General features: G+C 56.1%; 50 protein-coding genes and 1 riboswitch (2 of these 51 cut by a window edge). Of the genes, 30 read left to right on the top strand and 20 right to left on the bottom strand.

All coding sequences use genetic code 11. From position 1 onward, the window contains the following. Together hxsB and hxsC are read left to right on the top strand one after the other, a co-directional pair. Nucleotides 1-914: the 3' portion of a His-Xaa-Ser system radical SAM maturase HxsB gene (gene hxsB / locus JWF83_RS21885; protein WP_413652627.1), read on the top strand. The gene continues 544 nt to the left of window position 1, outside the view; 914 of the gene's 1,458 nt are visible here — the last part of the coding sequence; its start codon lies off the left edge, out of view; it ends in the stop codon at nt 912-914. Beyond that, on the top strand, nt 911-2,116 hold the full coding sequence (gene hxsC / locus JWF83_RS21880; RefSeq protein ID WP_413652626.1) for a His-Xaa-Ser system radical SAM maturase HxsC: 1,206 nt from the start codon (nt 911-913) through the stop codon (nt 2,114-2,116). Before hxsB ends, hxsC begins: the two co-directional genes overlap by 4 nt. 40 nt (nt 2,117-2,156) lie before the next feature. Here the strand turns inward: hxsC and JWF83_RS21875 are convergent, their stop codons facing one another. Then, nucleotides 2,157-3,116: a LysR family transcriptional regulator gene (locus tag JWF83_RS21875; protein WP_413652625.1), complete on the bottom strand. Its 960-nt coding sequence runs from the start codon at nt 3,114-3,116 to the stop codon at nt 2,157-2,159. A gap of 94 nt (nt 3,117-3,210) precedes the next feature. Between JWF83_RS21875 and JWF83_RS21870 the strand changes: the two genes are divergently transcribed. The 4 genes from JWF83_RS21870 to JWF83_RS21855 are packed head-to-tail and all read left to right on the top strand — an operon-like array spanning nt 3,211 to nt 6,877. Further along, nucleotides 3,211-4,008 carry a substrate-binding periplasmic protein gene (locus JWF83_RS21870; RefSeq protein ID WP_413652624.1) on the top strand — a complete coding sequence of 266 codons (798 nt, stop codon included), beginning with the start codon at nt 3,211-3,213 and terminating at the stop codon, nt 4,006-4,008. Next, nucleotides 4,005-4,796, top strand: a complete 792-nt coding sequence (locus tag JWF83_RS21865; RefSeq protein WP_413652623.1) for an amino acid ABC transporter ATP-binding protein — start codon at nt 4,005-4,007, stop codon at nt 4,794-4,796. Before JWF83_RS21870 ends, JWF83_RS21865 begins: the two co-directional genes overlap by 4 nt. Then, nucleotides 4,796-5,473, top strand: coding sequence for an amino acid ABC transporter permease (locus tag JWF83_RS21860; RefSeq protein ID WP_413652622.1), 678 nt, complete (start codon nt 4,796-4,798; stop codon nt 5,471-5,473). The genes JWF83_RS21865 and JWF83_RS21860 overlap by 1 nt, the downstream gene beginning before the upstream one ends. A 6-nt stretch (nt 5,474-5,479) precedes the next feature. Further along, nucleotides 5,480-6,877: an MmgE/PrpD family protein gene (locus JWF83_RS21855; protein WP_413652621.1), complete on the top strand. Its 1,398-nt coding sequence runs from the start codon at nt 5,480-5,482 to the stop codon at nt 6,875-6,877. Here JWF83_RS21855 and fetB read toward each other — a convergent pair whose 3' ends face one another. From fetB to JWF83_RS21810, 9 genes are all read right to left on the bottom strand, one after another. Next, entirely contained in the window at nt 6,878-7,636 is a 759-nt protein-coding gene (gene fetB, locus JWF83_RS21850; protein WP_413652620.1) for an iron efflux ABC transporter permease subunit FetB, read from the bottom strand. Then, a complete protein-coding gene (gene fetA, locus JWF83_RS21845; RefSeq protein WP_413652619.1) occupies nt 7,623-8,291 on the bottom strand; it encodes an iron efflux ABC transporter ATP-binding subunit FetA in 669 nt (222 codons plus the stop codon). The genes fetB and fetA overlap by 14 nt, the downstream gene beginning before the upstream one ends. An 84-nt stretch (nt 8,292-8,375) precedes the next feature. Next, the gene (locus JWF83_RS21840; RefSeq protein ID WP_413652618.1) at nt 8,376-10,766 is read right to left on the bottom strand and encodes a TIM-barrel domain-containing protein; all 2,391 of its coding nucleotides are present in this window, start codon (nt 10,764-10,766) and stop codon (nt 8,376-8,378) included. Nucleotides 10,767-10,780: 14 nt separating this feature from the next. Then, a complete protein-coding gene (locus JWF83_RS21835; protein WP_413652617.1) occupies nt 10,781-12,082 on the bottom strand; it encodes an MFS transporter in 1,302 nt (433 codons plus the stop codon). Nucleotides 12,083-12,554: 472 nt separating this feature from the next. Then, nucleotides 12,555-14,069, bottom strand: a complete 1,515-nt coding sequence (locus JWF83_RS21830; RefSeq protein ID WP_413652616.1) for an ABC transporter substrate-binding protein — start codon at nt 14,067-14,069, stop codon at nt 12,555-12,557. Further along, a complete protein-coding gene (locus tag JWF83_RS21825) occupies nt 14,050-15,102 on the bottom strand; it encodes an ABC transporter ATP-binding protein (protein WP_413652615.1) in 1,053 nt (350 codons plus the stop codon). Before JWF83_RS21825 ends, JWF83_RS21830 begins: the two co-directional genes overlap by 20 nt. Next, a complete protein-coding gene (locus JWF83_RS21820; protein ID WP_413652613.1) occupies nt 15,095-16,093 on the bottom strand; it encodes an ABC transporter ATP-binding protein in 999 nt (332 codons plus the stop codon). Before JWF83_RS21820 ends, JWF83_RS21825 begins: the two co-directional genes overlap by 8 nt. Then, on the bottom strand, nt 16,090-16,938 hold the full coding sequence (locus tag JWF83_RS21815) for an ABC transporter permease (RefSeq protein WP_413652611.1): 849 nt from the start codon (nt 16,936-16,938) through the stop codon (nt 16,090-16,092). Before JWF83_RS21815 ends, JWF83_RS21820 begins: the two co-directional genes overlap by 4 nt. Further along, a complete protein-coding gene (locus JWF83_RS21810; RefSeq protein ID WP_413652609.1) occupies nt 16,935-17,873 on the bottom strand; it encodes an ABC transporter permease in 939 nt (312 codons plus the stop codon). Before JWF83_RS21810 ends, JWF83_RS21815 begins: the two co-directional genes overlap by 4 nt. 297 nt (nt 17,874-18,170) lie before the next feature. On the opposite strand from JWF83_RS21810, the gene JWF83_RS21805 reads away from it, so the two are divergent. Both JWF83_RS21805 and JWF83_RS21800 read left to right on the top strand, forming a co-directional pair. Next, nucleotides 18,171-18,926 (top strand): LuxR family transcriptional regulator, encoded by a 756-nt coding sequence (locus JWF83_RS21805; RefSeq protein WP_413652677.1) that lies wholly within the window; start codon nt 18,171-18,173, stop codon nt 18,924-18,926. Between the two features lie 83 nt (nt 18,927-19,009). Further along, nucleotides 19,010-19,909, top strand: a complete 900-nt coding sequence (locus JWF83_RS21800) for a proline iminopeptidase-family hydrolase (RefSeq protein ID WP_413652608.1) — start codon at nt 19,010-19,012, stop codon at nt 19,907-19,909. Nucleotides 19,910-19,947: 38 nt separating this feature from the next. Here the strand turns inward: JWF83_RS21800 and JWF83_RS21795 are convergent, their stop codons facing one another. The 5 genes from JWF83_RS21795 to JWF83_RS21775 form a co-directional block, all read right to left on the bottom strand. Beyond that, nucleotides 19,948-20,832, bottom strand: coding sequence for a sugar phosphate isomerase/epimerase family protein (locus JWF83_RS21795; RefSeq protein ID WP_413652607.1), 885 nt, complete (start codon nt 20,830-20,832; stop codon nt 19,948-19,950). Between the two features lie 60 nt (nt 20,833-20,892). Further along, a complete protein-coding gene (locus JWF83_RS21790) occupies nt 20,893-21,855 on the bottom strand; it encodes an ABC transporter permease (protein WP_413652606.1) in 963 nt (320 codons plus the stop codon). After that, nucleotides 21,845-23,353, bottom strand: a complete 1,509-nt coding sequence (locus tag JWF83_RS21785; protein WP_413652605.1) for a sugar ABC transporter ATP-binding protein — start codon at nt 23,351-23,353, stop codon at nt 21,845-21,847. The genes JWF83_RS21790 and JWF83_RS21785 overlap by 11 nt, the downstream gene beginning before the upstream one ends. A 36-nt stretch (nt 23,354-23,389) precedes the next feature. Beyond that, complete coding sequence (locus tag JWF83_RS21780; protein WP_413652604.1) at nt 23,390-24,340, bottom strand: substrate-binding domain-containing protein; 951 nt, start codon at nt 24,338-24,340, stop codon at nt 23,390-23,392. A 254-nt stretch (nt 24,341-24,594) separates the two neighbouring features. Further along, nucleotides 24,595-25,146, bottom strand: a complete 552-nt coding sequence (locus tag JWF83_RS21775) for an SIS domain-containing protein (protein ID WP_413652603.1) — start codon at nt 25,144-25,146, stop codon at nt 24,595-24,597. A 262-nt stretch (nt 25,147-25,408) separates the two neighbouring features. Between JWF83_RS21775 and JWF83_RS21770 the strand changes: the two genes are divergently transcribed. The 7 genes from JWF83_RS21770 (at nt 25,409) to JWF83_RS21740 (ending at nt 31,482) form a co-directional block, all read left to right on the top strand. Then, nucleotides 25,409-25,906: an RpiB/LacA/LacB family sugar-phosphate isomerase gene (locus JWF83_RS21770; RefSeq protein ID WP_413652602.1), complete on the top strand. Its 498-nt coding sequence runs from the start codon at nt 25,409-25,411 to the stop codon at nt 25,904-25,906. After that, a complete protein-coding gene (locus JWF83_RS21765; RefSeq protein ID WP_413652601.1) occupies nt 25,893-26,894 on the top strand; it encodes a dihydroxyacetone kinase subunit DhaK in 1,002 nt (333 codons plus the stop codon). Before JWF83_RS21770 ends, JWF83_RS21765 begins: the two co-directional genes overlap by 14 nt. A gap of 2 nt (nt 26,895-26,896) precedes the next feature. Beyond that, complete coding sequence (dhaL, locus tag JWF83_RS21760; RefSeq protein WP_413652600.1) at nt 26,897-27,550, top strand: dihydroxyacetone kinase subunit DhaL; 654 nt, start codon at nt 26,897-26,899, stop codon at nt 27,548-27,550. A gap of 611 nt (nt 27,551-28,161) precedes the next feature. After that, nucleotides 28,162-28,264: riboswitch (TPP riboswitch) on the top strand. Between the two features lie 116 nt (nt 28,265-28,380). Then, nucleotides 28,381-29,061, top strand: a complete 681-nt coding sequence (locus tag JWF83_RS21755) for a TenA family protein (RefSeq protein ID WP_413652599.1) — start codon at nt 28,381-28,383, stop codon at nt 29,059-29,061. Further along, the gene (locus JWF83_RS21750; RefSeq protein WP_413652598.1) at nt 29,058-29,795 is read left to right on the top strand and encodes an ABC transporter ATP-binding protein; all 738 of its coding nucleotides are present in this window, start codon (nt 29,058-29,060) and stop codon (nt 29,793-29,795) included. Before JWF83_RS21755 ends, JWF83_RS21750 begins: the two co-directional genes overlap by 4 nt. Then, entirely contained in the window at nt 29,792-30,523 is a 732-nt protein-coding gene (locus JWF83_RS21745; RefSeq protein ID WP_413652597.1) for an ABC transporter permease, read from the top strand. Before JWF83_RS21750 ends, JWF83_RS21745 begins: the two co-directional genes overlap by 4 nt. 26 nt (nt 30,524-30,549) lie before the next feature. Beyond that, nucleotides 30,550-31,482 carry an ABC transporter substrate-binding protein gene (locus tag JWF83_RS21740; RefSeq protein ID WP_413652596.1) on the top strand — a complete coding sequence of 311 codons (933 nt, stop codon included), beginning with the start codon at nt 30,550-30,552 and terminating at the stop codon, nt 31,480-31,482. Nucleotides 31,483-31,606: 124 nt separating this feature from the next. Here the strand turns inward: JWF83_RS21740 and JWF83_RS21735 are convergent, their stop codons facing one another. After that, a complete protein-coding gene (locus JWF83_RS21735; protein ID WP_413652595.1) occupies nt 31,607-32,692 on the bottom strand; it encodes an ABC transporter ATP-binding protein in 1,086 nt (361 codons plus the stop codon). A 267-nt stretch (nt 32,693-32,959) separates the two neighbouring features. Next, nucleotides 32,960-34,459, bottom strand: coding sequence for a PLP-dependent aminotransferase family protein (locus JWF83_RS21730; RefSeq protein WP_413652594.1), 1,500 nt, complete (start codon nt 34,457-34,459; stop codon nt 32,960-32,962). A 123-nt stretch (nt 34,460-34,582) separates the two neighbouring features. On the opposite strand from JWF83_RS21730, the gene JWF83_RS21725 reads away from it, so the two are divergent. From JWF83_RS21725 to JWF83_RS21665, 13 genes are all read left to right on the top strand, one after another. Further along, nucleotides 34,583-35,842, top strand: a complete 1,260-nt coding sequence (locus JWF83_RS21725; RefSeq protein ID WP_413652593.1) for a 4-aminobutyrate--2-oxoglutarate transaminase — start codon at nt 34,583-34,585, stop codon at nt 35,840-35,842. Nucleotides 35,843-35,849: 7 nt separating this feature from the next. Continuing rightward, nucleotides 35,850-37,307, top strand: a complete 1,458-nt coding sequence (locus JWF83_RS21720; protein WP_413652591.1) for an NAD-dependent succinate-semialdehyde dehydrogenase — start codon at nt 35,850-35,852, stop codon at nt 37,305-37,307. Between the two features lie 213 nt (nt 37,308-37,520). After that, the gene (locus tag JWF83_RS21715; protein WP_413652589.1) at nt 37,521-38,552 is read left to right on the top strand and encodes a polyamine ABC transporter substrate-binding protein; all 1,032 of its coding nucleotides are present in this window, start codon (nt 37,521-37,523) and stop codon (nt 38,550-38,552) included. 60 nt (nt 38,553-38,612) lie between these two features. Beyond that, nucleotides 38,613-39,881 carry an ABC transporter permease gene (locus JWF83_RS21710; protein WP_413652588.1) on the top strand — a complete coding sequence of 423 codons (1,269 nt, stop codon included), beginning with the start codon at nt 38,613-38,615 and terminating at the stop codon, nt 39,879-39,881. A gap of 15 nt (nt 39,882-39,896) precedes the next feature. Next, nucleotides 39,897-40,709, top strand: a complete 813-nt coding sequence (locus tag JWF83_RS21705; RefSeq protein WP_413652587.1) for an ABC transporter permease — start codon at nt 39,897-39,899, stop codon at nt 40,707-40,709. Between the two features lie 97 nt (nt 40,710-40,806). Next, nucleotides 40,807-40,968, top strand: a complete 162-nt coding sequence (locus JWF83_RS21700) for a hypothetical protein (RefSeq protein WP_413652586.1) — start codon at nt 40,807-40,809, stop codon at nt 40,966-40,968. A gap of 15 nt (nt 40,969-40,983) precedes the next feature. Then, nucleotides 40,984-43,164 carry a helix-turn-helix transcriptional regulator gene (locus tag JWF83_RS21695; RefSeq protein WP_413652585.1) on the top strand — a complete coding sequence of 727 codons (2,181 nt, stop codon included), beginning with the start codon at nt 40,984-40,986 and terminating at the stop codon, nt 43,162-43,164. A 249-nt stretch (nt 43,165-43,413) separates the two neighbouring features. Then, nucleotides 43,414-44,436 (top strand): ABC transporter permease, encoded by a 1,023-nt coding sequence (locus JWF83_RS21690; protein WP_413652584.1) that lies wholly within the window; start codon nt 43,414-43,416, stop codon nt 44,434-44,436. Between the two features lie 4 nt (nt 44,437-44,440). Then, nucleotides 44,441-45,361 carry an ABC transporter permease gene (locus JWF83_RS21685; RefSeq protein WP_413652583.1) on the top strand — a complete coding sequence of 307 codons (921 nt, stop codon included), beginning with the start codon at nt 44,441-44,443 and terminating at the stop codon, nt 45,359-45,361. Between the two features lie 2 nt (nt 45,362-45,363). Then, nucleotides 45,364-47,046, top strand: a complete 1,683-nt coding sequence (locus JWF83_RS21680; RefSeq protein ID WP_413652582.1) for a dipeptide ABC transporter ATP-binding protein — start codon at nt 45,364-45,366, stop codon at nt 47,044-47,046. Nucleotides 47,047-47,055: 9 nt separating this feature from the next. Then, a complete protein-coding gene (locus JWF83_RS21675) occupies nt 47,056-48,609 on the top strand; it encodes a hydantoinase/oxoprolinase N-terminal domain-containing protein (protein ID WP_413652581.1) in 1,554 nt (517 codons plus the stop codon). A gap of 2 nt (nt 48,610-48,611) precedes the next feature. Then, on the top strand, nt 48,612-49,703 hold the full coding sequence (locus JWF83_RS21670) for a DUF917 domain-containing protein (protein ID WP_413652579.1): 1,092 nt from the start codon (nt 48,612-48,614) through the stop codon (nt 49,701-49,703). Nucleotides 49,704-49,730: 27 nt separating this feature from the next. Beyond that, nucleotides 49,731-51,299, top strand: a complete 1,569-nt coding sequence (locus tag JWF83_RS21665) for an ABC transporter substrate-binding protein (protein WP_413652577.1) — start codon at nt 49,731-49,733, stop codon at nt 51,297-51,299. Between the two features lie 41 nt (nt 51,300-51,340). On the opposite strand, the gene JWF83_RS21660 is transcribed toward JWF83_RS21665, so the two are convergent. Then, nucleotides 51,341-51,985, bottom strand: a complete 645-nt coding sequence (locus JWF83_RS21660; protein WP_413652576.1) for an aspartate/glutamate racemase family protein — start codon at nt 51,983-51,985, stop codon at nt 51,341-51,343. A gap of 253 nt (nt 51,986-52,238) precedes the next feature. On the opposite strand from JWF83_RS21660, the gene JWF83_RS21655 reads away from it, so the two are divergent. Then, a complete protein-coding gene (locus JWF83_RS21655) occupies nt 52,239-53,681 on the top strand; it encodes an AMP nucleosidase (RefSeq protein WP_413652574.1) in 1,443 nt (480 codons plus the stop codon). Nucleotides 53,682-53,756: 75 nt separating this feature from the next. Here JWF83_RS21655 and JWF83_RS21650 read toward each other — a convergent pair whose 3' ends face one another. After that, nucleotides 53,757-55,949, bottom strand: coding sequence for a TonB-dependent siderophore receptor (locus JWF83_RS21650; protein ID WP_413652572.1), 2,193 nt, complete (start codon nt 55,947-55,949; stop codon nt 53,757-53,759). A 250-nt stretch (nt 55,950-56,199) separates the two neighbouring features. On the opposite strand from JWF83_RS21650, the gene fes reads away from it, so the two are divergent. Further along, a complete protein-coding gene (gene fes / locus JWF83_RS21645) occupies nt 56,200-57,510 on the top strand; it encodes an enterochelin esterase (RefSeq protein ID WP_413652571.1) in 1,311 nt (436 codons plus the stop codon). 17 nt (nt 57,511-57,527) lie between these two features. Here the strand turns inward: fes and JWF83_RS21640 are convergent, their stop codons facing one another. Continuing rightward, a protein-coding gene (locus tag JWF83_RS21640; RefSeq protein WP_413652570.1) for an ABC transporter ATP-binding protein crosses the window boundary here: on the bottom strand, nt 57,528-57,671 show its end. It continues 660 nt past the right edge of the window; the window shows 144 of its 804 coding nt (coding positions 661-804); its start codon lies beyond the right edge, outside the window — the gene reads right to left on this strand; the stop codon is at nt 57,528-57,530.

Below are 57,671 nucleotides of genomic sequence, written 5' to 3'. Positions count from 1 at the left end.
CTAAAGAGATCCAATTTGTATTGTGCACCAACCTATGCGATGTAAATGACGACGATATTAACTTTTTGATCGAGCATAATTTTTCCATTAGCACCTCATTAGATGGCCCGCAGTCTTTGCACAATGCCAACCGGAAATTCAGCAAAGCCGGCGCCTGGGAAGCGCTTACCGCAACCTTGCGCCACATCAAACAAAAAAATGCTTTCGATAAGGTCAGCGCGTTGATGACAACCACACGCGAAAGTCTCGGTCTGCATGAAGAAATTATCGATGAATATATCCGGCATGGGTTTAGCAGTATCTTTATTCGCGAGTTGAACCCTTACGGCTTTGCGCAAAAATACTTCAATAAAATTGGCTATCCGACCGACGCTTTTTTGGCATTCTATGAAAAATGCCTGGACTATATCATCCAGTTAAACAAAGACGGACAGCCGTTTCGCGAATCCTATGCCAGCCTGATCGTGAAAAAGCTGGTCACGCCTTGGGCGACAGGCTTTGTCGATTTACAATCACCTTGTGGCGCCGGTTTTGGCGTTATTCTATATAACTACGATGGCAATATTTATCCCAGCGATGAAAGCCGCATGATGGCTGAGACCGGAGATCAGCATTTTAATATGGGGAATGTGCTGACGAGTACTCGGGCTGAATTATTTTTGGGACCGGTAATGCAAGAATTGGCGTTGGCGGGAGTTAACGAAAGCTTACCCGTTTGTTCGGACTGTGCGTATGCGCCCTATTGCGGCGCCGATCCGGTACGGCGCTATCAAGTCACGGGTACCCCTTATGGGCGACCGGGTAAAGACGATTTTTGTTATAAAAACCAAAACATCATCAAAATGATTATTAAAAAATTGACCTCGGGTGACAGTCAAACCCGGCATATATTGCTGCAGTGGGGGTTGCAATGAAGCCAGTTATCCCTCAGGACACCTGCTTTCTGTTTACCCAGGCAGAATCGACCTGCGGCCTGGATAAAGAAATATTCGGTAAAGTGGTCACGGAGCCAGGCCAAATAACCAATCGCGATATCGTCTATTTAGCCGCCGATACTGTCCTCCCTTCGTTCCAGGGCGCGTGCCCGGCAGCCCTGATTTACTCGGCCGAGGATTGCCGGGCACCTGCGCTATGGGAAAATGGCCGGTTTCCCGTGCTTCTGGTGAAACCGAATATTGTCTTCTCGTGTGGAGACATTATCAGCATTAGTATGAAAGGCAGAATTCACCGCCATTATCGTACCGCGTCCCACAATAACGCGTTTCTGGTTACTGAAGCCTGCAATAATTTATGCGTAATGTGCCCACAGCCACCCAAACCGGCACGAATTGTGGATCCCTTACAATTGGAAGCCAGCGTTGCAGCCACAATCGACCTGCTGGATGACGAGCATTTGCCCGAGACATTATGTATTACCGGCGGTGAACCAACGATGTTAAGCGAAGGCTTAATCCGCATCATTGATAAGATTGCAAAGCGCTCCCCACTGACCTTAATTCATCTTCTGACTAACGGGCGCTATTTTTATTACGAGAGCTATGTTGCCCATCTTGCAGCCGCAGCCCGCGGCAATCTACTGGTCGGCATCCCGCTTTTTGCCCATGTTTCAGATATCCATGATTATATTGTGCAAAGCCGGGGCGCATTCGATCAAACTCTGGTGGGATTGCTTAACTGTTATAAGCAGGGTATTTCCATCGAACTGCGTATCGTGCTGCATCAAACGACGATTGAATCTCTCCTTGATTTGGCAGAATTTATTGCAAAGAATTTTTTCTTTGTCAAACACGTGGCGCTGATGGGTATGGAAAATATGGGCTATGCCAAACTTAATTGGTCCACCCTTTCTATCGATCCGTGGGATTACAAGGATACGCTATCGGCAGCGGTCGAGATTCTCCAGCGCTATGGCATAGAGACCCGCATTTTCAATTTGCCACTCTGTGTGGTTAATAGCGATGTCCATGCCAACTGCGCCAAAAGCATCAGCGATTTTAAAAATACCTATCCGCTGATATGTGCACAATGTGTTAAACGCGAAGATTGTGGCGGCTTTTTTGCTTCCTCTACCGACAAGTTCTTTCTCACGCAACATATCACGCCATTCCTGGTTTAATCGCCTTATTTATCTGCGGCACAGCACTATCGCCTCTGATTTATAAACAGCGTAATGGGTGGGTGGGTCTCTCGGCAGTATCCTCTTTCCCCTCGCCTGAGCATGATGGAGGATCTGGTGATTCCAGCATCAACTCCTTCATTGCTTCCGCAAACACTGCCGCAGGCTGGGATAACGCGCTGCGCCCATCGCTGACCGCCACCACCGAGACGGGTAACGCAGGGCGGAACGGCCGCACCGCCAGCCCGGCAGTATCGATCCCCAGCAGGGAAAAATGGTCGACGATAGTCACGCCGTTACCGTGCCGGACCAGATTGATCGCCATGCTATAGCGGTTGGTTTCTACCGCCGCCACCTGCCGCTGGCGGAATTCCGGCGCCACCTCGGCGATCATCGCCACCAGCCGCACGTCAGTGGTGATAAACACCAGCTCGCGCGGCGCAATATCCTGCCAGCGCACCTCAGCCTGCTGCGCCAGCGGATGTTGCTGCGACAGCACGCAGACCATTTCGCCCTGACTGACCACCAGCCGGCTGTCACCCGCCTCATGACCGGGCTTCACCATAAAACCGAGATCGTAGCGCCCCCCCTCCACCGCCTCTTCAATCTCATTATTCAGGCACATATCCGCCACCACACCATAGTCCGGGAAGGCGTGGCGGAAGCGCGCCACCGCCTGCGGCAACATATTCAGCGCCAGCGCCGGGGTGGCGCACACCCGCAACTGCCCGACGCGGTATTGCCGAAGATGATCGACAAAGCGATCGAAACGCAGCCGATCCTGATGTACGCGCAACGCCTCTTTATACAGTTCGCTGGCTTCCGGGGTCGGCTGCATCTTGCCTTTATAGCGTTCAAACAGGTTAAAACCCATCTGCTGTTCAATCAGCGCCAGGCTTTTACTCACTGAGGGCTGCGACATCGCTAACTTCTGCGCAGCAGCAGTCACCGAACCGAGCTGAACGACGCTGATAAAAACTTCAAGTTGTTTCGGTGTCATTGCGATTTCCAGATAACAATATGCGGATTATGCATTTTGATTACATATACCCAGAGCTATAGAATCTTTAATTATATTCACTCAGGGGCATAAAATGAAATTTTTCACCACACATTTATTGTCGGCGTTAGTGCTGATACCAGGGATTTTCTTCACTCAGGCAGCGGCGAATGCCGCAGATGAGATTAATACTATTCTGCCGGACCATATTATCCGCGTCGGCGCGGTGAACGCGCCACCGTGGTATCAAAAAGATCTGTTGACCAATCAGTGGACCGGACTGGTGCCAGATGTGGTGCAGGCCATCTTCAAAAATAGCGATATAACAATTGAATACGTCGATACCCAGTGGGGCACCGCCGTTGCCGGTTTGCAGTCTAATCGTTTCGATATTCTTGGTGGCTTTAATAAAACGCCGGAAAGAGCCAAAGCCGCCGACTTTACCCGTCCGATGGGGTCGCATCAGATGGGCGTGCTGACGCTGGCGAAAGAGGCGCAAAAATTTGCCAGCTGGGACACGATAAATAATCAGCAGACGAAACTGGCCGCTATTGACGGTTCAGCAGCGGTTACCCTGCTGCAGCCGCAGCTGGATAAAGCACAGTGGATAATCGTACCAGACAGCGACAATATGCAATTGCAGATGGAAAGCGGCCGTGCCGATGCCATCGTTACCAACGATATCCAGATGTCGCAATATATTCAGAAACGCCATCAGGGCACCATGGTGATCCCGCAGCCGGTTAAAGAGCAGCCGACTAATATTGGCCTGCGTAAAGATCGCCCGCAGCTGCAGGCGTGGCTCGACGGCCGGCTGGAGCAGCTGGATAAAGACGGCACGCTGAAAAGCATCTGGAAAAAATATACTCATCCGGCGAATCCATCATCATGAGTACCCAGGCTTCTCTACCGTTACTGAAAATAGATGCCCTCAGCAAATCGTTCTCAGGCAATAAAATCATTGATGATGTCTCCTTTGAGGTTCGCCCGGCGGAAGTAATCGGCATTATTGGCCGCAGCGGCGCCGGTAAGTCCACCCTGCTGCGCTGTCTGAATATGCTGGACTCGCCGGATAGCGGGCATATCTGGCTTAACAATGAAGAGATCGGCTTTTACGGCGCGCAGAGGAAGCCGGTAAAACGCCGCACGCTGGCCCGGCAGCGGGCGGCGATCGCGATGGTGTTCCAGCACTTTAATCTGTGGCCACACCGCAGCGTACTGCAGAATATTATTGAAGGGCCGGTGCAGGTGCTCGGTATTTCACGTCGCGACGCGACGCAGAAGGCGATGGCGTTACTGACGCGCATGGGGCTGGCGGCAAAAGCCGATGATTTTCCGGTGCGCCTTTCCGGTGGCCAGCAGCAACGCGTGTCAATTGCCCGCGCGCTGGCGATGGAGCCACGGGTGATCCTGTTTGATGAACCCACCTCGGCGCTGGATCCGGAATCAGTAGGCGAAGTACTGGCGGTTATCTCTGAGCTGGCGGGCAGTGGCACCACCATGATGGTGGTAACCCATGAAATGCGTTTCGCACTGCAGGTCTGCAGCCGCCTGCTGCTGATGGATCACGGCAAACTGGTGGCGGAAGCCACGCCGCAGGAAATCTGGTCACAACCTGAAAATACAGCCATACGTCACTTTATGGCGCTGTCCGGCGTAACGGCGGAGGATCTGGTCTGATGCCGGTTTATCACTGGGATTTTTCAATACCTTGGCAGTATCACGCCATTCTGCTGGATGGCATATTTACCACCTTTAAAATCGTTCTGGCCTCGGTGACATTAAGCATCCTCGGCGGCGCCCTGCTGGCGCCATTACGCGGCTCGGCCAGGGCCGTAGTACGCCTGCCCACTCAGGGGTTAATCGAGGTAGTGCGGTCGATTCCGCCGCTGGTGTTGATCGTCTGGGCCTATTACTGCGTGCCGATTCTGTTCGGGCTGACCTTATCCTCTTACCTGACCTGCGTCCTGGCGATCGCGTTATACGGCAGTGTATTTTTCGCCGAAATATTCCGTTCCGGCCTCCAGTCCGTCGATCACGGTCTGGTGGAAGCCGGGTTGTCGGTGGGGATGTCGCCGCTAAAAGTGCTGGTGCGCATTACCGGACCGGTAGCCTTTCTGCGCATTCTGCCGGCATTTGTCAGCCAGTGCGTCATGTCGATAAAAAATTCGGTGCTGGCCAGCTATATCGCTACCGGCGAGATCCTCTATCAGGGACAGCGCCTGAGTAGCGCCACCTTTCGTCCACTGGAAACGCTGACGTTTGTCGCACTGTTTTTCGTCGTTACCATCCTGCCGTTGTCACTGCTGGCCAGCTATGCCGAGCGCCGGATCCGCAGCCGCTATTTTAAACGTTGAATAATCATGAATCTGACAGCCACACGCCAGCTGGTTAACTTTGCCAGCACCCTGAACGCACAGGATATTCCTGATGCCATCCGCCACAAAGTCAGACTGCATTTACTGGATGCCGTCGCCTGCGGCTGGGCGGCCAGCAATCACCGGGTCAGCGAGCCGGTGATTCGCTCCGCCCGGTTATTCGCCGGCAGCGGCGACTGCTATGTCTTCGGCCAGCCCGGTTTCAGCCCGCTCGGCGCCGCTTTCAGCAATGCGGCAATAATTAACGGCCTCGATCACGACGACGGGGTGGAGATTGACGGTAAAGGTCTCGGCCATCCCGGCGCCACGCTGGTCGCCGCAGCGATGGCCGCTCTCGATCTCAGCCCGCAGGCCGTGACGCAGCAGGCGCTGATCGCCGCGCTGACCGTCGGTTTTGAGGTGAATAATCGTCTGATCCACGCGATCCAGCCTTCGGCGCAGCGTTTCGATCAAGTGTATGGCGTTGCGCAGCATCAGGCGATCGGCGCGGCGCTGGTGGCCGGTCGGCTACTAAAACTCAGCCCGGAACGGCTGCACCATGCCGTCGGCCTCGCCGCGGCGCTCACCCCGCTGCCCAGCCTGCACCAGTACAACTGGCAGCAGCGCCCCTTGCTGGCGCTGAAAGATGCGGTGGCTCCGGCTGCCCAGGCAGGGGTTCAGGCGGTGATTATGGCGCAGCATGGCCTCAGCGGCAGCCTGGACGTGCTGGATGGCAACCAGGGTTACTGGCGGATGATCGGCTCCGACCGCTTTGCACCTGATATCCTGACAACAGATCTCGGTAGCCACTGGTACGCCAGCTACGGCAGCTTTAAGCGCTATCCCGCCTGTCGCTGGCTGGCCTGCGCACTGGAGAGTATCGAGGGGATTATGCAGCAGACCGGCTGGCGGGCGGCAGATCTGCAGGCGATCGAAGTGCATACTTTCCCGCGGCTGGTTAACGATATGATGGACTATCGCCCGCACACGGTGACCGATGCGCAATTCAGCCTGCCGTGGACGCTGGCGGCAGTCGCATCGGGCCTGGCGCCCGGCGCGGAATGGTATACGCAACAGAATATGTGCAGTGAGCAGATGCTGGCACTGGCGGCTAAAGTGACCGCCGTGGCCGATGCGGATTTTTCCGCGCGCATGTGCGGGCCAGCCCGCCAGCCCGGCGCACGGGTGGTGGTCCGGCATCGCAATGGCGACAGCGCGGCAGGCGAGCATTATAAGCCGCTGGGCAGCGCCGAACGGCCGATTACGCAGGCGGAAATTATTGCCAAGGCGCGGCGGAATTTAGCCGGACATATCGATCGGGTTGAACCGCTGATTAGCCGGCTGATGCAGGAGGATCGGGCCGATGGCGTGGCCTACTCTTCCGCCGCAGAGTTGGTGGAGTGATTACTTCAGCTGCGCCCGTGCATTATAAAAACGCCGGCAGGCCAGGTAACCCGCAATAATGGTCGACAGGCTGGCGGTTCCCAGCAGCATAAAGGTCACCATAATTTGATATTTAATCGCTTTTACCGGGTCGATACCGGCAAAAATCAGCCCGGACATCATCCCCGGCAGGCTCACCAGCCCGACGGTTTTTGCCGCATCGACCGTCGGGATTAACGCCGCACGAATACTGTCGCGCAGCAGCGTGCCGGAAGCCAGTTTTACCGACGCCCCCAGGCTGAGCATTTCGAGGATCTTCTGCCGGTTATCGGCAAAACGCTGATTCAGGTTGTTATAACACAGCCCGACGGCGACCATCGCATTGCCGGCAATCATGCCGGAAATTGGGATCACCTGCATCGGCATAAACTCAATCGAACCGCTAAACACCAGAATCGCCAGCGTCAGGGTGGTTCCGCCGCAGATGGCGACAAATGATATCACCAGCGCGTTATCTATATTACGGCTGCGCTTGCGCGCATTAAGCGCCGCATTAACACAGATAAACAGCACCATCAGTACCGTAAGCCAGCTATTGTTCAGATCGAAGATATACTTCAGCACATAGCCGACAATAATCAGCTGAAGAATGGCGCGCGACACGCTCCAGACAATATCCTTTTCCAGTCCCAGCTTCTCTTTTCTGCTGACCAGCAGCGCAATTAGCACCAGAATCAGCGCCAGACCAAGAGATTGATTAGTAATATTATGCTGGTTCATTACGGCTCCTTGCGGCTGGCGCTGCCAGCGTCAGTACCCGTTGCGCCTGGTTAATCTCGCTGCTGTCGTGGCTAATCCACATCACCGCCATGCCGCTCTCCCTGACCAGCCCGGCAATCAGCTGATTGATCAGTTGCTTGTTTTCATCGTCCAGCGCACTGGTGATCTCGTCCAGCAGCAGCACATCCGGCAAAAATTGCAGATTGCGTAACAGCGCCACCCGTTGCTTTTCGCCGCCGGATAGCCGATCGGCTTTTTTATCCAGCATCTCTGCCGGCAGGTTGACCTTTTCCAGCCAGCCTTGCAGTTGCGCCCGATCGGGCTTTTTATGGCGAATTTGCCATGGCAGCGCCAGATTGTCATACACCGTCTCGCCAAACAGCGCCGGGGTCTGGAAGCAATAAGAGACCTGCTGGCGATAGCGCTCTGGCTTTAGCTGCGCAATCGGCTGACCGCGAAAGCGGATGCTGCCCGCCGAGGGATCGATCAGCGAGGAGATAATCTTTAACAACGTACTTTTACCGCTGCCGGAAGGGCCCGTCAGCAGAACAAATTCACCGGTATTCAGCGTCAGCGATACGGGAGCCAGTAGCGGTTTAGCCTCCAGCACATAACTCACATCCTGCACGTCCAGCAGAGGAGGAATGGTCGACATAATGGGTCATCCTGAAATAATTTACCGCAGGATCATAACGCGAAAAGGCGACAAAATGTCGCCTTTTCAACAGGGAAAACCACATTACGCCGGCAGGTTATCGACCAGCCATAGCCCGTGATCAGCGCCTGCTGGCTGACCATCAATCAACAGCTGTCGCTGCTCACCCGCCGCCAGCGTGATCTTCAGCTGGCGCCATGCTGGCTGGTAGTTACCTTTGCGCGTAAAGTCCAGCCGGATAGTAGTCGCATCACAGTGCATTTCCCAGTTCAGCCACAGTGCATTACCCTGCTGATAACCCCATGACTCGCCGTCATCTTCAAATAGCATGCCGCGCGCGCTGCCGTTTCCTTTTAACGGGAATAGCAGTAGTTCACGCTGGTCGTCAGCACTGGCATCGACATGACGCAGACGCTGACTTAACGGCAACCCGGCACCGGCACGCACCAGCAGCGGCAGTGTCTCCAGCGCGGCAGCCAGCGTTACCCACTGCCCGCCGCTGTACCACTGGCCACTGTGGAAGTCGTACCAGCCGCTGTGATTATCCGGCAGCCACAGGCGCCGTTCGCGCTGTCCCGGCTCCACCACACTGGCGACCAGCAGGTCACGGCCCAGCATAAATTCATCGCATTCAGCGAAAGTTTGCACATCATGCTGATGGTCGAGAAAGGTCGGACGCAACATCGGCTCATCATCGGCATGGGCCTGCCACAGCAAAGTATAGAGATAAGGCAGCAGACGATAACGCAGTTCGATCGCCTGACGAATCGCCGGTAAAATCGACGGATACATCCAGGGCTCATTCACCGTATGGTCATCGTTCCAGGAATGAATGGTAAAGCGCGGGTGCATCACGCCATTTTGCACCCAGCGCACAAACAGCTCCGCATCCGGCTTATCACCGGAGAAGCCGCCGACATCGTGGCCTACGTTATACAGACCCGACAGGCTCATCCCCAGTCCCATACGGATGTTGTAGCGCAGCGACGTCCAGTTAGTGCGGTTATCGCCGCTCCAGGTCTGTACATAGCGTTGCATACCGGCACAGCCGGAACGCGAGATCAGAAACGGTCGTTTTTCCGGGGCGAAACGCTGCTGCGCCTCCATTGAAGCACGCATCATCAGCAATGGCATCACCGGGCGGATATGTTTAATCGCAATCGGCTTGCCAAAACCGTGACAACGGGCTTCGCCATCCCAGACTTCATATTCGTTGTTATCATTCCAGGTGGAATCAATGCCCTTCGCCAGTAACTGACTGGTGATATTCTCCTGCCACCAGGCCACCGCCTGCGGATGGGTAAAATCAAGGTGCGATCCTTCGTCATCCCAGAAAATGGAACGCTCCGGCGTGTCGCTCCCGGAGTCCTGAATAAACAGTCCTTGCGCCGCGACTTCTTCATAGCGCGGGTGATCCTGCAACAGACAGGGCTTAATATTGGCGGCCAGCCGCAATCCGGCATCGTGGAAGGCCTGGCTCATTACCTCGGGTTGCGGAACTTTGTCGTAGTTCCAGTTAAACACATAGCGTTTATTGTTAATTGAGGTATAGCCGGAAGAGAGCTGGAATGAATCACAGGGAATTTCGTGCTGCCGGCAAAGGCGAATAAAATTCATTAACTGATTCTGCGCATCCGGCGCGTCGGTGTAATGCATGGTAGAACCGCTGTAGCCGAGACTCCATTTTGGTCCAAACAGGGTTTTCCCGGTCAGGCGCACAAAGGCTTTGGTCACATCCAGCACCTGCGCGCCGACAAACAGGTAATAGTCGATATCGCCGCTCTCCGCCTGCCAGCGGCGGTAAGGCTGGTGGTAATTATCCAGCTCGTTGCCAAGATCCAGCCAGCTGCTGCTCAGGTTGTCATAATAGAGCCCGAAACTGACTTCACCACGGTGGGTAATGGTAAACGGCAGATGTTTATACAGCGGATCGGTCGCGGCGGCGTTATAGCCCATGGCATCAAGGTTACGCATTTCGTAGCGTTTCCCGTTGCGCTGCAGATCGCCGGCTTTCTCGCCGAGGCCATAGTAGCGATCGTCGTTCATCCGCCGCTGATAGTGGGCAACGCCATCGCCATGCGCATTCATCAGATAGGCGCTGGTCGGACGATCGCTGGTCAGCAGTTGCCACTCGCCGGCGCCAGTGCGGTATTGCCATTCCAGCCATAACGGCTGGTGGACAATCACCCGCAACTGCTCCGTGGCCACCATCAGTTCATCACCCTGCTGTGAAAGGGTAAAACCGGGCAAAGAGAAGCCGGAAAGACTGTCACGCTGACGACCTTCCCAGGGAACATCACTCTCCGGGGCAATACTCCAGGTCCGGTCCAGAGTAAATTGCCCCTGACGTTTGATGGCGACGCGAAACATGGTCTGCTCAAGCACATACAGGCATAGCACATGTTTACCATCAACCATCAATTCGACATGATTGTTATCTGAGCCCGCTAAGGACCAGTGTTTCAGGGTTTTCATCGTTACCTTCTCTTTCAGGCGCGTTTCGCGCGACGTTCAGCAATAAAAGCGATCAGGAATAGCGCGCCAATCAGGTCAAAGAACCCCATGGCGATAAACAGCGGATTAAAGCCAATTTTGTCAGCCGTTAAGCCAATCACCAGTGAAAACAGGAAACTGGAGATCCAGGCGAAAGAGCCGCGCATACCGTTAACGGTGGCCATCTGGCCTTTATCAAACTTCTCCACCACCAGCGCACTCAGCATGCAGGAGATAATCTGATGACCAAAGCCGCCGACAGAAATTAGGGCAATCGCCACATAGGGGTTTTTAGTAAAGGCCACCAGCGCCAGCGATACCATCAGAAATGCGCCGGTGATAGAACTGGCCACCACCGAGTTAACCTGGGTGCAGCCAAACAGACGCACATAAATACGTGTCAGATAGCCGCTCGCCACGCTGCCTAAATCCGCCGCCAGAAACGGCAGCCAGGCAAACATCGCAATCTGTTTTAAGTCCATGCCCAGCTGGTTTGCCAGATAGAGCGGCACCCAGAAACTCAGCACCCCCCACGCCGGTTCAGCCATAAACGCCGGGATGGCAATACCGTAGAAGCGTTTATTTTTTGCCACCGATTTCAGCGCTTTAAAGAAATTCTGTTTTACCGCCGGCGGTTCATTATCCTGCTGAATATACTCCAGCTCTTTCGCGCTCAGGTTGGGATGCTGATCCGGGTTTTGATAAAAAAGCCACCACAGCACTACCCAAGCCATTGCCAGACAACCGGTGAACAGAAACGCCCCCTGCCAGCCAAATGACGCATGGGCAAAATAGATAATTGGCGGCGCCAGCATCGCGCCGACCGAGAAGCCGACCCCAGCCCAGCCAGCGGCAATCGGCCGCTCTTTACGCGGAAACCACTCGCCGAGCATTTTCGCATTCGCCGGGGTTGCTGCCGCTTCAGCGCCGCCCATCACAAACCGCAGAATAGCCAGATGCAGCCAGTTACTGGCTCCGGCATGAAACAGACAGGTTAATGCCCAGATACCGGCGCAAATAAGAAAGCCCAGTTTCAGGCCAATAACATCAATAAACCAGCCGCACAGCGGCTGAAATAGCGTGTAGGCCAGCTGAAACGCACCGACGATCCAGGAATATTGTTCGGTGGTAATGCCCAGGCTGGTTTTGAGTTCCGGCGCCAGAATACCCAGCGAGTTGCGGGTGATGTAGTTGACCGTCACACCGGTTAAAAACAGAATCAACACCCACCAGCGCAAATTACGGAAGGTCCGTTTGCTGGCGGTTGCGCTTATCCCTGGATTTAAACTGCGGTTCATCTGATTCTCCACTTTTTATTGACATCATTGTTGTAACAATCCCTTGTTTCATGGCCGGTGCGGATTACCGGTGAGGTAAAGGGTGGTTAACCCGCATCAGGCAAAGGATTTGTCGTGTCGTATGGACTTGTTTCAGTGAGTGGTGGTTGTCCGCTCGAAAATGAGTGAACCACAGTTCGGCAATCTGGTCGCCAGGATGATGTTGCATTTGTGATCTGGTTAACCAAATTGCCTATTTTGGTTGATGTTAGCGACAAACCTGCACAGGGCAGCCTCTCGCGGCCTAAGTTGTTATACAAACCGGCCTGAAAACAGCAAAATAGGTCAACCAATTTAAAAACCGACGGGAATATGGCAGCAGGGTTCGGGCAGCAATAGACGCTGGCACAGAAAAAAGCCCACCAGAAGAAGTGGGCTAAAAGGGTAAAACGGACTGTTTTTGTTTTTCTGGCTATCCCTGGTGCAGGATGCGTTACTGTTTAACGGTCTCTTCCAGCGTAAAGCGCCCTAACGGGTTCTGATGAAACTCGCTGATATTTTTCCTGGTGACGTTACGGTACGGGCTGTAATAGAGATCGACCCAGTTCACATCGGCTTTGGCCATTTTTTGCAGGTCGATATACATCTGTTCACGCTTTTTCGCATCCATTTCGACCCGCGCCGCCGCCACCAGCGCTTTCACCTTGTCGTTTTGATAACGGGTCATATAGTTCATGTTTGAATCATGACCCAGCACAAAGGTGGTTTTCTGATCGGGGTCGAGGATGTCATTCGTCCAGTACATCACGGAAATATCATAATCGCCGGACACCAGCATTCCCCAGCTCTGGCTCGGGTCAACCTTTTGCAGCCTGGCGGTGATGCCAACTTTTGCCAGCTGTTGCTGCAGCAGTACCGCGATCTGTTCATCCACTTCGTCACCGGCGTTCACCAGATAGTTAAGCGTCAGATTTTTCACTCCGGCAGCCGCCAGCAGCTGTCTGGCTTTCTCCGGATCGTACGGACGTTGCAGATTATCGGCATAGTGATACAACGCGCCGTCCGGGATATAGGAGTTAGCGATTTTGCCGTAACCGAAAGTCACCGTATCAATGATGGATTTTTTATCAATGGCGAAATCCAGCGCCTGCCGCACTTCCGCTTTAGCCAAATCACCATGGGAATGATTAATCAGCAGGTGATCTTCGCGGGTCGAGCGATCCAGTTCAACCTCCAGTTTTGGCTCTTTTTGCAGCGACGCAATACGCGAGAACGGTATCGACAGCGCGGCATCGATTTCACCCGCCTGCACTTTCAGCATGCGGCTATTGTCATCCGGCAGCGTCAGCCACTCGACGCCATCCAGGCTCACCTTGCTGGCTTCCCAGTAATATGGGTTTTTCACCAGCACCACCTTTTCGCCGCGCGCCCACTCCTTCACGCTGAAGGCGCCGGAACCGACCGGATGTTCAGCAAAATCCTCCGCCCCCTGTCGGGTGAGCGCCTGTTGTGAAATCACCGAGGCGTTGGGTAGCGCCAGCTGCGCCAGGAACGCCGCCGACGGCGTTTTCAGGGTGATCACCAGCGTATGTGCATCGCTGGCTTGCAGGGTGTCGATAATGCTGTACGAATCGCGCCACAGCGAACCGGCATCATCGCGAATACGCGTCAGGCTGAACACCGCATCAGACGCGGTCACCGGCGAACCATCAGAGAATTTTGCGGCACGCATTTTCAGGGTATAGGTTTTGCCATCAGCAGAAATACTCCAGCTTTCCGCCAGCCCGGGCAGCAGTTTGGTTCCGCTATTATCGACCCTGACCAGCGGATCAAACACATTGGAGAACACCCAGTTATCGGCGTTTTGCGCCGATTTAATCGGATCAAAGGTGGTGCTGTCTTCACGGCGACCAATAGTGAGCACCCCCGCCGCCTGCGCCATTTCGCTGACCAGACTCAACGCCAGCAGCACCCCGGCAGCCACAACGTTAAAATGCTTTTGCTTCATGTAACCTTTCCTCAGTCATCGGATAGATCCTGTCGCGGCTATGGCTGTCAAGCACACAGGCGAAGGCATGGTCGGCAATATGCCGGGTTTCAGGCGCCACTCCCTGCCGGCACGCCGGTAAGGCATGGGCACAGCGTGGATGAAAAGCACAGCCCGCAGGCAGAGAAACCGGGCCTGGCGGTTCGCCCTGTAGCGGATGTTGCGGCAGCGGACGATCCGGATCGATTTCCGGGATAGCCGCCACCAGTGCGGCGGTATAGGGATGGCGTGGCGTGTTAAACACTTTTTGCGTCGGTCCGCTTTCAATAATGCGGCCGAGATACATCACCGCGACCCGGTCGCAAAGACGGCGCACAATCGCCAGATCGTGCGCAATAAACAGAATCGCCAGCCCGATGCGTTCACGCAGATCCATCAGCAAGTTGATAATTTGCGCCTGGATAGAGACGTCCAGCGCGGCAACACATTCATCAGCCACAATCAGACGCGGTTCCATCGCCAGCGCTCTGGCAATGCCGGCGCGTTGACACTGCCCACCGCTCAGCGCCTGCGGCCGCCGGGAAGCATGTTCAGGGCTAAGGCCAACCAGCAACAGCAACTCACTGACCCGCGCCGGGATCGCGGCTTTCGCCACTTTGTTATGCACCCGCAGCACTTCAGCGATGCTTTCACCCAGCGTCTGCCGTGGATTTAGCGACGAGAACGGATCCTGAAAGATCATCGCCGTCTGCTGACGCAGCCGGGTGATATCGCTCTTCATTCCGTCGGTGATCAACTGCCCGCGAAAGCGCACGCGACCGGCGCTGGCGGTTTCCAGTTGCAACATCGCTCTGCCGAGGGTGCTTTTACCGCTGCCCGATTCGCCAACCAGTCCCAGCGTCTCGCCGGCATTGATATACAGCGACACCTCGTTCACCGCCTGCACCACGCGTTTTTTAACGCCAAAGCCGCCGGAAACCGGGAAAGCCACCGACAGCGCTTCCACTTCCAGCAGCGGCCAGCGGTTATTATCTGGTTCGGATTGCTCAGTCATGTTCCCTCCCGGTAATAGCCGGACTCCGCATCGGCAGCGGATGATGACAGGCAGTCAGGTGACTGCAGGTCGGGGTGGCGCTTTGCATCGCGGGCTGAACCTGCTGACATTGCCGGGTAGCGCTGGCGCAGCGCGGATGAAAACGACAGCCGGTGGGGAAATGCGCCGCAACCGGCGGCTGACCCGGCAGGGTGACCAGCCGTCCGCTGCCGCCTTCGCTGGCGGGCTGACAGTCGATCAGGCCACGGGTATAAGGATGTTGCGCCTGAGCCAGCAGCTGGCGCTTATCGCCGGTTTCACACAGGCGGCCACCGTACATTACCGCAATGCGATCGCAGGTCTGCGCCACCACGCCAAGGTCATGGGTGATCAGAATGATGGCAATACCAAGCCGATCGCGCAGCTCGCCGAGCAGACGTAAAATCTGCATCTGCACCGTCACATCCAGCGCGGTAGTCGGTTCATCGGCAATCAGCACTTTTGGCTCGCAGGCCAGCGCCACGGCGATCATGGCGCGCTGACGCATGCCGCCTGAGAATTCATGCGGATAGTTATCCAGCCGCCGTTGCGGATCGGGGATCCCCACCTGGCGTAATAACGCCTCCGCCTGTTGCCGCGCCTCGCGCCGGTTCGCGGCAAAATGCAGGCGGCGGCTTTCGGCAATTTGCTGGCCGATAGTCATCACCGGGTTAAGATGGCTGGCCGGGTTCTGGAAAATCATGCCAATTTCCCGCCCGCGGATCGCTGTCATGCGCTTATCACTGAGACTCAGCAGATCAACGCCGTTTAACCGAATTTCGCCGCCGCTGACTTTCAGTTTTTCTCCCGGCAACAGACGCATCATCGCCCGGCAGCTCAGCGTCTTGCCGGAACCGCTCTCCCCCACCAGCCCGAGAATGTCTCCGGCATTTAGCGTCAGGGACAGCCTATCCACCAGGGCAATGCCCTGCGCGTCGACAATCGTCAGATCGGCAACCTGTAACAGTGTCATGGTCGCTCCCCCAGTTTGTCACCCAGCCCGTCAGCCAGCAGACTGAAACTCATCGCCAGCGCCACAATCGCCAGTCCCGGGAAGGTGGTGATCCACCATGCAGTAGTGATAAAGCTCTGCCCTTCGGCAACCATCACTCCCCACTCAGCAACCGGCGGCTGAACCCCAAGGCCGAGATAACTCACCGCGGCGCCGCTGAGTAATACCAGCACGCAGTCGGACATCGAGAACACCAGCGAACTGGTCAGGGCATTCGGCAGCAGATGTACCAGCAGAATGCGCGCATGGCTGTAACCGAGGCTGCGCGCTGCCAGAATAAAATCGCGGTGTTTCAGCGTCAGCACCTGCGAACGCACCAGACGGGCATAAGAAACCCAGCCGACCAGCGCCATCGCAATATAAAAACTGCTCAGCCCCGGCCCAAGAATGGCGATAATCGACAACATCAGCACCAGGAAGGGAAACGCCAGCACCACGTCGATAATGCGCATAATAAACGTATCCACCACGCCGCCGAGATAGCCGGAAAACGCACCGATCAGCGTGCCGAAGATAAACGGGAAAATAACGCCGATCAGACAAATTTGCAGATCAACCCGGGCGCCCCACATCACCCGGGAGAGAATATCGCGGCCAAAGTTATCGGTACCGAAGGGGTGGGACAGATTGGGCGGCAATAGCGTTGCCGCCGCATCCTGGGCGATGGGATCGTATGGCGCAATCCACGGGCTAAGCAGCGCCACCAGCAGCCACAGGCACAGCAGCGCCATCCCCAGTTGCAGCGCCTGCGGTTGCGCCAGCCAGCGCGGGCGAAATATGCCGGGCTTTGCCGTTATGCTCCTCATAGTTTCACCCTTGGATCCAGCGCCACGGTCAGTAAATCGGCGACTAAATTTACCGCCACCGTCGCCAGGGCAAATACCAGCACCACCCCCTGCACCACCATGTAATCGCGGCTGATAATCGACTTCACCAGAAGTTGCCCCATGCCGGGAATGGCAAATACACTTTCGATCACCACCGTGCTGCCAATCAGCCAGCCAATATTGACCGCCAGCAGGTTAACCGTCGGCACCAGTGAATTAGGCATCACATGGCGCCAGAAAATACGCGGTTCATGCTGCCCGCGCGCCCGGGCGGCAGTAACGTAATCATTCTGTAATTCCATCAGCAGGCTGGCGCGCAGATTGCGGGTTAGTACCGCAGACAACGCCAGCGCCACCGTCAGGCAGGGTAAAAACAGATGATGCAGACGCGTACCGGCATCACTGCCGTAACCGGAAACCGGGAACCAGCCGAGCGACAGGCTGAACAGTAAAATCATCATGATTGCCAGCCAGAACGACGGCAGGCCAAGACCGATAGTTGAAAGCAGACGAATAACCTGATCGGCCAGACGTCCGCGCTGACGCGCAGCACAGGCCGCCAGCGGAATGGTCAATAGCAATGCCAGCAGCACACTGCCGAGAACCAAATACAGTGTCGGTTCAATGCGCGACCCAATGATTTTCAGCGCATCGACGCGATAGATCAGCGATTTCCCCATCTCACCGTGCAGCAAATTGCGCAAAAAATAGAGATATTGCTGCCAGATAGGTTGATCCAACCCGTATTGCGCGCGGATGCGGGCAATGGCCTCCGGCGTACTGCGCACGCCGAGCAGGATCCGCGCCGGATCGCCCGGAATGGCGCGTACCAGAATAAAAGTGAGAATGCTGATCCCCAGCAACACCGGCAACAATTGCAGCGGTCGCCAGAGCAGAAAGCGGTAACGATGCATGGCGCTCCTCGTAATGGCAGTTACAGGTGCAGAATCTGCCGTCAGATGCCCGCCGGGCAAAGAAGCGCACCATCATGGTGCACTCCCTGCCACCCTGCACTTCTGCCGGTAATAGTCTGCTGTTCTGTGACCTACGTTATCCCTGGCATTACACCAGCGGTAGTTAGTAAAAATGCTAGTTTTGTTATCGCCGGGATTTGGCACCGTGATTGCATAACTTTTAACCTGCCAGTCGCCACGTCGATGCCCGGACAGACCGTCGCCGTCTCACAGGAGAGGAATTGTGGAGATATGTTTATGAAACTCGCGGTGCAAGAGAGTGCCGCACCGCTGCGGGAAACCACTATCGATGGCGCGTTTAACCATCTTCTGGCCCGGACTTCACGTCTGGGGTTCGATGCCCTGATTTACGATTACACGCCGGTACCACGATCGCTGGAAGGTGAATTGATTACGCCCTCGGTGCTGCGCATGTGCAATGTTCCCGCTGATATGCAGCGGCTATGGCTGGAGAGTGGCTATTATCAGGTGGATCCAGTTCAGCATTACGCGCTGGAAAGCTGTGCTCCGTTTGTCTGGTCCTATCAGCGTCCGGACAATACCTCGCTGCAAAACCGCCTGAGTGAAGTCAATAAGCCGGTTACGCATTATATGTGTGATAACAATATGCCCAGCGGCGCCACTGTACCACTGCATTTGCCGAATGGTGGTTTTGTTACCGTCACTGGCATTCACACCTGCGCCAGCCATGAACGGGATATGCATGAAGTTCTGGCCGAGCTTAGCCTGCTGGCGCTGACCTTTCAGGAACAGGTTTTCCCGCTATTCGATCGCAGCGTGCTCACCTGCCAGCATGTGCGTCTCAGCAAGCGCGAGCGCGAATGTCTCGCCTGGGCGGCGGAAGGTTTAACCGCGAAAGAGATTGCCCGCAAACTTAACCGCTCGATTGCCACCGTCACCCTGCACCTGAATACCGCCGCGCGCAAACTGGGGGCCAGTAATCGCGTGCAGGCAGTGGTGCGCGCCATGCATTATCGTTTACTGGACAGCTGAGCATTTCCTATCTTTTTTACTAGCTGTTTAGCGCTGCGGCGATGTTTACCCTGTGGTTATTATTCACCGACAGGGAAACGAGAATGTATAACATCACAGAAGGCTATGCGCCATTTGCCGCGTACCAGACCTGGTATCGTATCTGCGGCGATCTGCACAACGGCATAACACCGCTGGTGGTGGCGCACGGCGGACCAGGTTGCACCCATGATTACGTCGATGCATTTCGTGATATCGCCACCACCGGCCGTGCGGTGATCCATTACGATCAGATTGGCAATGGTCGCTCGACTCATCTTGCGGATAAACCAGCGGATTTTTGGCAACCCGCGCTGTTTCTGGCGGAGCTGGATAATCTGCTGCGCCATCTCGCTATCGAAGATAACTATGCCCTGCTCGGTCAATCCTGGGGCGGTATGCTGGGGGCCGAACATGCAGTCAGCGCGCCAGCCGGCCTGAAGGCGCTGATCATCGCCAATTCACCGGCTTCAATGGAACTTTGGTTGCAGGCCGCCGCGCGTCTGCGCAGCGAGCTACCGCCGCAGGTACAGGAAACCCTGCTGGCCCATGAGACCGCCGGTACGATTGACAGCGCGGAATATAAAGCCGCTTCGCAGGTGTTCTATCAGCGCCACGTCTGTCGTCTCAACCCATGGCCGGAAGAAGTGCAACGCACATTTGCCGCCATGGACGCCGATCCGACGGTGTATCACGCCATGAATGGCCCGACCGAGTTTCATGTTATTGGCAGTATGAAACAGTGGACAGTAATCGCGCGTCTGCCGGCGATCCAGGTACCGGTGTTGCTGATCTCCGGCCGGTACGACGAAGCGGCGCCCGAGGTGGTGCAGCCCTTCGCCGACCATATCAACGGCGCCGAATGGGTTATTTTTGAACACTCCAGCCATATGCCACACGTGGAAGAGCGTGACGCCTGTATGCAATGCGTAGCCGATTTTCTGGCGCGCAAAACCGGCGCGTAACTTACACCGCCCCGGTGATTGCACCGGGGAATATAACGTCAGGCGACGCTTCTCAGCAATTTGATCCCCTCCTGCATATCCCGTAGCACAAAGTCATCGGTTTGTTCAAACGGATAAATAATTTCCAGCAGATACGTTTGATCGCTTAAATGCTGCTGGTGCCAGAATGCGCTGAGGCGCTGCGGGGTGACAATACCGGGCTGGGTAAAACTCCAGTGTCGATCAAGCAAACCATCCGTTTGCTGGATATGCCAGGCAGAGATATAGTCGCCACAATGGTTAATCCAGTGCTCCATATTAGCCTGTTCGCCGAAAAGGGGTTTAAACAGCGCATGGCCCCAGTCCACCAGCAACCGCACCGGAATATCTGTTGCGCCATCAAGATCGGTCATCAAACGCAGCGCATCCTCGACGGATGACGGAAACTCAGTGGTTAACGGCACCGGCTCAATCAGCAGTGTCGACAGGCCGCGAATTTTGGCATAACGGGTAACATCAACCAGCGATTGCAGCGCCCGCTGATAGATCTCCTCGCGCCGCATCGGGTCAACCGCATCTTGCGCTGAATAAGAACCCAACGGCATACCGGTTGCCGCAACCTCCATTTCAGCAGTCATATCAATGGCACGCCTGAGGTGTTCCTTGCCGAGATCGCGCAGGGTCGCACTGGGCGCGAGGAAATGGTTGTAACAATAAGACGCCAGCCCGCCGAAGGTACTTTCTATGGTAATACCTGCGGCGCGAAAGGCATTGGCATACTCGCGCGCCACGGCATTACGTGCTGTCGCCGGCCACCAGGGATCGACTAAATCCCAGGTAAACTGAACACAATCCATATCAAGATCCTGCCTGATCACGTGCGCCAGCTGCTCACCGCCAATCCAACGTTTGATGGCAAAAGAGAGATTTAATCCGAGTTTCATCTGTACCTCCGCATTCATACCCCTCTCAGGCGGATTGCGCTGGCAGACCGCCGGGGCATATCACTCTTCTCTACGAATATAACGCCGTGAAATGGCGTCGAACGAGATGGCCACCACCACCAGCACGCCGCTGACAATACCCTGCCAATACGGCGATACGCCGAATAGCACGATAATATTTTCGATAATGCCAATAATGGTCGCGCCGATAATAGCGCCGAATGGCGTACCCACGCCCCCGGTGGTGGCAACACCGCCGATAACCGACGCGGCAATCGGCGGCAGCACCCAGCTTTCACCAATAGAGGGTTGGGCGGTTCCGAGACGTGCAACCATTAAAATACCGGCCAGCGCTGCCAGGAACCCGGCACAGGTAAAAACCAGAATACGTATCCGCTCGACTTTAATCCCGAGCATACGCGCTGCCGCAGCGTTATTGCCGATAGCATACATATAGCGTCCGAACGGCGTTTTGAGGGTAATAAAAGTGGCAATCGCCAGCACCACCAGCATGATGACAAAAGGCACCGGCAAACCCAGAATATCCCCGCGACCGAAATACTGGAGGTTGGATGGGATACCGGTGATCGCCACGCCCCTGGTCAGCACTAAATTGGCGCCACCGAAAATACCTGCGGTGCCGATGGTCAGCACCAGGGAATGTAACCACAGTTTGGCCACCAGCAAACCGTTAATAAAACCGAGCAACGCGCCCAGCGCCAGCGCCATAAGGCAAGCGACAGCGGGATGAATACCGATATTCACCATCAGCATCCCGGCGCTCACGCCACATAATCCGCCAATCATCCCCAGCGAAAGATCAAGCTCGCCAAGAATAAGCAGCATTGATTGCCCAACGCTGATCAGTCCGATAAACGCCAGGGTTCGCGCGACTACCGACATATTATAGGACGAGAGAAAATATGGCGAAATTAGCGACGACAGGACAACGATGATCACCAGTGCAACCAACACTCCGACCAGCGAATTCGTCAGCAAAATTGAAAAACCACTACGCGGCATGATGATCCTCCGTCGCAAAAATCGCTCTGAGTAGTATTTCGTTGTCAGTGGTGGCGGTAGGAAAATCACCGGTAATCGTGCCGTTATGCATGGTGATAATGCGGTTAGCACATTTGTATAACTCCTCTATTTCCGACGAAACGAGGATAATGCCGACACCGCTCTCACATAATGACCTCATGATTTTATAAATTTCCACTTTGGTCATTACGTCAATCCCTTTGGTCGGTTCATCGAAGATCAACACCTCCGGCCTGGTGGCCATGGCGCGTCCGATAATAATTTTTTGCTGATTACCGCCGGAAAGAAAGACAATCCTGGTTTCCATATCAGAAGTTTTAACGTCATAGGCGTTGATCACTTCCCGCACCAGTGACTTCTCTTTACTGGCGGAGATCCCTGACCATGAGAGCGTTTGTTTGATGACGGCAATGCCGATGTTTTCCCTTACGCTCAGCATCGGCAAAATGCCGTGAAGTTTGCGCTCTTCCGACAGATAGAGCATGCCGTTTTTCACCGAGAAAGGCGGGCTGCCCAGCCGCCATCTGCGGCCATTCACCGACACACGCCCAGCGCTCGCCGGTAAATAACCGAATAAAGTTTGCATCACTTCACTGCGACCAGCGCCGACCAGCCCGGCAAATCCCACTATCTCACCGCGCTTTAGTGTGAAACTGATGTCGTTGAAACGCCGTCCACAAAGGTGCTCAACCGTGATAATCGTCGCCGCGTTGGCCGGATCAGCAACAGATCGCGGGCGAAAGTGCGCATTGATTTTCATATCGGCGCCGGACATCGCTTTAATCAGCCCGGATTCGCTGGTTTCATTGATCTTGCCGCTTTCAATTTTTTCACCATTACGCAAAACGGTGTAATCGTCGCCAATGGCAAAAAGTTCATCCAGTTTATGGGAGATAAACAGGATGGCGTGGTTGCGAGCTTTAAAGTCAGCGATAACCCGGAACACCCGCGCGACTTCATTGCTGGTTAATGAAGAGGTGGGTTCATCAAGGATCAGCACCTTCATCTGCTTGTTAGTAGATGCTCGGGCAATTTGCAGCAGTTGCTGATCGGAGATCGAGATATTGCGCACCAGCTCATCCGGACGCGCTTCGATGGAAAATGTATCAAGGTAAAGCTGTGCCGCAAGGTTAAGCGACTGATAGTCGATATAACTGCCGCTGAAACCCGACCGCGCGTAGGGTATAAATAAATTCTCCGCGACGCTCATATGAGGAAACAGATTCAGCTCCTGCGGAACCCATGCCACATAGTTGAACAGTGCGCGATTAACCAAAGGATCCTGGCCATCGATCCTGATGGTACCGCGGCTTGGGAGATAGATACCGGTCAGCAGTTTTACCAGCGTCGATTTACCCGCGCCATTTTCCCCGGCAAGAATATGGACTCGTCCGAGTTCAAATGCCAGACTGACGTTATTCAATGCCGTGACGCCCGGAAACTCGCGCCCCAGATTTTCAACTTCCAGGATAGCCATGCTGTGCTCTCCGCTCTCTAACCGAGGGGGACTGAATTATTTACCAACGTTGTCCTTGTTGATGATGGCAATGCCGGTATCGATATATTTTGGGGTGGTCATCCCTATCGCCTGCTGCCACATGGCCATCACCGCCCAGTACCCCTGCATTTCCGGCTTGGTAGACGAGGAACTGTCAGCTACGCCGTCGCGAATCAATTGCAACATTTCCGGTAAATCATCCAGACCGACCATAATCACCTTATTTGCCTTATTCGCCTCTTTGATTGCCTGACCAATACCGATTGGGCCAGCCGCATCCGATGCCACCCACCCCCTGAGATTTGGATGTGCCTGCATAATGGCGGCCGCCTGTTTTTGCGCGGTTTCGATATCATCGTTGTCGATACCGGTGGCAACCACTTTGATACCGGAAGATTGAGCAAAGGTTTCCTGATGGCATTTGGCCCGGATAGCATGGTTCGGCGCACTGGGAACCCCCATCATAATCGCCACCTCCCCCTGACCTTTTAACAGTTCGACCAGGCGTCGGGAGGCGATTTGCGCCTGCTCGCAAAAATCATTGCCGATACTGGTCAGGTTCATATCTGCAGGCGCCACCGAGTCAAATATTGTCACTGGGATCCCCTGGCTAACCGCATCTTCCAGTGAAGCCCGATTACCTTTTTCGTCCAGCAGATCGATGGCGATACCATCAGGACGCGTGGCGATGGAACTTTCAAGGATCTGATTTTGTAACACCACATCAGCCTGCTGCGGCGCACTGTAAACAATTCGCACCTCAGAACCGGTCTGAGCCTTAATAACATTTGCCGCCTGCCTGGCGCCATTATTCACTTTGTCAAACCATGGATGGACAACTTTAGGGATAATCACAAACCGATAGCTATCTTTCTTTATCAGACCGGGTTGTTCATCCTGTGAATAAGCGACAAACGGCAATATTGCAACGACAACGGCCATAATACCCAAGGTAAATTTATTCATAGCCCACTCCATATAATAACGCAGTTTTCGCAAAAAAAGACAGGACCAACAATTAACAGAGGGGATCTGAAATTAACCATAAAAATCCATATCCAGAAGCATACATATAAGCAATACACTACAAAGAAACACAAACAGTTTTATCCCCTGGTTTTGTTTTCTCACTTTGATCGGATTTAATCTGCGTCTGGGTTCACATAAATATTATTCTAAGCTGCAGGTGCGATTAATTCAGAATCATGTTGTTAATGTTTTCACTCAAGATTGGTATGATTAGCGAACATCACGGCGGAAGAGATAGCCAGTTTTTGCTGTAAGAGGGCAATCATACTTTCAAACAACAGATATAACGCACCTTCATACAGTGATCCTAACGGCAATACCGAACGATCAGCGCCCTGTTTATCGGCCATGGTTTGCGCCTGTAACGTAATCACCCGGTCAGCTTTCTGTGCACACGCACCCGCTGGTTGGGCGGTGAGGCAGAGCGTTGCCGCTCCTGCCTGACTGGCGGTAATTAGCAGCGCATCGACGGTGGAAAACCAACCCGGTCCGGCCGAGACAATCAGTAAATCACCCTGACCAAGCGGCGGTGTGGTCATATCACCGACCACTGAGACGTTAAAACCCAGATGATAAAGACGCATGGCGAATCCCTTTATCTGTAGTCCTTCGCGGCCGACGCCATAAAGGCTAATGCGTCGCGCCTGTCGAATCAGTTCCAGCCCCTGCAGCACCGAATTCCCATCTATATTTTCCAGCACAACGGCCAGTTCCCGCAGCGCCTGTTGATAAAACGTTTTCATAGTTTCGCCTCTTGTTAAATTATCTAAAAAAGATACTTACCGTACCATTTATTACTACAGCGGATAATTAACTTCACGCAAAGATTAATTAAATTAACATTAAACTTATCGGGATAAATAATGCGACTCAGGTGTCAGATATTGTACCTGCCATCGTTAACACTTTTTTTTGCGAAGCTGCTCAAATTTTTAATCCGGGAAATTATTTATAAATTCAGACAAAATTCGCCATAGCAGTGTCGTTCAACCTGCGGGAGGAAGCATGTTATCTATTGCTATAGCCAGCGATGATGCTGCCAGAGAATTAAAAGACATACTGGTGCAGTTTCTGGGTAATAAAGGACTGGAGATCAAAGATTATAGCGATACGGGTAATTTATATCCGGATATTGCCGTTCATCTGGCGCAACAGATTGTCAACGGCGCACATCAGCGTGGCATCCTGTTATGTGGCACCGGTATCGGTATGTCCATCTCTGCCAATAAAGTACCGGGTATCCGTGCCGCCCTTTGCCACGATAATTATTCCGCCGAACGGGCGCGCAAAAGCAATGATGCGCAAATTATTACCCTCGGCGCCCGTGTCATTGGCCCTGAGCTGGCAAAAAGCATCCTGACGTCCTGGCTGGCATCAGAATTTGAGGCAGGGGGATCGGCAGCGAAAGTTGCACGTATTGAGTATTACGATCATCAATTTCATCAGAACGCCGGGGAAGCAAAAAATGCGGCGCCGGCGGGAGAGGCGAATGAGAAAACCTAAAAAATTGCTGAATAATCCCATTGATGTCTGCCGGGAACAACTGGAAGGGCTCATCGCTGCCTGTCGCGGCGATATACAGAAGGTCCCAGAAATCAGCGCCGTGGTGCGCTGCGGGTTGCGCAATGATCGAGTGCGGGTATTGACTGGCGGAGGCAGCGGACATGAGCCGATGTTCGCCGGATATGTAGGGGATGGACTGGCGGATGCCGCTGTGCTGGGCGATATTTTCACCTCCCCTCCGCCTGATGCCATTATGGCGACGGTAAAAAACGCCAGCCCCGGCAACGGGGTGCTTTTTATCTACGGCAACTACGCGGGTGATAATATGAACTTTGATATCGCAGCCGAATTGCTGGAAGAGGACGGCATTGTCACGCGTAGCGTGCGGGTCAATGATGATATCGCCTCGGCTCCTGCCGATCGCCGGCAAGACAGACGCGGGGTGGCCGGCGATATGATGGTGCTGAAAATTGCCGGCGCCGCCGCTCGTCAGGGCCAGGAGCTGGATGAAATCTGCCGACTGGCGACAAAAGCCAATCAGCACACCCGCACCATCGGCGTGGCGCTATCTCCTTGTTCATTACCGCAAACCGGGGAGTTTAATTTCGACATCGCAGATGATGAATTTGAACTGGGCATCGGCATTCACGGTGAGCCCGGCATTTGCCGCCAGAAAATGGTCCCCGCCGATCAACTGGTGACCGAGTTGGTGGAGAGTCTCTGCCTGGATCTGACGCTGCTGGCCGGTGATGAAATTTGCCTGCTGGTGAATAATCTCGGCTCAGCAACCATGAGCGAACTGCTGGTCGCCACCCGTAAAGTTCATCAGTTGCTGGCGCAGCGTACTATCCGCGTTCACGATACGCTGGTCGGTAGCTATTGCACCTCGCAAGAAATGTCCGGCTACTCGATTACCTTTTTCCTGCTGGATGATGAGCTAAAATCACTCTATGACGCCCCCTGCAATAGTTTTGCGTGGAGAAAATAAGCATGAATGCCGCTGAACTCTCCTCTCTGTTGCGGTTCGTCGCCAGTAATATGATCGCCAGCGAAGCGCAACTTACCCGGTTGGATATGGCGGTGGGTGATGGCGATCATGGCACTGGCATGCAGCGTGGTTTTACCGCCGTGGACAAATTGCTGGCGCAGCAGGATCCCGGCGACGATATTGGCCTGCTGTTGACCCGCGTCGGCAGCGAACTGATGTCCAGTATGGGCGGCGCATCCGGGGCCATTTTCGGCACCCTGTTCCGCGCTGGCGGTAAAAGTCTGAGCGGCGAAACCGTTCTGACCTCCGCCCTGCTGGCGCGGTTTCTTCGTGACGGGCTGGATGCGGTCTGCAAACGCGGTGGCGCCAGGCCCGGTGATAAAACCATGGTCGATGCACTGGCCGCGGCGGTCAGTGTTGCGCAACCGCTGGAATCCGCACCGTTAGGCGACGCGTTAAACAAAATAGCCGAGGCTGCCAACCGTGGCAGTGAAGAGACCAGACAAATGGTGGCGGCATTTGGTCGTGCAAAATCGCTCGGCGAACGCGCCATCGGCCATCCCGACCCCGGCGCCGTCTCTATGGCGCTGATCCTCAGGTTTATGGCGCAAGGCTGTCAATCCTCACGTGTTGATGCACAAGCGAAGGGGGAGTGAAGGAACGTCCCGCCCTTAAATGCCATCGGTTTACGACCGGGTAGATGGAACAGAATACCGGGAACCAGACAGAGCCATATGCCTTTTTCCAGAATCTCGGCTCGCCGTCCCATCGTGGGTACCAGACTATTGAGTATTTCAGCCTGTTCATCTAATCCCAGAGCAAAGTAAGGCATTTTCTCCTGTTCAGGCTCAGGCACACTCATTTCGCTGATACCCCATCAGTGCATCAGCCATCCAGCCAGCGGCAGTTTGCGTGATGTCACATGCCGTAACTGCCCCTTCCGTCTCCGCTATTGTTCTGACTATCACCTCAGGAGTCGGCGCACGCCTGACGCCAAATCGACTAACCTGCGCAGCCGTTCGATATCTCCGCGCTGAGCCAGGCGCATCAGTGTCTAATCGACAGATGCACGCGTCCCAAAAACAGAGGGATGAAAAGGGCTTATTAGCAGGGTGAGCAGCGATGCGCTCGCGGATTGCTTGTGCAGCAGTCATCGCGATCTCCATTTGTTAGATAGATTTACAATTAATCTAACAACTGGCAAAGAGTGCAGCGCACAGTCATCTGAGCAGAGTGATTGAAATCAAAAAATGAATACCGTATAAATATCTGCTCCGAGGGGTGTCCTGTAACGGGCTGAGATGGCGTAAGCCGAACCCTTTGAACCTGATCTGGGTCATGCCAGCGAAGGGACGGGTTGGTAGTCTGCACTTGCCATTCACACCTTATCGCGCCCGGATCTCCACTCACTTACTGGAGGTCCCATGTTTACCACCACCATTCTTTATCGCCCGGCCCGCCTGTCTGTGCTTCAGGGGGTAAGCTTATGAGCGACATCCATTTTGACCATGGTCTGTACGGGCAGTTGCGGCGTCAGGCTGGTGCTGACTGGCACGCCTTTATCGATCACGCCTTTGTCCGCCAGCTGGGCAGTGGCACGCTGCCGCAAAGCGCTTTCCGCCGCTACCTGACCCAGGACTATCTGTTCCTGATCCATTTCGCCCGCGCTTACGCCCTGCTGGTATACAAAATGCGCACCCTGCCAGAGATCCGCGCCGCTGCCGCCTCACTCGGCGCCATCGTGGCGGAACTGCCATTGCATGTGGGCTACTGCGCCAGCTGGGGGCTGACTGAAGCGCAGATGGCCAGCGAGCCGGAAGCGATGGAAACCATCAACTATACGCGCTATGTGCTGGATATCGGCCACGCTGGTGATGCCCTCGATCTGCTGGCGGCGCTGCTGCCCTGCGTGGCGGGCTATGCCGAAATTGGCCTGCGCCTGCGCAACCAGCCAACGACGGTGATCGCCGGTAACCCTTATGCAGCGTGGATCAATAACTATGGCGACGCGCACTATCTGCACGGGGTGCAGGCAGCGCTTGACCTGCTGGAGCGTGTCGGTGAGCAACGCGGTGCAAGCAGCCGCTTTAACGCGCTGTCGGAGATTTTCACCACTGCCGCACGTCTTGAAGCCGCTTTCTGGCAGATGGGGTTAAATGCCCAATGACCCACGCCTCTCCTCCCGGCATTCAGGTGCGCGATTTAACCCTGCATTTTGGGCAGCAGCTAATTTTTGAGCGGCTTAATTTCACCCTCGACGGCGGCAGTTTTGTTGCCCTGTTAGGCGCCAGTGGCGTCGGCAAAACCAGCTTGCTGAAGATTATTGCCGGTCTGGCGCCGCCAACCGCTGGCGCCGTCAGCGGCAGCGATGGCCTGCCGCTGACGGGGCGTATCGCCTGGATGGGGCAGAATGATCTGCTGTATCCATGGCTGAATGTAATAGAAAACATTACTCTCGGCCCGCGTCTGCGCGGGGAAAAGGGGGATCGCGCGTGGGCGGAACATCTGCTGGAGCGGGTCGGCCTGGGCGGCAAAGGCCAGCTGCGGCCGGCCGCTCTGTCTGGCGGTATGCGTCAGCGCGCGGCTATCGCTCGCACCCTGTATGAACGCCAGCCGATAGTGCTGATGGATGAGCCGTTCTCCGCCCTTGATACCATCACCCGCACCATGATCCAGGCGCTGGCGACAGAGCTGCTGGCCCGGCATACCGTGTTGCTGATTACGCACGATCCGCTGGAAGCCTGTCGCCTGAGCCATCGCCTGCTGGTGCTGTCCGGCCAGCCGGCAACGATTACCGATACGCTGACCATTGCCGGCCAGCCTCCACGCGCGCCAGACGATCCTCAACTGCTGCACAGCCAGGCTGAACTCTTGCAGCGGCTGGTAAGGGCGGCGCAATGAAGGGGCTGACGCTGGCTGGCGGCTTTCTTCTGTTGTGGTGGTTAATCAGTCTGAGCGGGATCCCGGCTTTCCTGCTGCCTTCCCCGCCAGCAGTAGCGAAGGCGCTGTGGAATGGACGAACTTTTCTTGCCTGGCACACGCTGATCACCGCCGCAGAGATGTTAATCGGGCTGGTCTCCGGGGTACTGCTCGGTGCGTTGCTGGCGCTGGCGATGATCTTTTCCCCCCGGCTGCAGCGCTGGCTGATGCCGCTGGTGGTCACCAGCCAGGCGATACCGGTATTTGCGCTGGCGCCATTGCTGGTGCTGTGGTTCGGCTTTGGCATCAGCGCCAAGATCGCAATGGCGGTACTGGTGATCTTTTTCCCGGTCGCATCCAGCTTCTTCGACGGACTGCGTCAGGTGAGTAACGATTATCTCGATCTGGCGCGCACCATGGGCGCTTCCCGCTGGGCGCAGCTACGTCATGTCAGGCTAATGGCGGCATTACCGGCATTTGGCTCCGGGTTGCGCATGGCTGCGGCCGTCGCGCCGATTGGCGCGATTATCGGTGAATGGGTCGGCTCGGCGGAAGGGCTGGGGTATCTGATGCTCAACGCCAATGCACGTATGCAAACCGACCTCTGTTTTGCCGCGCTATTTATCCTGGTGCTGATGACATTGTTGTTGTGGAAAACGGTCGATGCGCTGGTGCGCCGGCTGGTTAACTGGGCGCCTGAAAACGGCTGACAATGGTAAAACTTTAAGGTTATCGCATGAAAAAATCCTTATCCGCACTGCTGCTCGGCGCTGTTCTGACTGCTCACGCCAGCGCTGCGGAAAAAATCACCCTGGTACTCGACTGGTATATCAATCCGGATCACGCGCCAATCATGGTGGCCGAACAGATCGGCGCCTTTAAAGCCGAAGGTCTGGAGGTCAATATTGTGCCGCCTTCCGATCCGGCGCTGCCGCCACGCCTTGTCGCCGCTGGCCAGGCAGATCTGGCGATCACCTATCAGCCGCAACTGCACTTTTTTGCCGATCAGGGCTTACCGTTAATGCGCGTTGGCACCCTGATAAACACGCCGCTGAATACGGTGATGGCGCTGGATAACAACATCGCTTCGCCAGCCGATCTGCGGGGTAAAAAAGTCGGTTTTTCCGTTAGCGGCATCGAGCAGGCGACCCTTGGGACGATGCTGCAGCATGAAAAGCGCAGCCTGCAGGACGTCAGGATGATTAATGTGAATTTTCAGCTGACCAGCGCGTTGCTGGCAGGACAGGTGGATGCGATTATTGGTGGCTATCGCAATATCGAAGCGGTTGAGCTGGAGCTGCAGGGTAAAAAACCGGTAGTGTTTAATGTTGAGGATTATGGCGTACCGGCCTACGATGAACTGATTATCGTCGCCAATAAGGATCAGGTTAACCAGCCGAAAATTAAAAAGTTCCTCGCGGCGCTGCAGAAAGGCACCGACTACCTGCTGGCTCATCCGCAACCAGGCTGGGACGTCTTTGCCCGCAACCATCCGGAGCTGAATACCGCGCTAAACCGACTTGCCTGGCAAAAAACCCTGCCGCTGTTTGCCACAAACCCGGCAAAACTGGATAGCGCGCGCTACCAGGCCTATGAGCAGTTCCTGTTCGCGAATCAACTGATTAAAAAAATCACCCCGGTCAGCGAATACGCCACTGAAATAAAGTAATGGCGTACCCTGCAGCCGGGGGATATTCCCCCGGCGACCGGCAGTTATGCCTGCGTAGCAGCATCCGCTGCCAAAACGGCGGCAGAGGCGCTATAAATTCGGCACGGACCAAAAAACATTCGGATTACTGGATCATCACATCCAGCGCGCGCAAATGCTGCGGCTGCCAGGAAAGCGTCACTTCATCCCCCGGGCGCCAGCGGCTGTCGATTTTCGCCGGGGTAAGTTTCACCATAAAATTACCCTGTCCGGCCACTTCGGTCAGCATCCGCACATGATCGCCGAGGTAGATAAATTGCTGGATACGCGCACGCACCTGCTGCTGCCCCGCTTCCGGCGCATTGACGTTGATACGTTCCGGCCGGATGCTGAGCTGAATCTTTTTACCCGGTGAACTTGGCCGCACTTTCAGAGCGCTTAACTGGGTGCCGTCGTCCAGTTTCACCTGATAATAATCGCCGGAAATCCCCGCCTGGGTGGCAAGCAGACTGTTATTTTCGCCGATAAACTGGGCGACAAAGGCGTTGTCTGGCTCTTCGTAGAGTTTGTTCGGGCTGTCCATCTGCTGGATCATGCCATCGTTAAACACCGCCACCCGGTCGGACATGGTCATCGCTTCGCTCTGGTCATGGGTAACATACACCACGGTCAGGTTCAGCATTTCATGCAACTGTTTGATTTCCATCTGCATATGTTCACGCAGCTGTTTATCCAGCGCCCCCAGCGGCTCATCCATCAGCACCAGTTTCGGTTCGAATACCAGCGCACGCGCCAGGGCAACGCGCTGCTGCTGACCACCGGACATCTGTGCCGGATAGCGGTCTGCCAGATCGGTCAGTTTCACCATATCCAGCACCCGTTTCACCCGCTCCTGCACATCGGATTTGTTCATCCGGCGAATATTCAGCGGAAACGCCAGATTCTGCGCCACGGTCATATGGGGAAACAGCGCGTAGTTCTGAAACACCATGCCGATATCGCGCTGATGCGGCGGCAGCGTATGCAGTGGCTGATCGCGCAGCAAGATCTCCCCGTCGGTGGGGGTTTCAAACCCGGCCAGCATCATCAGACTGGTGGTTTTACCGGAGCCGGATGGCCCAAGCAGGGTAAGAAATTCACCCTCTGCCACGTCCAGATTAAGATTACGAACCACCAGCTTGTCGCCGTCGTAGCTCTTTTTGATATTGCGGAAACTGACAAATGTTCTCATGGCACTCTCTTATCAAACGCGTTCGCAATTAACCCGGCATGAATCCTGCATGATCCGGTTTAACGAACTTTCCGGTGGCGGGCCTTTTTTTAGCATTACCATCGAAAATTTGTCGAAACAAGTAGCATCTGACAAAAAATGCGAAAAAAAAGCCTGAAGAATATTTTCTCAGGCTATTGTTTTCTATTGTCTTTTTTAAATAACCATAAAAATTACATGGTTATTTCGGTAGCAGGATCAGGCAATGCCCTGTGGCGGTCACGCGCGTTACGCCGTTGCCCCGTCACGATGCAAATGCCGTTTCAGGCAGTGCGCAATCGGGGCAAAAGTTTCCGCCATCTTCGCTTCGTCAACGCAGGCATACCCCAGCAACAGACCGCGCCGCTGGGCGCCGGACATGTAATAACCCGATAGCGGACGCGTCAGAACCCCCACCTGTTCCAGCTCGGCACTCACCGCCACATCGTCGATGTTATCCGGCAGCGCCAGCACCAGATGCAGCCCGGCGTTGTTCTGCAGGTTGAGAAATTGCGGGCCCAGTTCGCGCGTAATCACCGCCACCAGTGCAGCACGACGGCGGCTGTAGAGCTGGCGCATGCGGCGCACATGGGCGGCGTAGTGACCTTCCCGAATAAACTCGGCCAGCGTCAGCTGCACCAGACCATTGCCGCCGCGATACAGTTCGGAATGGGCCATTTTCATCCGCGGCGCCAGCCGCTTCGGCAGCACCATGTAGCTGATGCGGATCCCGGGATAGAGGGTTTTGCTGAAGGTGCCGAGATAGATTACCGGCGCATCGGTGGCCAGCCCCTGCAACGCCGGGATCGGACTGTCGGCAAAGCGGAATTCACTGTCGTAGTCATCCTCCACCACCCAGCTGCCCCACTCGCGCGCCAGGCTCAACAGGCGCTGACGTCGCTCCAGACTCATCACCACCCCCAGTGGGTACTGGTGCGATGGCGTCACGCACATCAGCCGCGGTGGCGTCGACTCGTCACTGTGGACCGGCGGATTCATACCGCCGTCGTCCACCGGCGTCGGGATAATTTTTACCCCGTTTACCGCCAGCACATTGCGGATCCCCCAGTAACCCGGCTCCTCAATCCACGCCGAGTCGCCGTAGTCGCAAAGCATTTTCGCCAGCAAATCCAGCGACTGATGGGTACCGGCGGTGATCACAATCTGGTCAGGAGTACAGATCACCGAGCGCACCACGCGTAAATATTCCGCCAGCGCCTGCTGCAGTTCGATACAACCGCCGTGGGGCGTGTAGGTCAGCGAGGCAAACGGCATCCGGCGGCTGAGACGCAACTGGATCTTGCGCCAGATATCGTGGGGCACATGACTGACGTCCGGGACGCCAGGCATAAACGCTCCCCACTGAAACGGGCCAACGCCGCTGCGGCTCAGCAGCCAGTTGCCGCGTTTTGACAGCCGCAGATGGCTGAACGGGGTATTTACCGCCGGGCGCGTCGCTTCTTCCGGCGGCGGACAGAGGTCCGGCAGCGTTTCGCTGACGAAGGTACCACTTCCGGTACGGGTCTGCAGATAGCCCTCCGACTGCAGCTGTTCGTATGCCACCAGCACGGTATTGCGCGAGACGGAAAGCTCCGATGCAAGGTCGCGCGAGGCCGGCAGCCGCGCCCCCGGCGCAATCGCGCCCTCCTGAATCGCGCTCTGAAGCGCATCGTACAAACGCTTGCCAAGCGCGCCGCCTGTCATCTGGCTTAACCGGTGGGCGAGCAGGTCGCCAAGTAACGATCGCAAATTGGTACCTCGAAATAATTAAAACTGGCTCTGGATAATACAGCCGCCGGAAGGCTAAAAAGCAAGGGCAGCATATGGAATCAACGCGGAATAACCGCACCGGGAATTTAGTGAGGTAAACCTATGAGCATCAGTGAAGTTCAGCAACGCCGTCTCGATGCCACGCCACGCGGCGTGGGTGTTATGTGTGATTTCTTTACCGTGAAAGCGGAAAACGCCACCCTCTGGGATCAGAATGGCCGGGAGTATATCGATTTCACCGCCGGTATTGCCGTACTTAACACCGGCCACCGCCACCCGAAAGTGATGGCCGCCGTACGTGAACAGCTGGAATGCTTTACCCATACCGCGTTCCAGGTGCTGCCGTATGAAAATTATATTGCGCTGGCGGAACGTCTGAACACGCTGGTGCCTGTCGCCGGTAAAGCGAAAACCACCTTCTTCAGCACCGGCGCCGAAGCGGTAGAGAACGCGGTGAAAATTGCCCGCGCGGCCACCGGACGTCCGGGAGTGATTACCTTCACCGGCGCCTTCCATGGCCGTACCCTGCTGACCATGGCGCTGACCGGTAAAGTCACCCCGTATAAAACCGGCTTTGGTCCGTTCCCGGGTTCGGTGTTCCATGCACGCTATCCAAATCTGCACCAGGGCGTCAGCGTCGACGATGCGCTGCAAAGCCTTGATGATATTTTCCATTGTGATATCGCCCCGCAACAGGTGGCGGCGATTCTGTTCGAACCGATCCAGGGTGAAGGTGGTTTTAACGTCGCCCCGGCGGAATTTGTTACTGCCCTGCGTAAACTCTGCGACCAGCACGGCATTCTGCTGATTGCCGATGAGATCCAGAGCGGCTTCGCCCGTACCGGCAAAATGTTCGCCAGTGACTGGTACGATGCCAAACCCGATCTGGTCACCATGGCCAAAAGCCTCGGCGGCGGCTTCCCGCTCTCTGCGGTTGCCGGTCGCGCCGAAGTGATGGACGCGCCGCTGCCTGGCGGGCTGGGCGGTACTTACGCCGGGAGCCCGGTGGCTATCGCCGCTTCCTGCGCCGTGCTGGAAGTGATTGCCGAAGAGAAACTCTGCGAACGTGCGATACAGCTGGGCGCTGAACTAATGGAAAGCGTGAAAAGCTGTCATAACCCGGCGGTCGCCGACGTCCGCGGTCGCGGCTCCATGGTGGCCGTCGAATTTAACGATCCCCTCAGCGGTAAGCCGTCGGCAGAAATCGCCCGCAGTGTGCAGAAACGCGCGCTGGACGCCGGTTTGATTTTACTGACCTGTGGCACCCACGGCAATGTGATTCGCTTTCTCTACCCACTGACCATTCCGCTGGAGCAGTTCCGCGAAGGTCTGAGCCGTCTGGCAACCATTCTGAAAAGCTGAGGAAGCGATGCAAGTTAGCCAATCTCCCCTGTTTCGCCAGCAGTGCCTGATTAACGGCCAGTGGTGTGATGCCGACAACGGCGAACGGGAAACCATTTACAACCCGGCCAGCGGCCAGCCGCTTGGCAGCGTGCCTCAGGTCAGCGCGGCACAAACCGCGGCGGCAATTGTCGCGGCGGAAAGTGCTCTGGTCAGCTGGCGCGCGCAAACCGGTAAGGCGCGTGCCGCAGTATTAATGCGCTGGGCCGATCTGATGACCGCCCACCGCGAAGAGCTGGCGCATATTCTTTGTGCCGAACAGGGCAAACCGCTGGCGGAAGCGCTGGGTGAAATCACCTATGCCACCTCCTTTATTAGCTGGTTTGCCGAAGAAGCCAAACGGGTCGAAGGTCAGGTGCTGTCGTCACCACAAGCCAGTCAGCGGCTGCTGGTACTGAAACAGCCGATTGGCGTCTGTGCAGCGATTACACCGTGGAACTTCCCGGCAGCGATGATCACCCGCAAGGCCGGCCCGGCGCTGGCCGCCGGATGCACCATGGTACTGAAGCCGGCGGAACAAACGCCGTTTACCGCGCTGGCGCTGGCGGAGTTAGGCCAGCAGGCCGGACTGCCCGCCGGGGTGTTTCAGGTGATCACCGGCTCGGCGCAGCAGGTGGGTAAAGTGCTGTGCGACAGCCCGGTGGTGCGCAAGTTAAGTTTTACCGGCTCGACTGAAGTTGGCCGTCTGTTAATGGCGCAGTGTTCCGGCACGGTGAAGAAGCTGTCACTGGAACTGGGCGGCAATGCGCCTTTTATTATCTTTGATGATGCCGATCCACAAGCTGCCGTCGCCGGCATCATGGCATCAAAGTTCCGTAACAGCGGCCAGACCTGTGTCTGCGCCAACCGCATCTACATCCAGCAGGGTATCTACCCGCTGATCAAACAGCGTCTGGTTGAGGCGGTAGAAAAGCTGGTGGTCGGTGATGCGCTGCTACCGGGGGTCACCCAGGGGCCGTTGATTGACCAGGCAGCGGTGGCCAAGGTACGCGAGCATATCGCGGATGCCCTGGCAAAAGGCGCCACCCTGCTCACCGGTGGTGAATCACATGCGCTGGGCGGCACCTTTTTCCAGCCGACCATCGTGGCGGATGTTACACCTGATATGCGTTTTGCCCGCGAAGAGACCTTTGGTCCGGTGGCTCCGCTGTTCAGCTTCAGTGATGAAGCGGAAGCGATCGCCCTGGCCAATGACACCGAGTTTGGTCTTGCCGCCTATGTCTATACCCGTGATGCTGGCCGCCAGTGGCGGGTACCGGAAGCGCTGGAATATGGCATGGTCGGGCTGAATACCGGTCTGATCTCCAATGAAGTATCGCCGTTTGGCGGCGTCAAACAGTCGGGTCTGGGACGTGAAGGTTCGCGCTTCGGCCTCGATGAGTATCTGGAAATGAAGTACCTGTGCATTGAAACCGGACAGGCGTAGATGTGCTGTGGCGGGTCGCGGCAGCGAAAGCGGCGGCGCCCGCCTGTTAACCCGGGGAATGGGCATTCTGCCGCAGGATGAATATGGCATGAATGATGCACATGAAGTATGCAATAAAAAAACAGATGTAATGCATGATGCATCGCAATGTTCACGACATTTTTTTGGGCATCTTTTATTTCACAATTTACCGAGTTATCAAGGAGTCACAGCATGTATAAGAAACTAATCGCCCTCAGCGTATTGGCCGCAATGACCTTCGCCGCCCACGCGGAAACCCTTACCGTCATCTCTTTTGGCGGCCTGAATAAAGACGCGCAGGATAAAGCGTTCTACAAACCTTTCACCGCCGCAGGTAAAGGGGCGATCGAGTCCGGAGAATATAACGGTGAAATGGCGCGCATCCGTGCCATGGTGGAAACCGGTCAGGTCGGCTGGGATATCGTGGAAGTCGAAACCTCGGAACTGGTGCGTGGCTGTGACGAAGGGCTGTATGAAACCCTTGACTGGAACAAACTGGGTAATAAGAACGATTTTGTGCCGGGCACCATCGTCGGCGAGTGTGGCGCCGGGATCTTCCTGTGGTCCACGGTGCTGACCTACGATGCCAGCAAACTGAAGAAAGCGCCCACCGACTGGACCGATTTCTGGAACGTGAAAGATTTTCCGGGCAAACGCGCGATGCGTAAAAGCGCCAAGCTGACCATGGAGATCGCACTGATGGCCGATGGCGTGAAACGCGAAGATGTCTATAAAGTACTGGCGACACCGGCTGGTGTTGAACGCGCCTTTAAGAAACTGGATCAGCTGAAGCCATATATCCAGTGGTGGGAATCCGGCGCTCAGCCGCTGCAGTGGATGGTTTCCGGCGATGTGGTGATGACCACCGCGTATAACGGCCGTATCAGCGCCGCGCAGAAAGAGGGGCATGACTTCCGGGTCGTCTGGAATAACAGCCTTGCCGACCTCGATAGCTGGGCGATTGTGAAAGGCTCCAAACATAAAGCGCTGGCGGAAGACTTTATTGCCTTTGCCAATAAACCGGAAAATCAGAAAGTATTTGCTGAAAATATTCCTTACGGTCCAACCAATAAAAACGCCACTCCGCTGATTGACGCCGGCATTCTGAAAAATCTGCCGACCGCGCCGGAAAACCTGGCAGTATCTTTGCAAGTAAATACCGAGTTCTGGATCGAACACGGTGAAGATCTTGAACAACGTTTTAACGCCTGGGCGGCGAAATAACCTCTAACGCGGCCTTAACCGGCCGCGTTATCCCGATATATCGCGTGAAGGAGCCAGCCATTGAGCCAGAACCCTGTGATGGATACCGCCATCAGCAATGCCCCCCATACCGACGGTCCGACCCTGAACCAGCGGTTGCGCAAAGTCGATGCCGCCAAAACACGCCGCTCACTGTGGCTTATCGCCCCGTTACTGGCTTTTGTCGTCGTCTGCTTTTTATTCCCGATTGGCGCTATTCTCAGTAAAAGCGTGCAAAACCCGGAAATCTCTGGCGCCCTGCCGAATACCGTGGCGGCTCTGCAACAGTGGGACGGTCACCAACTGCCGGATGAAGCCCTGTTTGCCACCATGGGCAAGGAACTGGTCGCCGCACGCGAGCGCGGTCAAATCGCCGTCGTCGCCAAGCGTATGAGCTATGAAAACAGCAGCTTCCGCCGCCTGATCACCGCCACGCCACGCCTGGTTCCCAAAGAAGACGCAGCGGTAAAAGAGACCTTAATCGCCGCCCTGCCCGACTGGGGAAAACTGAGTACCTGGCAGACGCTGCAACGCGCCTCAGCCAGCATCACGCCATACTATTTATTGTCGGTATTTGATCGCAAAGTGGCTATCGACAGCGGCAAAATTGAAAAACTACCGGCCGACCAGGCGCTCTATTTTAATGTGCTGCTGCGTACCCTGTGGATGGCGACGGTGGTCACCCTGCTGTGCGTACTGCTCGGTTATCCGCTGGCTTACTGGTTAGCCAAACAGCCGATCGGCCGCGCCAATCTGCTGATGATTATGGTGCTGCTGCCATTCTGGACGTCGCTGATTGTGCGTACCGCCAGCTGGATTGTATTGCTACAGTCCGGTGGCCTGATTAACAGCGCGCTACAGGGATTGGGGATTATCGATCATCCGCTGACGCTGGTGTTTAACCGTGTCGGGGTCTATATCTCAATGACCCATATTTTATTGCCGTTTATTGTTCTGCCGCTGTATGCGGTAATGAAAGGCATCTCACCGAACTATGTGCGCGCGGCCATCTCGCTCGGCGCCCATCCGTTCAGCGCCTTCTGGCGGGTATATGTTCCGCAGACTTATGCCGGGGTCACCGCCGGCGCGCTGCTGGTGTTTATGATGGCGATTGGCTATTACGTCACACCGGCGCTGCTCGGCGGTCCGGACGATCAGATGGTCAGTTACTTTGTCGCCTTCTTTACCAATACCACCATGAACTGGGGTATGGCCGCCGCGTTAGGCACTCAGCTGCTGATTATCGTGATCCTGCTGTATATCCTGTATACCCGTGTAACCCGCACTTCTGCCGAAGCAGCGCGTCATTAATCAGGGAGAAGCACAATGAAACAACATGGCTCGCAACTGTTACGCCTGTGGAAATATGCCTTTAATTTTTATGGCGCGGCAATTCTGCTTTTTCTTATCGTGCCGATTCTGGTGATCGTCCCGCTGTCGTTTAATGCCGGATCCTTTCTCAGTTATCCGCTAAGTGGTTTTTCCCTGCGCTGGTATCAGACCTTTTTTCATTCGCAGGAGTGGCTGGCGTCGCTGGGCAACAGTCTGCTCATCGCCCCGCTTGCCACCCTGCTGGCCACGGTGCTCGGCGTGCTGGCATCCATGGGGCTGGTGCGCGGCGAGTTTCGCGGTAAAGGTCTGGTGATGGCGATTATCATTTCGCCAATGGTGGCGCCGGTGGTGATTATTGCGGTTGGCATGTTCTTTTTCTTTGCCCGCCTGTCGCTGCTGAACAGCTATCTCGGCCTGGTGCTGGCGCATGCGCTGATCGGCGTCCCCTTTGTGGTGATCACCGTCACGGCGGTACTGAAAAATTACGATACCAATCTGTCGCGTGCGGCAGCCAACCTCGGCGCTAACCCACTGCTGGTATTTCGTAAAATCACCCTGCCGCTGATCGCCCCGGGGGTATTTTCCGGCGCGCTATTCGCCTTTGCCGCCTCGTTTGATGAAGTGGTGATCACACTGTTTCTTGCCAGCCCGCGCCAGCGCACGCTGCCGATCCAGATGTTTGCCGGCATCCGGGAAAACCTCGATCCGACCATCGCCGCCGCCGCCAGTTTAATGATTGGCGCGTCGCTGATACTGTTAATCGTAATGGAAGTGTTACGCCGCCGCAGTGAGCGGCTGCGCAGCTAGCGCGGAACAGATCACGCTGCTATAGCGGTTGCCAGAAACATTTTTCTGCGTTATCAATAGGATTACCCTGGTTTTTAACGCCTTCCGGAAATGTGATATGTGGCAACGCCCGGCATTGATCCACTACCTCAGTACCCTCTCCTCGCCGATTGTGGCCCTGATGGGAGTGGCGGGAATGGGCAAAAGCGTGGTGCTGCAGCAACTGGCGGAATTTTGTCACAGTGTGGTCAGCGAACAACTGCCCGACCCACAGGCCTAGCCGCAGGGGCAGGATTTGTTCTGGGATCCCGGCAGTTGCTCACTGAAGCAGCAATATCAGGATGCGGTACGCCTGTTGCCGCAACTGAAAGCGCGTCAGCAACGCCTGTTTCTCACCGTTGACTGGCAGGTACAGCATGACTGGCTGGTGGAAGGGATGGTCTATCAGGAGATCAGCGTGGTGGAGCAATCCCGCCTGCTGTTTTCACTGGATGAGATCATGGCGCTGGGGATTGAACATCCGGAGCGCTGCCTGGCGGATACCGGTGGCTGGCCGGTGCTGGTGGCGAACTATGACCGCCTGACGCAACCGCTGTTTCGCCGCAGCTGGCAGGATTTTATTGCCGCGCGCATTATCAGCCTACTGCCGTTGCGCCTGCAACGTATCCTGCTGGCGCTGGCGCTCTCGCCGTCACTGACCATGCAGAAACACCACCTTGACGGCCTGGCGATCGGCAGTCTGCTCCCCCTCATCTACTGCGATAATGAAAACCGCCTGCACCTCGGCAATGCGCCTTTACGCCAGGCGCTGGTCGCGCTGGCGGCGGAAGAGCGCTCGCTGTATCAGGGTGCGATGCGACTGGTAGCCCAGGATTTATGGCAGCAGCAGCGCCGCTTTCAGGCGATTATCACCGCCGCGCAGTCGAATAATGTCGATCTGGCGCTGAACTGGTTTCACCAGAGTGGCAGCGGCTTATATGGTCATCTGCATGGTTTCAGTGAGCTGAAGAATATTCTGCAAAGTTTCCCGGCCGCCAGTGTGGCGCAGGAAACCTCGCTGGCATGGGCGCGGATAGAAGAGTTACTGAAAGCCGGCGAACTGATGGCGGCGCGCGCCTTCTGTAATAATAGCGCGCTGTTTCATCTTGGTAACCTTAACCGGCGACAAAAAGCGCTGATGCGTCTGATGCAGCTGACCCTGATGTCCTATCAGAGTGAAAACTACAGCGACGCCACCCTTGATAGCATGCGCAGTCTGGCGCCGCTGCTGGCGGATGAACCGCTGGCCTGCGCCTCGCTGCATAACAAATTAGCCATTGCACATATGACGCGCGGTGAGTGGCAGCAGGCCAGGGTATGCTGCCATATCAGCCTGGCGGGATATCGCCAGGCCTCTGCCGATTATCTCTGCTTTTTCGCTCATTTTCACTTATGCCGTCTGGCCTGCCATCAGGGAGCATTGCCGCAGGCACGCCAGCAAATTGCCCTGGCGGAAAACTGTCTGCAGCGTGTCCCTTTTCGCCAGTCCCTGACCTGTGAACGGGCGTTTATCGCGCTGGGGAAAAGCCTGCTGGCGCTCCACAGCGGCGATATTGACGAGGCGGCGCAGCAATGGCGCCACGTGCGCATGGCGATGGACGGACTGGAGTGCTGGCCGGAGCTAATGGCCGAATTTAGCTGGCTGAGTCTGCTGGTCTGCTACCTGAAAGAGGGGCTACCCGCAGCATGGATGACATTACAGGATTTACGCACCCGCTATGCCGTCAGTTTTCCGGCGGCGGATGACAGCCTGTTGGTCCTGTATGAGCTGTTTCTGAAGCAGGAAGGCGGGCAGTGGCGTGAAGCGCATCAGTGTCTGTTACAACTGAAAATACCGGCCCATGCGCCGCTGGCGCAGCGCTTCAGTCACTGGCTGACGCTACGTGCAGAGGTGGCGCTGCTGGCGCAACGCCACCACAGCCGGGGCATAAAATCGCCTGAGTTTGTCGCTGAATCGCGCCTGACGGCAGTGGAAATACAGCTGCAACGGCTACTACAGGCACGCTTTTATGTCATCACTCAGCAAACCGATAAACTGCGGGAATGCTGGCTGCTGCTGGTAAATGAGGCGCAATACACCGGCCTTAATCTGCCGTTGCTGCTGGAGCGCAATACGGTGGCGGAAGTGTGGGAACAGCTCTCTGCCGACCCGCGCCGCACCATCGCCGGCGCCGATCTGGTGCAGCGCCTGCAGAGGCAAACCCCAGTCACCCTCAGTGAAAAAACGGTAATCCCGCCGGGGTTAACCACGAAACAGTGGCTGATCCTGCAACGGCTCAGCGAGGGGCTGTCCAATAAACAGATCGCCAACCTCAGCGGCATTAGTGAGAATACGGTTAAATTCCATCTGAAAGCGCTGTTCCGCTATTTCGCGGTAACTAAACGCAGTCAGCTGATCGAGCGATTACAACAGCAGGCTGACGACCTGTCCGCCTGACTACCCGTTTGCAGAAAAAACTACCCGCCGTCATATCAGCGCCGCTTGCCATGCGGCTGACGGCTTCTGGCGATCGCCATCACCATTAGCGCTTTTGCTGGCGCAACCGGATAAACCCGGCGCTAAAAAACCTGCCGACCACCCTACCCGTATCAACCCTCAAACTACCCATCCTGGTGATTGTTTCAGCAGGCTGATTGCCTGTTAACTAAACAGATTGAATGCCAACCCCGGTTAATTCAGGGAGTGATGATGAGAGAGTTGCGCTATCTGAGTCAGCGTCTTGGTCGCCTGCTGCTGATTCTGTTTGGTCTGTCGGCGATTATCTTTTCTGTGGCGCGACTGGTCCCCGGCGATCCGGCGCGTATTGCGCTTGGCCCGCTGGCCAGCGAACAGCAAATCAGCGACCTACGCAGTAAAATGGGACTGGATAAACCCGCCCCTGAGCAGTACCTGCGCTATATCGGCGGCGTGTTGCACGGTGATTTTGGTCAGTCACTGCTGACCGGTCGCAGCGTTGCGCTGGATATCCGTCAGGCGTTACCGGCGACGCTGGAGCTGGTGCTGTTCACTCTGCTATTGATGATGCTGATCGCCATCCCGCTCGGGGTACTCGCCGCGTGGCAACAAAATGGCTGGTTTGATCAGCTCTCACGCATACTGTCGCTACTCGGCGTGGTGACGCCCGCTTTCCTGCTGGCGCTGATCCTGCAATTACTTGCCAGCCTGAACTGGTTTGCTCTGCCGGTCACCGAACGCCTTAGCAGCGGCCTGCACTTTGATGCCAGAGTCAGCGGATTACTGTTAGTGGATAGCCTGCTGGCCAGACGCTGGGAGGTGTTCAGCGACGCCGCTAAACACCTGGTGCTGCCGGGGTTTGCTCTCGCCGCCGCCGGTATCGGTCAGGTGATGCGCATCACCCGTTCCAGCATGATTGAATTCAGCCATCGTGACCACGTCGAAACGCTGCGCGCCTGCGGCGTCTCAAAAAGCAAAATCTATGGCAAATACCTGTTGCGCCTCAGCGCTTCCGCACCGCTGACCATTCTCGGGCTGGAGTTCGCTTCACTGATCGGCAACGCGTTTATTGTCGAAATGGTTTTCTCCTGGCCGGGAATGGCCAGCTACGGTATCCGCGCCATTTTAAGTAAAGATTTCAATGCGGTGATGGGCGTGGTGCTGGTATCGGGGGTGTTCTTTATTGTCGCCAACCTGTTAATTGACTTTGTGGTGAGCCTGGTCGATCCACGTCTGAAATATAAAGGTGTTTAACGCTATGGCTGAGACTCCTCATTCCCCCTCCGCGCTGCCCAATGGCCTGCAAGAGTTTCTGTCCGCTGGCGACATCAGTGGCCCCGGACGCCACGCCCGGGCATGGTTCCGTTTTAGTCGCAACCCGATCGCCGTGCTGGGACTGGTGATGATCGTACTGGTGCTGTTTGCCGCCCTGGCGGCGCCCTGGCTGGTGCCGTATCCGGAGCATGTCGGCAGTTACGTCAACTTTATGCAGCGGCATAAACCCCCTTCGATGGCGCACTGGATGGGCACTGACAATGTGGGACGCGATATCCTGACGCGAGTGATGTATGGCTATCGCGTGGCGCTGCTACTGGTGGCAGGCGTACTGGGTATCGCGGTGCCGATTGGCGTGGCGCTGGGCATTCTGGCGGCCTGGTTCGCCGGACTGACTGAAACCATCATTATGCGCCTTAACGATATGCTGCTGGCGGTGCCGCCGCTGGTGCTGGCGCTGGCGATTACCACAGTACTGGAACCCAGCCTGATCAACGCCATGTTCGCCATCTCATTTTTATGGTGGAACTGGCACTGCCGTCTGGTTTATCGCCTGGCGAAAAGCATTGTCACGGAAGATTACATTGAGGCGGCGAAACTCTCCGGCGCCAGCCACTGGCACATTATCCGCCATGAGATCCTGCCTAACTGTATCGCCGCCATTACGGTGAAAACCACCCTTGATGCCGGCTTTGTGATCCTGTTTGGCGCCACCCTGAGTTTCCTCGGGCTGGGGGTGCAGCCGCCAACTCCCGATCTCGGCACCATGGTATCGACCGGGGCCAACTATCTGCCAGAATACTGGTGGGAATCGATGATGCCGGGGATGGCGATTCTGTTTGCCATTCTCGGTTTTAACCTGCTGGGCGATGGCCTGCGCGACTTCTTCGACGTTGAGGTATAACCATGGCGATCTGCGCCCCGCTGCTGGAAATTGATCGTCTCAGTCTCAGTTTTCAGCGTTATGGCCAGCAATATCAGGTGCTGCATGAGGTGTCCCTGACGCTGGCGGCTGGCGAACGGGTGGCGCTGATTGGTGAATCCGGCTCCGGTAAATCCGTTACCGGTAAGGCACTGATTGGCACCCTGCCGGCGGCGGCCCGCATCCTCTCCGGCGATATCCGTCTGGAGGGGCAATCGTTACTGACCCTGCCGGCGGCGGCCCGTGAAGCGCTGAAAGGCAGCAAGATGTCGATGATTCAGCAGGATCCGCTGACCTCATTTAACCCGGTATTCCGTATTGGCACCCATCTCGACGATGTGATGCGCTTTGTGGCGCGCCAACAGGGAATACGCATGAGCCAGACGCAGCGCCGCCAGCATATTGATGCGGTGCTGCGCAAGGTACGGCTAAGCGATCCACAGCGGGTGTTTCAGGCCTACCCATGGCAACTTTCCGGCGGTATGCGCCAGCGGGTGCTGATTGCCATGGCGCTGCTGCATCCGACACGCATTCTGATTGCCGACGAACCTGGCACGGCGCTGGATGTCACCACCCAGGCGGAGATCAATACGCTGATTAATCGCCTGGTGGATGAAGAACAACTGGCGTTACTGTTGATCACCCACAATCTCGGCGTGGTGCGGCAGTGCGCCGACCGGGTTTATGTGATGCAGCAGGGACGCATTGTTGAACATACCAGCGCCGCTGCCTTGTGTTCGCACCCGCATCACCCCTATACCCGGCGTTTATTCCACGCGGTTCCCCGGTTGTATGGCGATGAGGTGCGGGCGCCGGTATTGCCGCGCGGCGAACTGTGCATCGATATCAGCGACGCCGTCAAACGCTTCGGCCAGCAACCACGCTGGCTGCGAAAACCGGCGGCGGCGGTGCTGGCGGTGAACCACGTGTCGCTGCGCATTCAGCGCGGCGATATCTTCGGGCTGGCCGGTGAGTCCGGCTCCGGCAAAACCACCCTGGCGCGGGCAGTGATGGGGCTGTTGCCGCTGTCGGCAGGCAGCATCACTCTCGACGGGCAGCCGGTCACCTACGGCAGCCGCGCCATGAGTAAAAAAATCCAGCTGGTCCATCAGAATCCGGCGATGTCGCTCAACCCCAAACGCACGGTCGGTGATGCCCTGCGCGTACCGCTGAAATATCTCTGCGGCTATCAGGGCGATTTAACCCCACGCGTACACCAGCTTCTCCGGCAGGTTGAACTGCCGCCAGAGTACGCCGACCTGTATCCCAATAATCTTTCCGGCGGCCAGAAACAGCGGGTAGCCATCGCCCGCGCGCTGGCGGCGGAACCGGAAGTGCTGGTACTGGATGAGCCGACCTCGGCGCTGGATGTCTCGGTGCAGTTCAGCGTGATTACCCTGCTACAGCGCCTGCAACAGGAACTCGGCCTGACCTATCTGTTTATTTCTCACGATCTCAGCCTGATGCGTAATTTCTGCAATCACGTAGCGGTCATGCTGAAAGGCGAGCTGGTGGAGTCCGGCGCCACCGATCGGGTGTTTCTCGCCCCACAGCACGCTTACACCCAGGCGCTGTTACAGGCTATCCCGGTATTAACTGAGGAAGAGGAACGGCAAAAACCACTATCCGCTCATCCGGCCGCAGCGGAACGTTTTCATCATAATTAAGGAGTCAGAATGCAACCCAGCTATCGCATTGGCATTGATGTCGGCGGCACCAACACCGATGCCGTGATCATGAACGGACGTGAAGTGCTGGCCGCCGTCAAGGTCTCTACCAGCGAAGACGTCACCGGCGGTGTACGCGGCGCCTTAGAGCAGGTGCTGGCGCAGTCAGGAATTGCCAGCCAGCATATTTCCGGCGTGATGATCGGCACCACCCATTTTACCAATGCGGTGATCGAACGTAAGCACCTGGTGCGCACCGGTATTATCCGTATCGGCCTGCCCGCCACCGCCAGTATCCCGCCGATGGCCGACTGGCCGGAAGATATCAAATCAATGATTGGCGATGCCAGTTACCTGATTAAAGGTGGCTATGAGTTTGACGGGCGGGAAATCAATCCGCTGGATGAAGAGGCGGTGATCCGCATCGCGGCGGAATTACAGCAAAAAGGCATTGTTTGCGCCGTGGTGAACTCGGTGTTCAGTCCGGTCAACGACAGTATGGAACGCCGCGCCAGTGAACTGCTGCAGCAGTACTACCCGCAATGTGATGTGGTCATGGCATCCGAAGTTGGCCGCGTCGGCCTGCTGGAGCGGGAAAATGCCGCCATCCTTAACGCCAGCCTGCGGCAGTTGAGCAGCAAAACCGTTAACGCCTTTGCGCAGGCTCTGCGCGAATGCCAGCTCGACTGCCCGTTCTTTATCACCCAGAACGACGGCACCCTGATGAATGCCGATTTTGTCCGCCGTTTCCCGGTACTGACCTTTGCCAGCGGTCCAACCAACTCCATGCGCGGCGCGGCCTTTTTATCCGGTTTTCAGGACGCGATTGTGGTGGATGTCGGCGGCACCACCACCGATGTTGGTCTGTTGCAGAAAGGTTTTCCGCGCCAGTCCGCCACGACCGTCAATATCGGCGGCGTGCGCACCAATTTCCGCATGCCGGATATGCTCAGCGTCGGCCTTGGCGGCGGCAGCCTGGTGCGTGGTGATGAAAATGACGTCGCCATCGGTCCTGACAGTGTCGGCTATCGCATCAGTCATGACGCCAGAGTATTTGGCGGTGACATCTTAACCGCCAGTGATATTGCCGTCGCTCTTGGTCGCGCCAGCTTTGGCGACCCGGCCGCCGTCGCCTCCCTGACCCCGCAATTTCTGCGCCAGGCGGCCCAGGTGATGGATCAGATTGTGCAGGATTGTGTCGAGAAAACCCGGTTGTCCTCGTTACCGTTGCCAGTGATTGTGGTGGGCGGCGGCAGCGTACTGCTCGGGCCTGCCATCGGCGGCCTTGAGACGCTGCGCCCGCACCACTATTCGGTGGCAAACGCCGTTGGCGCCGCTATCGCCCAGGTCAGCGGCGAGGTGGACAAAATCTACAGTCTGGAAAATATCACCCGCGAGCAGGCGATTGCCGAAGCGCAGGCGGCGGCAACCGCGCGCGCCATTGAGGCCGGCGCCCGCGCCGACAGCATCAAACTGATTGATAAAGAAGATGTTCCGCTGGCTTATCTGCCCGGGAATGCCACCCGTATCCGTTTAAAAGTTGTTGGCGATTTGGAGCTATAACCATGAAGCGTTTAACCATCAGGGATATTGCAGCGATTGAGGTCGGCGCGGCGATTTTAGGCACCGGCGGCGGCGGCAACCCCTACTACGGTAAGTTGCAGCTAATGGAACAGATGAAAAAAGGGGGCGTGGTTGACGTTATTTCCCTTGATGAACTGGATGACGACGCCTGGGTGGTGTCGCTCGGCGGGATCGGCGCGCCGGCGGTTTCGGTAGAAAAAATCTATCAGGGCGAAGAACTGTGTCGCGCAGTGCAGGCGCTGGAACGGGAAACCGGCCGCAAAGTCGATGCGCTGATCTCCTCGGAAATTGGCGGCGCCAACAGTATGAAACCCATGCTGACCGCCGCGCAACTCGGCCTGCCGATTGTCGATGCCGACGGTATGGGGCGTGCCTTCCCGGAAATGCAGATGACCACCTTCAGTATTTACGGTCATCAGAGCGCCCCCGCGGCGATGTCCGATTCCCATGGCAATACCGTGCTGTTTACCCATCTGACGGGCGAAGTGTGGCTGGAGCGTCTGGCGCGCGCCTGCGTAGTGCAAATGGGCGGTACCGCGGGGATTGCCGAAGCGCCAATGGCGGGCAGCTTTGTGAAACGTTTCTCCGTGCCGGGCACCATTACGCAGGCCATGACGCTGGGCTACGCGGTACTGGATGCCAATCGCGAAAATCGTGACCCGATCGCCGAGATTTGCCGCCGCGAAAGTGGTTGCGTACTGTTCGAAGGCAAGATTGTCGATCTGGAACGTTCCATGAAGGCGGGTTTTACCCGCGGCAAATTGCAGGTTGCGGGCGTTAACCGCTTTAGCGGCGATAACGCGACGGTGGATATCCAGAACGAAAACCTGATTTTTCGACATAACGGCGAGGTGCGTTGCTGCGTGCCGGATCTGATTGTGATCCTCGACCTTGAAACCGGCCATGCCATCACTACCGAAGTATTGCGTTATGGTCAGAAAATCAGTGTGTTGGGCCTGCCATGCCACCCACTGCTACGGACAGAAACCGCACTGCGGGTTATCGGACCGGAAGCGTTTGGCTATCCGGATGTGGTGTACCAGCCACTGGCCGAACCGCCGGTTAAACCTTAATTTTCTTTTTCACGCCCAGGAGCCAGAATGAACAGATTTACCCGCGGTTGCCTTGCCCTGTCAGTGACTGCTGCCCTGCTGATGCCTGCGGCTTATGCCGCCCACCCGGAAATGGCCACCATGAATCTGGTGCAGAATATCGGTACCATCGACCCGGCGAAAATGACCGATTACACCGAATATATGGCGGTAGTGAATTTATATGATGGTCTGACCAATGTCGGACCCAATGGCGAGATTCTGCCGCGGCTGGCAGAATCATGGAAAACCTCTGCCGACGGTAAAGTGGTCACCTTTACCCTGAAAAAGGACGCCACCTTCCAGGATGGCACGCCGGTTACGGCGAAAGATGTGGTGTGGACCGTCAAACGCCTGCTGGCGTTAAACCTCGGCCCGTCGCACTTTTTCAGCGGTACCATTAACGCCGATTCGGTCAGCGCGACGGATAGCCACAGCGTACAGTTTACCCTGTTAAAACCCTCATCCACCTTTCTGGCCACCACGCCGCTGCTGTTTGTGCTGAACAGCACGCTGGCCGAAAAAAATCAGGATAAAGGCGGCTGGGCGGAAGAGTATATCAACAGCCATGCGATTGGCTCCGGGCCTTACCGGCTGGCCGGCTGGCAGCGCGGCAGCAGTATGATGCTGGAGCGCTTTGCCGCTTATGCCGGCGGTTTTCCCGAACATCCGCTGGAAAAGGTACGTCTGCTGACCACCTCTGATGAGTCAACCGTGAAGGCGCTGGCGAATAAAGGCGAACTGCAGCTGACCAGCGTCTATCAGAGTGAGGAGACACTGAGCGCGCTGGCAAAATTACCGGCTTATCAGATACAGACCATGTCCACCGGCACCGGCTATTATCTGAAGCTGAACCATCAGCGGGCGCCAACCGACGATCTCAATATTCGTAAAGCGATTGCCGCCGCGGTGGATTATGAGACCATCAACACTCAGCTGCATCCGGGGGATGCGGCCAGCGGCCCGCTCTCCAGCCTGTTTAAAGGCGCCCACCTCGACACTCTGAAGCCACAGCAGCTGGATATGAAACTGGCGGCCGGGTATGTCGCCAAATCCAAATATGCCGGACAGAAAAATATTCCGCTGGTGCTGGGTTACGTTTCCGGCACCCAGTTTGAAGAGGAGGTGGCGCTGTTGTTGCAGGCCTCGCTGGAAAGCATCGGCTTTAAAGTGACGCTGCAGCCTGACCCGTGGAGCCGGGTAACGGAAATTGCCGGTAAACCGGCCACCACGCCCAACGTCAATCAGATCTTCTTCGGTCCGACCTATCCGTCGCCAGACTCGGTGTTTTATAATCAGTATTCGTCAAAATCCGCAGGCGGCTGGGCATCAATGTCGTGGATAAACGATAAACAGGTCGACAAAATGATCGATGATGCGCGGAACGAACTGGATGAAGCGAAACGTAACGCCATCTATCAGCAGTTGCAGCAATATCTGGTTGACGATCAGTCCGACGTCTATCTGCAAATGACCCGCTACCGTTTTGCCATCGATAAATGCCTGAGCCCGGTGCCCTATATTCCGATGCAGAGCTTCTACTATGACTTCTCGCGCTATCACTGGACCTGTGAATAAGCCCCTCTGAGCCACGGCTTCCTGCGGGAAGCCGTTAGCCGTCAGGCAACCAGCGCCGCCAGCGCATAACCCGCCGCTTTCACCGGATTAATCACCGGCAGCCGGGTATAGGGCGCGACCAGCGCCGCCACATCGGTGGTTGCCATACCGGTACAGGCCAGCGCGATCACTTCGGCGCCATCACGCTCACAGGCCAGCACCGCAGCGATAATCGCCGCTTTGCCCGCTGCGGTATGAATATCATGGGTGCAATTCACCCCCTCCGGCTGATGGTAGGCCACCAGTTTATCCCCCAGCAGCTGATGAAAAATCGCCGGTGCGCTGGCTTCAATGCCAATCGCCCCCACCCGATTACCGTGCGCCAGCGCCTGTCGACAACAGGACTCGCCAGCCCCCACCACCGGAATAGTCAGCTGTTCACGCAGCTGAGCAACCGCCGGATCGGCGGCGCAGCTCACCACCAGCGCATCATACTGCTGTTGCTGAAACGCCAGCCCGAGCGCCAGTAACTTTGGTTCCGCCAGAGCTAAGGTCGCTTCATCATGGATACCGTCCGGCTGATCCGCCAGGCAGCGGGTGGTCAGCTGCACGGAGGGGCAAACGCTGGCAATCAGTTGCTGGTGCATATTGAGGAACTGCTGATCTGATGAAGTGACAACCCGAATAACTGCGACTTTTGCCGACATAACGATGATCCTTTGCGAATCGGGATAGCAATCATCCCTGAATAATTTGGCCGGCGGCAAGGCGGCAAAGCGCTCAACCCCAGCCTGAAGTATAATCGCTATAACATAACGATTAATGCCGTGCGGCGTACAGGGAGAACCTGCTTTTTTTCCTCATTACCACTGTCGACAACCATCAGCGTGTCATTCAGTGGTCATCAACGCCATCAGCAACCAGTGGTATACTGACCGTAAAACCGCATAAGGAGCGAATATGAACGGTCTTACCGTCGACGAAGCACTGGATAAGCTGGAATCAATGTACGACGCGGCAGTTTCCGCACTGCGCGAGGCCATTACCCGCTATATTGCCGATGGCAGCCTGCCGGATGCGGCGCTGCGCGCAGGCGGTCTGTTTGTTTACCCGGAAATCCGCGTCAGCTGGCACGGCAATGCCGCCGATCACCGTCTGTCACGCGCGTTTGGCCGTTTCACCCGCGCCGGTTGCTACACCACTACCGTCACCCGTCCGGCGCTGTTCCGTGCCTATCTGCAGCAGCAGCTGGAGATGCTGAACGGCGAATACCCGATTACGCTGGAAGTGCATCCTTCCGGCCAGGAGATCCCATTCCCCTATGTACTTGATGGTTCCGGTCTGATCCTGGATCGCACCATGAGCGCCGGTATCGCCCAGCACTTTCCAACCACCGAGCTGTCACAAATTGGCGATGAGAATGCCGACGGCCTGTTGCATGCGGGCGAGACTTTCCCACTCTCTCATTTCGATGCGTTGCGCAGTGACTTTTCGCTGGCGCGTCTGAAGCACTACACCGGTACGCCGGTGGAACACTTCCAGTCATGGGTACTGTTTACCAATTACACCCGCTATGTTGATGAGTTTGTACGCTGGGCCTGTGAGCAGATCGCCGCTGCCGGTTCACCTTATCAGGCGCTCTCCTGCGCCGGCAGTATTGTTATCACTGCCGAAACCTCCGATCCGCAGCAGACCATTTCCGATCTGGCATGGAAAAATCATCAGATGCCCGCCTGGCACCTGATTGCCGAAAACGGCCAGGGGATTACGCTGGTCAATATTGGCGTCGGTCCGTCCAATGCGAAAACTATCTGCGACCATCTGGCGGTATTACGTCCGCACGCCTGGCTGATGATCGGCCATTGCGGCGGCCTGCGCGAAAGTCAGAATATTGGCGACTATGTGCTGGCTCACGCCTATCTGCGCGACGATCATGTACTGGATGCGGTGCTGCCGCCGGATATTCCGATTCCAAGCATTGCCGAGGTGCAGCGCGCACTGTTTGACGCCACCAAAATGGTGAGCGCTATGCCTGGCGAAGAGGTCAAGCAGCGTCTGCGTACCGGCACCGTGGTCACCACGGACGATCGCAACTGGGAGCTGCGTTATTCCGCCTCGGCGCTACGCTTTAACCAGAGCCGCGCGGTGGCGGTAGATATGGAAAGCGCCACCATCGCCGCCCAAGGTTATCGCTTCCGCGTACCTTATGGCACCCTGCTTTGCGTCTCGGATAAACCTCTGCATGGTGAAATTAAGTTGCCTGGACAGGCCAATCGTTTCTATGAAGGGGCAATCTCTGAGCATCTGCAAATCGGTATCTGCGCCATTGATCTACTGCGCGCTGAGGGCGACCGCCTGCATTCGCGTAAACTGCGTACCTTTAATGAGCCGCCGTTCCGTTAGTGTGTTATGCGGGGGCCATTAATCGCCCCCGCGATATCGCCAGCAGGAGCGGCATTGCTGCCGCCCGGGCCATCATTACCAGCTATAACTCACCGAAGCCACCATACTGCGGCCACTGCCATAGAAACAGGCGGTGGTATTGCTGCAGGATGAAACATAGTGCTTATCAGTCAGGTTATTAACATTAAACTGCAAGGTGGTGCCTTTTAAGGCCGGTGAAGCCTCACCCAGTTCATACTTCGCCATCAGGTCATACAAGGTGTAATGCGGCACTTTAAAGCCGCCAACCGAGTCACCCCAGGCGGTACCGGTATAACGTACACCGCTACCGAAGGTCAGCCCGTTCAGCACGCCATCATGGAAACGGTAGCTGCCCCAGGCGGAGGCGGCATGGCGTGGAATCGAAGAGGGAGCATGGCCAATCTGCTCTACGGTGCTACTGCTTTTGGTTTCCGCGTCGGTAAAGGTATAAGCCGCCATCAGATTAATTTCAGCCGTCAGCTGACTGTGGATCTCCGTCTCCACCCCCTGCGATTGCACTTCACCAATCTCTTCATAATAACCCAGCGTACTGTTGTACTGGCTGAGGTTCCGCTGTTTGATATCAAATGCCGATACGGTAACCACCGTTTCGCTACCCGGCGGCTGATACTTCACCCCCACTTCCGTTTGCTCGCCGGTAGTCGGTTTAAACGGATCGCTACCCGGCGCACCCGTATTCAGGTTCGGCTCAAACGAAGTGCTGTAACTGATATAAGGCGAGATGCCATTGTGAAACGCATATAACAGTCCGGCGCGACCGGTAAACTTACTGTCATTTTGCTGCGTCTGGCTATCATCGGTACGATCCTGGGTACGCACTTCGGCCCAGTCATTACGCCCTGACAACAGCAAATTCCACTGATCCCACTCCAGCTGATCCTGCAAATAGATGCCAAGCTGATCAAGCTTCTTACGCGTGCTGGTCGCCAGACTCATACTACTTTCATCAACGCTGACGCCGGTCGGATTTAACCAGTCCAGATTGTACTGGTCGCCGCGATCGAGCCACATTTTGCTGTCAACATCACTCCACTTATAGTCGAGACCAGCCAGCAGCGTGTGTTTTACCTCGCCGGTGTCCAGCAGTACTTTCAGCTGGTTATCTATCCCCAGCTCTTCGGACTCGATTTTGTCATGTTGCGGACGGCGACCAATGGTGGTCGGCGCGCCATCAACCCCGGTGGTATACACCAGGTATTTATACGACTCGCTCATGTTGCTGTAGCGCATGTTCTGCGTGAAGGAGACGCCGTCATTAAAGTTATGCTCAAAGATATAACCCACCGAGGTCTGTTCGCGGCGCGCCTGGTGATAGCCCGGATCGCTGACGTTAAAGTCGTATGGGATAGTATTGCCATTGACCGGCGCCACGGTACCGTCATAAGGCAGGAAGTTGCGGAAACCTGCTTCCGGCTCGTTGCTATAACTGGTTAACAGCGTGATGCTGGTAGCTTCATTCGGTAGCCAGGTGAGCGCCGGAGCAATCGCCATGCGCTGCTGCTTCTCATTCCTGACAAATTCATGTTTGGTGCTGGCAATCCCGTTCAGCCGGTAAAACAGGTTGTAGTCATCATTCAGAGCGCCGCCGAAATCAAACGCCGCCTCAGCCAGATGCTGATTACCGCTGCTGAATTTCACCTGGTGAATGCTTTCTGCCGTCGGACGTTTGCTGGTCATATTGATCAGCCCGCCGGGGTTAACCTGACCATAAAGTACTGATGCCGGACCGTGCACCAATTCCACACGCTCTAACAACCATGGGTCAACCTGACCGGCGGTAGCCCCCTGCCCTGACAAACCATAACTCAGACCATCAAGAAACTTGGGCGCATAGCGGAAGCCGCGACTGATCACTTCATCGTTGCGGTTGGAGCTGCCGCGATAGTTGGTCACGACGCCGCTACTGTAGCTCAGCGCATCAGACACTGACGGCGCCGCCTGGTCGTCCATTTGCTGACGGGTGATCACCGAAATAGCCTGCGGCGTTTTTCTCAACGGGGTGGCGCTCTTGGTGCCGGCAGCGCTCTGTTTTGCCACTATGCCTTTGAGCGGCGAAGTGACGCTTTCCTGTGCGCTGGCGGTCACCGTCAGGGTATCTTCCGTAGCCGCCATCGCCGGCGCCCATGGCGTTATCATTAAGGTGGAAGCCAGTAACAGGCGCGGACGCACGCTGTCGGCACCTAATGCACTGAATTTTATCTGTGGTTTTTTTATTCGGTTAAACATCCTGGTATCCCTGTCGGTATTGTTATTGCTTTCGTCCGGCACGCCGTCCACTACTTTTCGACGAACCTTTTCCCTCGTTTTCCGCTATAAACCCTTGCCACTACGGAAAATAACTCTGGCTCACGAGGTTGCCCGGCATGCTATTTCAAACGTAAATGATTCTCAATGACATTCGCATTAGTATTTCTTAAGATAGATTTCGCCGACAAAGTGTTAGGCTCTGTTGCGAAAAGTTACGAAGGACAAGTTGATGAAAAAAAGAACAAATCTGATGCCTGCCCTGCAACCTCAGGGTTGTACGGCGCAGCTGCTGGCGGCCGCGAACCTGGGTCAGCAGCAATGGTGGCAACAACTGGCAGAAATCGGCACCCCGCTGGCAGAAGCGCAGCCAGGCAAGGATGTGATGATGAGTTACTTCTGGCGCGATCCCGCCGGTAATGAGCAACAATCCAGCACCGTGCAGGTTTATATTGATGTCGATGGCGTGACTGACCATCACAGCCAGCAGCCACAAAGTATGCAGCGTCTGAGCGGCACCGATGTCTGGTACTGGTCAGCCCTGATTGACCCGCGCTGGCGTGGCAGCTACTGCCTGATCCCCATCAGCCGCAACCATCTGCCGCCAGCTTTCAGTGCCGATGCCGCCACTGCCAGCCAGCAACAGCGCCAGTGGTGGATCTCACTGTTCCCGCTGGCTATCGCCGACCCACTGAATCCACTGCGCCCGCACTTTACCAGCCGTCGTCAGGCGCTCTCCCCGGCGCATATGCCTGCGGCTCCGCAACAGCCAGGCTGGCAGGATTTCGATAGCGGAGCCAATATCGCTGCCGATCCGGCGCGCCTGCAGCGCTTTCACTGGCAAAGCAGACTACTGGGTAACCAGCGGCCAATCTGGCTGTATACCAGCGGCGCCAGCGCACTGCCGGAACAACGGCCGTTAATTATCATGCTGGATGGTCAGAACTGGGCGCAAAATATGCCGCTGTACTCGGCGATCGATCGACAAACTGCCGGGGGCCAGTTGCCTGCTGCCTGCTGGCTGTTTATTGATGTAATTGATATGGTGCACCGCGGGCAGGAATTACCCTGTAATCCGCATTTCTGGCAGGCGTTACAGCAGGAGTTATTGCCTCAGGCACGCAGTCTGACGCCCTTTAGCGATGATCCGCAGCGTACGGTCGTTGCCGGTCAGAGCTACGGCGGCCTCGCCGCACTGTATGCCGGACTGCACTGGCCGCAACGCTTTGGCCGCGTACTGAGCCAGTCTGGTTCATTCTGGTGGCCGGATCTGAAAGTGATGGCGCAACCGGATGCTCAGCAGAGCGGCTGGCTGACAAAGCAGGTTGCCCGTCGTAAAGCGGCGGCCGCCGACCTGAGCATTTTTATGGAGTCGGGCAGCACGGAGGCGGATATCAGCTTTGTGAACCGGCAAATGCTACAGGCGTTGCAGGCGGCCGGTTTGCGGGTAAATTACCGCGAATATATCGGTGGCCACGATCCTCTCTGCTGGCGCGGCGGGCTGATTGACGGACTACAGACGCTGCTTAACGCCGTGCGCTAGCGTTCTCCGACCGGCGCTTAACGCGCCGGTGCCGGGTGAAAGCGTCCGCAGGGCACAATCAGCGGCGTATGCGATACCGGGTCATCAATAATGATGCTGTCCATCCCAAACACCTGCTGTACCAGTTCCGCGCTGATAATTTCCGCCGGTTTCCCCTCGGC

It is taken from the genome of Pantoea sp. B65, assembly GCF_047308185.1.
Lineage (GTDB): Bacteria > Pseudomonadota > Gammaproteobacteria > Enterobacterales > Enterobacteriaceae > Erwinia.
This window is presented reverse-complemented; position numbering and strand designations above follow the sequence as displayed.

Bases quoted from the DNA above. Each gene is read 5' to 3' on its own strand.
- JWF83_RS21750 (WP_413652598.1), top strand. From the start codon at position 29,058: ATGACCCACGCCTCTCCTCCCGGCATTCAGGTGCGCGATTTAACCCTG.
- JWF83_RS21715 (WP_413652589.1), top strand. From the start codon at position 37,521: ATGTATAAGAAACTAATCGCCCTCAGCGTATTGGCCGCAATGACCTTC.
- fetB (WP_413652620.1), bottom strand. From the start codon at position 7,636: ATGAACCAGCATAATATTACTAATCAATCTCTTGGTCTGGCGCTGATT.
- JWF83_RS21675 (WP_413652581.1), top strand. From the start codon at position 47,056: ATGCAACCCAGCTATCGCATTGGCATTGATGTCGGCGGCACCAACACC.
- JWF83_RS21740 (WP_413652596.1), top strand. From the start codon at position 30,550: ATGAAAAAATCCTTATCCGCACTGCTGCTCGGCGCTGTTCTGACTGCT.
- JWF83_RS21655 (WP_413652574.1), top strand. From the start codon at position 52,239: ATGAACGGTCTTACCGTCGACGAAGCACTGGATAAGCTGGAATCAATG.
- fetA (WP_413652619.1), bottom strand. From the start codon at position 8,291: ATGTCGACCATTCCTCCTCTGCTGGACGTGCAGGATGTGAGTTATGTG.
- JWF83_RS21865 (WP_413652623.1), top strand. From the start codon at position 4,005: ATGAGTACCCAGGCTTCTCTACCGTTACTGAAAATAGATGCCCTCAGC.
- JWF83_RS21855 (WP_413652621.1), top strand. From the start codon at position 5,480: ATGAATCTGACAGCCACACGCCAGCTGGTTAACTTTGCCAGCACCCTG.
- JWF83_RS21775 (WP_413652603.1), bottom strand. From the start codon at position 25,146: ATGAAAACGTTTTATCAACAGGCGCTGCGGGAACTGGCCGTTGTGCTG.
- JWF83_RS21830 (WP_413652616.1), bottom strand. From the start codon at position 14,069: ATGAAGCAAAAGCATTTTAACGTTGTGGCTGCCGGGGTGCTGCTGGCG.
- JWF83_RS21800 (WP_413652608.1), top strand. From the start codon at position 19,010: ATGTATAACATCACAGAAGGCTATGCGCCATTTGCCGCGTACCAGACC.
- fes (WP_413652571.1), top strand. From the start codon at position 56,200: ATGAAAAAAAGAACAAATCTGATGCCTGCCCTGCAACCTCAGGGTTGT.
- JWF83_RS21795 (WP_413652607.1), bottom strand. From the start codon at position 20,832: ATGAAACTCGGATTAAATCTCTCTTTTGCCATCAAACGTTGGATTGGC.
- JWF83_RS21820 (WP_413652613.1), bottom strand. From the start codon at position 16,093: ATGACACTGTTACAGGTTGCCGATCTGACGATTGTCGACGCGCAGGGC.
- JWF83_RS21700 (WP_413652586.1), top strand. From the start codon at position 40,807: ATGTGGCAACGCCCGGCATTGATCCACTACCTCAGTACCCTCTCCTCG.
- JWF83_RS21720 (WP_413652591.1), top strand. From the start codon at position 35,850: ATGCAAGTTAGCCAATCTCCCCTGTTTCGCCAGCAGTGCCTGATTAAC.
- JWF83_RS21875 (WP_413652625.1), bottom strand. From the start codon at position 3,116: ATGACACCGAAACAACTTGAAGTTTTTATCAGCGTCGTTCAGCTCGGT.
- JWF83_RS21825 (WP_413652615.1), bottom strand. From the start codon at position 15,102: ATGACTGAGCAATCCGAACCAGATAATAACCGCTGGCCGCTGCTGGAA.
- JWF83_RS21805 (WP_413652677.1), top strand. From the start codon at position 18,171: ATGAAACTCGCGGTGCAAGAGAGTGCCGCACCGCTGCGGGAAACCACT.
- JWF83_RS21650 (WP_413652572.1), bottom strand. From the start codon at position 55,949: ATGTTTAACCGAATAAAAAAACCACAGATAAAATTCAGTGCATTAGGT.
- JWF83_RS21870 (WP_413652624.1), top strand. From the start codon at position 3,211: ATGAAATTTTTCACCACACATTTATTGTCGGCGTTAGTGCTGATACCA.
- JWF83_RS21815 (WP_413652611.1), bottom strand. From the start codon at position 16,938: ATGAGGAGCATAACGGCAAAGCCCGGCATATTTCGCCCGCGCTGGCTG.
- JWF83_RS21725 (WP_413652593.1), top strand. From the start codon at position 34,583: ATGAGCATCAGTGAAGTTCAGCAACGCCGTCTCGATGCCACGCCACGC.
- JWF83_RS21690 (WP_413652584.1), top strand. From the start codon at position 43,414: ATGATGAGAGAGTTGCGCTATCTGAGTCAGCGTCTTGGTCGCCTGCTG.
- JWF83_RS21755 (WP_413652599.1), top strand. From the start codon at position 28,381: ATGAGCGACATCCATTTTGACCATGGTCTGTACGGGCAGTTGCGGCGT.
- JWF83_RS21680 (WP_413652582.1), top strand. From the start codon at position 45,364: ATGGCGATCTGCGCCCCGCTGCTGGAAATTGATCGTCTCAGTCTCAGT.
- JWF83_RS21835 (WP_413652617.1), bottom strand. From the start codon at position 12,082: ATGAACCGCAGTTTAAATCCAGGGATAAGCGCAACCGCCAGCAAACGG.
- JWF83_RS21765 (WP_413652601.1), top strand. From the start codon at position 25,893: ATGAGAAAACCTAAAAAATTGCTGAATAATCCCATTGATGTCTGCCGG.
- hxsC (WP_413652626.1), top strand. From the start codon at position 911: ATGAAGCCAGTTATCCCTCAGGACACCTGCTTTCTGTTTACCCAGGCA.
- JWF83_RS21780 (WP_413652604.1), bottom strand. From the start codon at position 24,340: ATGAATAAATTTACCTTGGGTATTATGGCCGTTGTCGTTGCAATATTG.
- JWF83_RS21860 (WP_413652622.1), top strand. From the start codon at position 4,796: ATGCCGGTTTATCACTGGGATTTTTCAATACCTTGGCAGTATCACGCC.
- JWF83_RS21660 (WP_413652576.1), bottom strand. From the start codon at position 51,985: ATGTCGGCAAAAGTCGCAGTTATTCGGGTTGTCACTTCATCAGATCAG.
- JWF83_RS21745 (WP_413652597.1), top strand. From the start codon at position 29,792: ATGAAGGGGCTGACGCTGGCTGGCGGCTTTCTTCTGTTGTGGTGGTTA.
- JWF83_RS21735 (WP_413652595.1), bottom strand. From the start codon at position 32,692: ATGAGAACATTTGTCAGTTTCCGCAATATCAAAAAGAGCTACGACGGC.
- JWF83_RS21670 (WP_413652579.1), top strand. From the start codon at position 48,612: ATGAAGCGTTTAACCATCAGGGATATTGCAGCGATTGAGGTCGGCGCG.
- JWF83_RS21665 (WP_413652577.1), top strand. From the start codon at position 49,731: ATGAACAGATTTACCCGCGGTTGCCTTGCCCTGTCAGTGACTGCTGCC.
- JWF83_RS21685 (WP_413652583.1), top strand. From the start codon at position 44,441: ATGGCTGAGACTCCTCATTCCCCCTCCGCGCTGCCCAATGGCCTGCAA.
- JWF83_RS21810 (WP_413652609.1), bottom strand. From the start codon at position 17,873: ATGCATCGTTACCGCTTTCTGCTCTGGCGACCGCTGCAATTGTTGCCG.
- JWF83_RS21770 (WP_413652602.1), top strand. From the start codon at position 25,409: ATGTTATCTATTGCTATAGCCAGCGATGATGCTGCCAGAGAATTAAAA.
- dhaL (WP_413652600.1), top strand. From the start codon at position 26,897: ATGAATGCCGCTGAACTCTCCTCTCTGTTGCGGTTCGTCGCCAGTAAT.
- JWF83_RS21785 (WP_413652605.1), bottom strand. From the start codon at position 23,353: ATGGCTATCCTGGAAGTTGAAAATCTGGGGCGCGAGTTTCCGGGCGTC.
- JWF83_RS21705 (WP_413652587.1), top strand. From the start codon at position 39,897: ATGAAACAACATGGCTCGCAACTGTTACGCCTGTGGAAATATGCCTTT.
- JWF83_RS21790 (WP_413652606.1), bottom strand. From the start codon at position 21,855: ATGCCGCGTAGTGGTTTTTCAATTTTGCTGACGAATTCGCTGGTCGGA.
- JWF83_RS21840 (WP_413652618.1), bottom strand. From the start codon at position 10,766: ATGAAAACCCTGAAACACTGGTCCTTAGCGGGCTCAGATAACAATCAT.